The following is a 49843-nucleotide window of genomic DNA, read 5'->3' on the forward strand; positions in this document are numbered from 1 at the left end:
GGCCAGGGCCCAATTCCAGACGCGCCGGGCAGTGCCGGCCGCGCGCGCGAAATAGTCGCGTTGGGCTGCGCTCGCGTCAATCCTGATCCGGTGCGCCAGCAACATGGTCGCTCTCCAGTGCCGCGCGCAGGTGGCGCTCGGTGTAGCGGCGCCACCCGCTGGCGGTGAGCGCCGCCGGGACGAACCGCCCCTCCCGGTCCCAGCGCTGCAGCGTCTTCACCGTGGCCCCCACCAGCTTCGTGGCCTGTCTGATCCCTATCGTGCTTTCCATGGTCACATTAGGACACTTCAGTTCACATTTGGTTCGACTAGAGTCAAGCTCCTTCGGGAGCCGTTTTTTTTACTTTCCTCAAATCAGCAGCACCTGCGCATCTTCCGGCAGCACCAGGCGGGCGCGCGGATCGAAGTCTTCGTTGCCCGTGAAGCGGTGGCAATAGACGGGGGAGTTCGCGTGATTGCGCACCGGCTCGCTGGTCGGATAGCGCGCCAGCAGGCGATTGCCGTCGCGGACCTCGACGTAGGCGTTCGGCGACAGGCTGCACACGGACACGCCCAGCTTGCGCATCGAGACCCGGTTCAGGAGGCGATGGTGCCATGGCACCAGCGGATCGATGGTCGCATGCACGTCGAGCAGCAGGCGCCGCATTTCGCCCACCGTCCAGGCATCCGGCGCCAGGGTGGGGATCAGCACGAGGTTGGCGCGCAGGTCGGCGGGATTCTTGTTGATCGAAAAGCTGCCGTCCAGCTGTGCAATGCGGTCGGCGACCGGGACGATGTACAGGCCGTGTTCGCCCGCGCGCACCTGCAGCGATTCGCCGCCACCTTCGAGCCACAGGGACAGGTCGTCGGTGCGCACGCCCGCCCGAGCCGGCCGCAGCTGGACCGCCAGTGCAGCCCGTCCGGCCAGGCTCTGCTGGACCGCCTTGGCCATCGGGTAGAACCATTCCTTGTAGGGCAGCAGGCGGGTGCGGGCAGCCTTGACTTCCACCGTCGGCAAGCCGTCGGGGGAGGGAGCTTGGGCGTGCGCAGGCAAGGCGCACAGCAGGCAGGCGGCCAGGGACAACACGGGACATGTCAGCAGATGGCGCATGCTGTGCGTGGTGAAGTCGACAACGCCCTATGCTTTCACGGTCCGGCGAAAATGGCAATATATGCATCTCCGTGCCGCTGAGCGGAGTCAAGCTGCAATAAAAAAGCCGCCAGTCGAAACGGGCGGCTTTTTCGCAGAAACAAGATCGATTACTTGATCTTGGTTTCCTTGTAGATCACGTGCTTGCGTGCCTTCGGGTCGAATTTGGTGATTTCCATCTTCGCCGGCATGGTGCGCTTGTTCTTGGTGGTGGTGTAGAAGTGACCGGTACCTGCGGTCGATTCCAGCTTGATTTTGTCGCGGCCAGTTTTTGCCATGATAGCTCCCTAATTAAACTTTTTCGCCACGGGCACGCATGTCGGCCAGCACGGCGTCGATGCCGAGCTTGTCGATCACGCGCAGACCGGCGTTGGACAGACGCAGGGAGACCCAGCGGTTTTCCGATTCCACGAAGATGCGGCGGTTCTGCAGGTTCGGCAGGAAACGACGCTTGGTTTTGTTGTTAGCGTGGGAGACGTTGTTGCCAACCATCACTCCCTTGCCGGTAACTTGGCAGACACGTGCCATAGTGCACTCCTTAAGAATATCCAAATTTGGAAAAACGAGAGTATAGCGCGGAAACCCACGACAAATCAATCACTTGCGAAAAACAATTGTGTCTTATATCATTCAATGGATTTAACATTTGCCCTTGAGTGATGTAACACCCTGTTTTCACGCTGATATTCCGTCTTTCGTCCTTACAGCTGGCCGTGTTCGGCGAACGAGTGCACCTGTGTCCCGGCTACCACGAAGTGGTCGAGTACGCGGATGTCGACCAGGGCCAGGGCCTGCACCAGGGCCGTCGTCAGGCGCAGGTCGGCCTCGCTCGGATCGGCCACGCCGGAGGGGTGGTTGTGCGCCAGGATCAGCGCCGCCGCATTGCACTGCAAGGCTGCCTTGACGACTTCACGCGGGTAGACGCTGGTGTGAGTCAGTGTGCCCCTAAACATTTCTCTGAATGTGATCAGGCGGTTTTTGACGTCGAGGAAGAGCACGACGAAGGATTCGTGCGCCTGCAGCGCGAACTGGTGGCGCAGCCAGGCGCGCACCGCTTCCGGCGAGCACATGCCCTCGCGCTCGAACTCCTCGGCCACGGCGCGCCGCGTCAGTTCGATCGCCGCCTGCAGTTGGGCATACTTGGCCGGGCCGAGCCCGTGCAGGGCGCCGAATTCGCTCGAGCTGGCGTGCAGCAGCCGGTGCAGCGAGCCGAAATGGTCGAGCATGTCGCGCGCCAGCGCCACCGCGCTCTTGCCCGCCACACCCACGCGCAGGAAGATCGCCAGCAGTTCGGTGTCCGACAACACGCCGGCGCCACCGCGCAACAGCCGCTCGCGCGGGCGTTGCTCTTCCGGCCATTCAGTGATTCTCATTGTCTGATCCTTGCCATAAATAAGGGCACGCCACGGCGCGAGAGTCGGGCGTGGCTTACAATAGCGGTTTGCCTGCAACAGGCCTGCCTGTCACCACAAAGAACATGTCCAACGCACCAGTCGTCAACGAATCGTCCTACCTGACCCTGCATTATCGGCTTGCCACCGCCGACGGTACTGATCTCATCACTACCTTCAACGGCACCCCGGCCACCTTGCTGCTGGGCCAGGGCCAGCTGGCACCTTTCCTCGAGTCGCGCCTCATCGGCCTGCCGGAAGGGGCGCACCAGACTTTCCAGCTCAGCGCGCTCGACGCCTTCGGCGAACGCAACCCGGAGCTGATCCAGGCGGTGTCGAAGGCGACGCTGCAAGAGAACTCGGTGCCGGACGCCGACTACAAGGTGGGCGAGCTGATCGAGTTCAACGCGCCCAAGGGCGGCCGCTTCGCCGGCGTGCTGCTGGAAATGCGCGAGACCAGCGCGTTGTTCGATTTCAACCACCCGCTGGCCGGCCAGGCCCTGCAATTCGAAGTGAAACTGATTTCGGTTCTGTAAAACAGGAAACCTTCATGGACAACGAGATTCTGCTTGCCCAGCCGCGCGGCTTCTGCGCCGGCGTCGACCGTGCCATCGAAATCGTCGAGCGCGCCCTGCGCCAGTTCGGCGCCCCGATCTATGTACGCCACGAAATCGTGCACAACGCCTATGTGGTCGAAGACCTGCGCAACAAGGGCGCGATCTTCATCGAAAATCTCGAAGACGTCCCGGCCGGCAACACCCTGGTGTTCTCGGCCCACGGCGTCTCGAAGGCCGTCCGTGCCGATGCCGAGGCGCGCGGCCTGACCATCTTCGACGCCACCTGTCCGCTGGTGACCAAGGTCCACGTGGAAGTGGCCAAGATGCGCAAGCAGGGCTGCGAGATCGTCATGATCGGTCACGACGGCCACCCGGAAGTCGAAGGCACCATGGGCCAGGCCGAAGCGGGCATGTATCTGGTCGAGACCGTGGACGATGTCGCCACGCTGCAGGTCGGCAACCCGGACCAGCTGGCCTACGTCTCGCAGACCACGCTGTCGGTGGACGATACCGCCGACATCATCGCCGCGCTGAAGGCGCGCTTCCCGAACATCATCGAACCGAAGAAGGGCGACATCTGCTACGCCACCACCAACCGCCAGGAAGCCGTCAAGTTCCTCGCGCCGCAGGTGGAAGTCGTGGTCGTGGTCGGCAGCCCGAACAGCTCGAACTCGAACCGCCTGCGCGAAGTGGCGGACAAGATGGGCACCCCGGCCTACATGGTCGATAACGCCACCGCGATTGACCCGCAGTGGATTGCTGGCAAGAAACGCATCGGCGTGACGGCCGGCGCCTCGGCCCCGGAAGTGCTGGTGCAGGCCGTGATCGACCGGCTCAAGGAACTGGGCGCGGCCAGCGTGCGCGCCCTCGAAGGCGTCGAGGAGAATGTGGTGTTCCCACTGCCGAAAGGGCTGGACGGGGCAAAGGCGGCCTGAATCGGCTGTCTTTACATCGGAGCATATTTGCCGGAGTGGAGCGTTTTCCAGTGTAAGTTTTCCATTTGCCAAGTTATGATGGCGGCAATCGGAACATGAACGCCAGGCCATGAACGGCACTGCGGGGATACCCGAAGTGCCGTTTTTCTTGGCCCGTCACGAAAGAGCGGACGCACAATGGAAACCTTCATTCAACAGATCCTCAACGGCCTGGTGCTGGGCAGCATGTATGCCCTGGTCGCCCTCGGCTACACGATGGTGTACGGGGTGCTCAACCTGATCAACTTCGCCCACGGCGACGTGCTGATGATCGGCGCGATGATCGGCCTGAGCATCCTCAAGCTGCTCGAGGCCTACGCGCCCGGCTTGCCGGGCTATGTGCAGCTGGCGGCCGCCATCCTCGGCGCCATTCCGGTGGCGATCCTGGTCAACATCCTGATCGAGCGCGTCGCCTACCGCCGCCTGCGCAACGCGCCGCGCCTGGCGCCCCTGATCACGGCGATCGGCGTGTCGATCCTGCTGCAGACCTTCGCCATGATGATCTGGGGCCGCAGCCCGCTGCCTTTCCCGCAACTGCTCTCGCCCGAGCCGGTGTCGATCGGCGGCGCCCTGATCTCGCACACCCAGATCCTGCTGCTGGTGCTGGCGGCGCTTGCCATGGTCGGCCTGGTGCTGCTGGTCGAGCGCACCCGCATGGGCCGCGCCATGCGCGCCGTGGCCGAGAACCCGCGCGTGGCCGGCCTGATGGGCGTGGATTCGAACCGCGTGATCGTCGCCACCTTCGCCATCGGCGCCGCGCTGGCCGCGGTGGCTGGCGTGATGTGGGGCGCCAACTATGCGTCGATCACCTTCACCATGGGCGTGCTGCCGGGCCTGAAGGCCTTCTGCGCCGCCGTGCTGGGCGGGATCGGCAACATCTACGGCGCCATGATCGGCGGCATCCTGCTGGGCATCATCGAAGCACTCGGCGCCGGCTACATCGGCGACCTGACCGGCGGCTTCCTGGGCAGCCACTACCAGGACATCTTCGCCTTCGTCGTGCTCATCCTCGTGCTGACCCTGCGCCCGTCCGGCATCATGGGCGAGCGCGTGGCGGACCGCGCCTGAACCACGGAGGACACACACCATGGCACTCCTGACTTTCGACGTCCAGCACAAGCCGCGCCGGGCCTATGCCAGCATGGGAATCGTGCTGGCCCTGATGCTGGTTTTCCCCTTCATCGCTTCCCAGTTCGGCAATTCCTGGGTGCGCATCATCGACATCGCGCTGCTGTACATCATGCTGGCGCTGGGCCTGAACATCGTGGTCGGCTTCGCCGGCCTGCTCGACCTGGGCTACATCGCCTTCTTCGCGGTGGGCGCCTACCTGGTCGGCCTGTTCTCCTCGCCGCAGTTCGCGGCGCTGCTGGAGTCCGTCATCTATTATTCGCCCGCGCTGGGCGAGGCGCTGGTGGCCTTCTTCGGCCCGGAGATCCAGCAGAACGGCATCCACCTGTCGGTGTGGGCGATCGTGCCGCTGGCGGCGCTGGTGGCGGCCCTGTTCGGCGCGTTGCTGGGCGCCCCGACCCTGAAGCTGCGCGGCGACTACCTCGCCATCGTGACCCTCGGCTTCGGCGAGATCATCCGCATCTTCATGAACAACCTGAACGACCCGATCAACTTCACCAACGGGCCGCAGGGGATCAACATGATCGACCCGATCCGCGTGTTCGGAGTGTCGCTGGCAGGGGAGGCCGGGTCGCAGGCCACGGTGCAGGTCGGCGGCTTCTCGATGCCCTCGGTGAACGCCTACTATTTCCTTTTCCTGTTTCTCACCATCGCGACCATCTTCGTCACCAGCCGCCTGCAGCATTCGCGCCTGGGCCGCGCCTGGGTGGCGATCCGCGAGGACGAGATCGCGGCCAAGGCCATGGGCATCAACACCCGCAACGTCAAGCTGCTGGCCTTCGCGATGGGCGCCTCCTTCGGCGGCGTGGCCGGCGCGATGTTCGGCGCCTTCCAGGGCTTCGTGTCGCCGGAATCCTTCTCGCTGACGGAATCGATCGCCGTGCTGGCGATGGTGGTGCTGGGCGGGATCGGCCATATCCCGGGCGTGGTGCTGGGGGGCGTACTACTGGCGGCCTTGCCGGAAGTGCTGCGCCACGTGGTGGAACCGGCGCAGCAGGCGCTGTTCGGCACCGTCGTGATCGAGGCCGAGGTGCTGCGCCAGCTGCTGTACGGCCTGGCGCTGGTGCTGATCATGCTGGCGCGTCCGGCCGGGCTATGGCCGTCGCCGAACAAGGAAGACCGCCCGAATGCCGCACTGGCACGCGAGGAAGAAGAAGAGGCCAAGGCATGAGCGAGATCCTTCTGAACATCCGTGGCGTGAACAAGCGCTTCGGCGGCCTGCAGGCGCTCACTGACGTCGGCATCCGCATCGAGCGCGGCCAGATCGTCGGCCTGATCGGCCCGAACGGCGCCGGCAAGACCACCTTCTTCAACGTGATTACCGGCCTGTACCAGCCGGACAGCGGAAGCTTCGAACTGGCCGGCAAGCCGTACTCGCCTTCGGCTCCGCACGAAGTGGCGAAAGCCGGCATCGCGCGTACCTTCCAGAACATCCGCCTGTTCGGCGAGATGAGCGCGCTCGAAAACGTGATGGTGGGCCGCCACGTGCGCACCCGCCAGGGCGTGTTCGGCGCTATCTTCCGCCACAAGGCGGCGCGCGAGGAAGAAGCGGCGATCCGCCGGCGCGCCCAGGAGCTGCTGGATTTCGTCGGCATCGGCCAGTTCGCCCATCGCACCGCGAAATACCTGTCCTATGGCGACCAGCGCCGCCTCGAGATCGCGCGCGCGCTGGCCACCGATCCGCAGCTGCTGGCGCTGGACGAACCGGCGGCCGGCATGAACGCCACCGAGAAGCTGGCCCTGCGCGAGCTGCTGGTAAAGATCAAGAACGAAGGCAGGACCGTGCTGCTGATCGAGCATGACGTCAAGCTGATGATGGGCCTGTGCGACCGCATCACGGTGCTCGAGTACGGCAAGCAGATCGCGGAAGGTCTGCCGGCCGAGATCCAGAAGAACGAGGCCGTGATCAAGGCCTATCTCGGCGGAGCGCAGCAATGAGCGACAACATCCTGAAAATAGCTGGCCTGAAGGTCGCCTACGGCGGCATCAAGGCCGTGAAAGGCCTGGACCTGGAGGTCAACAAGGGCGAGCTGGTGACCCTGATCGGCGCCAACGGCGCCGGCAAGACCACCACGCTGAAAGCCATCACCGGCACCCTTCCGTCCTGCAAGCTCGAAGGAGAGATCAGCTATCTCGGCCAGTCGCTGCGCGGCACGCCATCCTTCCGCATGGTGCAGCGCAAGCTGGCCATGGTGCCGGAAGGGCGGGGCGTGTTCACCCGCATGACGATCCACGAGAACCTCCTGATGGGCGCCTACACGCGCGATGACAAGGCAGCGATCGCCCAGGATATCGAGAAGTGGTATGCCGTGTTCCCGCGCCTGAAGGAGCGCTCCGGCCAGCTGGCGGGCACCTTGTCGGGCGGCGAGCAGCAGATGCTCGCCATGGCACGCGCGCTGATGTGCCATCCGACCCTGCTGCTGCTCGACGAGCCGTCGATGGGCCTGGCGCCGATCATGGTGGAGAAGATCTTCGAGGTGATCCGCGAGGTCTCGCGGCAGGGGATCACGATTCTGCTGGTGGAGCAGAACGCCAGGCTGGCGCTGCAGGCCGCGCACCGGGGCTATGTGATGGAGTCGGGAAGCCTGACCATGAGCGGGAATGCGGCGGACATGCTGAACGATCCGCGGGTGCAGGCGGCCTACCTGGGAGAGTGATGCCGGCAGGCGCAAAAACAAAAAGCCGGGACGTCGCCGTCCCGGCTTTTTCATCTGACGAGTCGCAGCTTAGGCGGCAGCCGTCTGGGTCCCAGCAGCCGCAGTAGCGGTAGCCTTGCGAGCAGTAGCCGAAAATTGGCTCACCGCGGCGTTGACGTTGTTTTCGATCGCTTCGGCAGCTTGCTTGCTGGTCTTGCTGAACTGCTCGTAGCCGGCGTTGGCGTTGCTGATCACGGTCTTGACGGCGGCAACGAAGCTTTCCGAACCGGCCGGGGCGTTCTTGCTCACTTCGTCGACCAGGGCGATGACCTTGCGGTTGGTTTCGACGATCTGGGTTTCGGCGGCCTTCGAGAACTCGGCGCCGGTGCCGGTGGCGATGGCGGCCAGCTGGCGGTTGTACGACAGGGCTTTTTCAGCGGTCGGCTGGGCTTGCGAAGCGGTCAGCGAGAAGAATTCTTGCGGATCCTTGGCGCTCAGCAGCTGGCGGGTGACATTCGACGACTCTTCCAGGGTGCTGCGGGCAGTGCTGATGTTCAGCTCGACCAGTTTCTCCATGCTTTCGAAGGTCTTGGCAGTCAGCGAGGACATCAGCGCGAACTGCGACTCCAGGTTGGCTTTGGTAGCATTCGAGAACTGCTCAGGGATTGCAAACATGTGGATCTCCAAATTTCAATAAGTACAGTGGATGAAATGTTGCTTGGACCGGTGAGGCAGGTTTTATTCGCGTAGTTTCGACGAAACTCTTTTTTGTGCACCGCAACAGACCCGATTTTCAACCATGTTTTCGGGTGAGTCAAGCGAATTTGATGCGACGCACCATAATGTGTTCATAAATTTCTTGAATGCATTGATTACAAGAAATTTCAAAGACTTAGGCTTGATTTAACGCAAGAAACCTTGAAACAGCGGCAGCGCCAAGGCCGCTTACGACAGCGTGGTAGACTCATGGCTTGTATTTTCACCAAGTCGTTCGGAATAAGCTGCTGTGCAGCATTCACCCATGTCCTCCAGCACCAGCACCCATCCCGTCCCGTCCGCATCCTGGCTGTCGCCGGTGCCGCTGCTGTTCGTGTTCCTGTGGAGTACCGGTTTCATCGTCGCCAAGCTCGGCCTGCCGTATGCGCCGCCGCTTACCTTCCTGATCCTGCGCTGCCTGGGCGTGCTGGCCGTGCTGCTGCCGGTCGTGTTCATCCTGCGCGCGCCCTGGCCGCGCGGCCGCTTGCTGCACGTCGCGGTCGCGGGACTGCTGCTGCAGGCCGGCTACCTCGGCGGTGTATGGGCCGCCATCGAGCTCGGGATGCCGGCCGGGCTGACCGCCCTCATCGTCGGCATGCAGCCTGTCCTCACGGCAGCCGCGGCGCCCCTGATCGGCGAGCGGGTACGGCCGCGCCAATGGTTCGGTTTCGTGCTCGGCCTGTCCGGTGTGGCGCTGGTGGTACACGCCAAGCTGCACCTGGCCGGCCTGAGCGCGGCCGGCATCGTGTTGTGCGTGTTCGCGCTGCTGTGCATCACGGCCGGCACCATGTACCAGAAGCGCTGGTGCCCGGGCTTCGATCTGCGCACCGGGACCGTGATCCAGTTCGCCGCCACCGTGGTGGCGCTGCTGCCGCTGGCCATCGTGCTGGAAGGCCTGGACCTGCGCTTTTCGGCAGTGACCTGGAGCAGGGAGTTCATCGCGGCCTGGCTGTGGTCGATTTTCGCGCTGTCGATCGGCGCGCTGTTCCTGCTGTTCACCCTGATCCGGCGCAGCCGCGCCACCGAGGTCAGCAGCCTCATGTACCTGACCCCACCCACCACCGCCGTCATGGCCTGGCTGCTGTTCGGCGAGTCCTTCAGCCCCCTGGCACTGGCCGGCATGGTCGTCGCCGTGCTGGGTGTCGCATTCGTCGTCAAGCAGTCGAACAACAAGGAGACCCCATGATCACCAGCCCCCAACAGGAAGCCGTCGACGCGGCCATCACCTCGCGCCGTTCCATCCGCGCCTTCCTCGACAAGCCGGTCGAGCGGGACGACATCGAGCGCATCCTCGAGGTGGCCGCGCGCGCCCCGTCCGGCACCAACACCCAGCCGTGGAAGGTCTATGTGCTGACGGGGCAGGCGCGCCGCGACCTGAGTGAGGCGATCTCGGCGGTGAACGCCGATCCCGAGCAGGCGCGCCGCCACACCGAGGAATATGCCTACTATCCGCGCGAATGGATCTCGCCCTACGTCGACCGCCGCCGCAAGGTGGGCTGGGACCTGTATTCGCTGCTGGGACTCACGCGCGACAACAAGGCCGGCATGGCGGCCCAGCATGCGCGCAACTACCGCTTCTTCGACGCGCCCGTCGGCCTGATCTTCACCATCGACCGCATCCTGGAACAGGGCTCCTGGCTCGACTATGGCATGTTCCTGCAAAACATCATGGTCGCCGCGCGCGGCCGCGGCCTCGACACTTGCCCGCAGGCGGCCTTCACACAGTATCACCGCGTGATTGCGCAGCAGCTCGGGTTGCCGGAGAATGAAATGGTGGTGTGCGGTATGGCGCTCGGCTGGGCCGATCCGCACAAGATCGAAAACACGCTGGTGACCGAGCGCGAGAAGCCGGCACAGTTCGCGCGCTTCCTGGAGTAGTTGCTGTAAATACTTGATAGGAAAAGCTTGTTGGTATCGGGAATTGCCGCACGGAATCTAATTTTCGCTTGCGATCAAGTCTCGATCCGCTAAACTTCATTCCGCACCTCATCAGTTTGCGCCGAAGGGTTCCAGATGTTCAAACTTGCATTGGCTGCCATCGTTTCGCTGCTGCTTGCCTTTCAGCCCGTCCAGGGTGCGGGTGCGGGTGCAGGTGCGGGCGTGGGCGCAGGTGCCGAATCCAAATCCAAGGCTGCCAAGAAGAAGGTCGTCAAGAAGAAGCGCGCGACGGCCCGCAAGGCCGTGCGCGGCAAGCGCAAGGACCTGGCCCAGGTCATCGCGGACGACAACCGCCAGCGCATGGTGCGCCGCGTGGAAATGGTGCGCGGCAAGCGCAAGGTCACCTACCAGCTGGTGCGCCGCGCGGCGCCCACCGTCGCCATCGATCCCCGCACGGCCGGCGACGCCGCCGGCCTGCGCCGCACCGCCGATCCGCTGTCGCTGCGCTCGAACGTCGCCTTCGTGCTCGACCAGAACAGTTCCGAAGTCCTGTTCGAAAAAAACGCCAACGTCGCCCTGCCGATCGCCTCCATCACCAAGCTCATGACCGGACTGGTCGTGGTGCAGGCCAGGCAAGACCTGGACGAAACCCTGCGCATCACCGACGCCGACGTCGACCGCCACAAATATTCCAGCTCGCGCCTGCCGGTGGGCACGCGCATGACGCGCCGCGAGCTGCTGCACATTGCCCTGATGAGTTCGGAAAACCGGGCTGCTTCCGCGCTCGGGCGCAACTACCCGGGCGGTATCGACGCCTTCGTGGCCGCCATGAACGCCCAGGCGCGCACGCTGGGAATGAAGGACACCCTTTTCGTCGACTCGAGCGGCCTGTCGAGCCGCAACGTGTCGAGCGCACGCGACCTGGCGCGCCTGGTCTCCACGGCTTACCAGCAGCCGCTGCTGCGCGAATTTTCCACCACGCCGAACTCGGTCGTGAAGGCGAGCGGCCGCCCGATGCGCTACGCGAACACCAACTACCTGGTGGCGCTGCCCGACTGGAACATCGGCCTGCAGAAAACCGGTTTCATCAACGAAGCGGGGCGCTGCCTCGTGATGCAGGCAGCCATCCAGGGCCGCAACGTGATCATGGTGTTCCTGGATTCGAAAGGAAAGATGTCGCGCACCGCCGATGCCGGCCGGGTGCGCCGCTTCCTGGAAGCGCTGGCGCCGAGCAAGGTCGACGTGCTGGCGCCGGGTACCCTGGGGGCGAACGATACGCAGATCATCAGCACCGCCACCGTGTCAGCGCCGGCGCTGCACTAGCCCTTCAGACCGCCGGGGCAGGGCGGTAACCCAGGGTGGCAGAGATGCTTGAGGCCGTCTGCACCAGGTCGTCCAGCCATTCTTCCTGCAGGCGGTCGGCCGGGGCCGAGATCGACAGGCCGGCCACCAGCTTGCCGCTGTCGTCATGGATGCCGGCGGCCATGCAGCGCACGCCCAGTTCCAGCTCCTCGTTGTCGCGCGCATAGCCGCGCGCCCGCACCAGGCTCAGCTCGCGCTCGAAGCGCGCCAGGTCGGTGATCGAATTCTTGTTGTGACCCGCCAGGCCGGTGCGCGTGGCATAGGCACGGATCGTCTTGGCGTCGTCGATCGACAGGAACAGCTTGCCGGTCGAGGTCAGGTGCAGCGGCGCCCGGCCGCCGATCGCGCGCACCACCTGCATGCCGGAGCGCTCGGAATAGGCGCGGTCGATGTAGACGATCTCGTCGCCCTGGCGCACCGACAGGTTCACGGTCTGCTGGGTCTTCTTGTGCAGGGCGCGCATGAAATCGAGCGCCGCTTCGCGCACCGACAAGCGGCTTTTCACGACGTTCCCCAGTTCCAGCAGGCGCATGCCGAGGCGGTAGGTACCCGGCTCGACCCGGTCGACGAAGCGCGTGACCACCATGTCGTTCAGGATGCGGTGGGCGGTCGAGGGATGCAGGCCGGAGACCTTCGACAATTCCTTCAGGCTCACCGGATCGGAGTAGGTGGCCAGCGCATCGAGCAGGGCCATCATGCGTTCGATGACCTGGATCGACGTCTTGCCCGGTGTCGCGGCTGCCAGTTCTGGGTTTTCCATTTTCATGAGGTGCTTGGTGCAGTGCAGTATTGCCCCTTTATACCATGATGTGAAACGGAGATGCAAACCGATGGGCATCGGTGTGCAAGGTCTTGCCGGCGGGGCATAATGGCAGTCCTGCATTCTTTTCAATAAAGCCATGGAACACCCGATCAGCGAGTTCAAGACCAAGCGCGGCATCGCCCGCATCCTCGCAGCCTGCCGCAACACCGGCGACGGCCTGGCCTGGGCCTGGCGCAGCGAGGCCGCCTTCCGCCAGGAAGTCGTGGTGATCGCCATCGCCACCGTGGCGGCCCTGCTGCTGCCGGTGTCGGGCTTCCAGAAACTGGTCCTGGTCGGCGTGCTGATCCTGGTGCTGATCGTCGAGATCATCAACTCGGCCATCGAGGCGATCGTCGACCGCATCTCGCTCGAACGCCATCCGCTCTCGAAAGTGGCCAAGGACATGGGCAGCGCGGCGGTCGCCCTGACCCTGCTTCTGGCAGTGGCGACTTGGGCAGTGGTGCTATACAGTCGATTTTTCTAAGTAAATTACAAAGCTGTCGTTTGATTAATGGCCGAGTCCACTTAGACTGGCCAGTCACCCGTCGTCCACCATGGAGAAATTACGATGAGCTTACGCCTTGGCGATACCGCCCCCGATTTCGAGCAGGATTCCAGCATCGGCAAGATCCGTTTCCACGAATGGGCGGGCGATTCCTGGGTGGTGCTGTTCTCGCACCCGGCCGACTTCACCCCGGTCTGCACGACCGAGCTGGGCCTGACCGCCAAGCTGAAGCCGGAGTTCGACAAGCGTAACGTCAAGGCGATCGCGCTGTCGGTGGACCCGGCCGACAAGCACCGCGACTGGATCAAGGACATCGAAGAAACCCAGCAGACCGTGGTCGGTTTCCCGATCATCGCCGACGCCGACAAATCGGTCTCTACCCTGTACGACATGATCCACCCGGAAGCCTCGGCCACCGCCACCGTGCGCTCGCTGTTCGTGATCGACCCGGCCAAGAAGGTGCGCCTGACGATCACTTACCCGATGAGCACCGGCCGCAACTTTGATGAAGTGCTGCGCGTGATCGACGCCCTGCAGCTGACCGACGGCTACACCGTGGCCACCCCGGGCAACTGGAAGGACGGCGACGACGTCATCATTCCGCTGACCGTGCAGGATCCGGCTGTCATCCAGCAGAAGTATCCGAAAGGCTATACCTCGCCGCGGCCTTACCTGCGCCTGACCCCGCAGCCGAACAAGTAATTGCCGCCATCCGTCATCGGCGGCACTGCCGCCGATGACCCCGCATAAGCAAATAAGAAACCTGTTGTTTGCCTAACTGCCGAGTCCCCTTACCCTGTGCATTAACTTGGGGGTAAAGGCATGTCGACGACGTATATCATCGCGGGTTTTGCAGTAGGGCTACTGGTCGGCATGACCGGCGTGGGCGGCGGTTCACTCATGACGCCGCTGCTCACGCTGCTGTTCGGCGTCTCGCCGTCGGTCGCCGTCGGCACCGACCTTGCCTTCGCGTCCATCACCAAGGGCGTCGGCACCGTTACCCACCGTTTCAACCGCACCGTCCACTGGGCTATCGTCGGCCGCCTGTGCCTGGGCGCCTTGCCGGCCGCGCTGGTGGCGACCCTGGCCCTCAAGCATTTCGGCGGGCTCGACGCGGAAATCGGCCAGCTCATCCGTTATTCGATCGCCGTCTCCGTCATGCTGACCGTGGTCGCGCTGCTGTTCCGCGCCCGCATGCTGGCCTGGGTCAATGCCAGGCCCGGGCGCCAGCTGCAGGGCAGGGCGCTGACCACCGCCACCATCATCTCGGGTGCGGTGCTGGGCGTGCTGGTCACCGTGTCCTCGATCGGCGCCGGCGCGATCGGCGCCACCTTGCTGGTCATGCTCTATCCGCGCCTCACGCCGGCCGAAGTGGCCGGCACCGACATCGCCTATGCCGTGCCGCTGACCGCGATCGCCGCGGTGGGCCACTGGTGGCTGGGCTCGATCGACTGGATGCTGCTGCTGACCCTGCTCATCGGTTCGGTGCCGGGCATTACCCTGGGTGCGATGGCCGCGCGCAAGGTGCCGGAACGCGTGTTGCGCGCCCTGCTGGCGACCACGCTGACCGGCGTGGCGGCCAAGCTGGTTTTCTGAATTCTTTGCTAAGGCTTAATAGCCGAAACCGTCTATGCAAATGAGGAAAGTTTCGTTTGTAATATAAGGGCTGCGTGCGATTATGGTATCCCGTTAGAAGAATTCGTTATAAGGGCTTCCATGCAAACCATAGCGCCACGCAGATCTCCCGGCCGGGTCATCCCCGGTTTCGGCATCTCGCTCGGCTTCACGATTTTCTACCTCGCGCTGATCGTCCTGATCCCGCTGTCGGCGGTCTTCCTCAAGACCTTCACGATGAGCTGGGACGCGTTCTGGACCGCCGTCACCTCCGAGCGCGTGGTCGCATCCTACAAGCTCAGCTTCGGCGCCTCGCTGCTGGCCGCCTTCATCAACGTCATCTTCGGCGGCATCGTGGCCTGGGTGCTGGTGCGCTACACCTTCCCGGGCAAGCGCATCATCGACGCCCTGGTCGACCTGCCCTTCGCCCTGCCCACGGCGGTGGCCGGCATCACGCTCACCGCCCTGTACTCGCACAATGGCCTGATCGGCGAACAGCTGGCCAAGTTCGGCATCAAGGTGGCCTTCACCCCGCTCGGCGTGCTGGTGGCCCTGACCTTCATCGGCCTGCCCTTCGTGGTGCGCACGGTGCAGCCGGTGCTCGAGGAAGCCGAACGCGAGCTGGAGGAAGCCGCCGCCAGCCTGGGCGCCTCGCCGCTGCAGACCTTCTGGCGCGTGGTGCTGCCGGCGATCGTCCCGGCGCTGCTGACCGGCTTCGCGCTGGCCTTCGCGCGCGCCACCGGCGAATACGGCTCGGTGATCTTCATCGCGGGCAACCTGCCGATGGTGTCCGAGATCACGCCGCTGTTCATCATCACCAAACTCGAGCAGTACGACTATGCGGGCGCCACGGCGATCGCGGTGGTAATGCTGGTCATCTCCTTCATCCTGCTGCTGACGATTAACCTGCTGCAGGCATGGACCCGCAAACGGGCAGGCAAAGCATGAGCGCAGTCCTCGACAACATCCAACCGGCGCCAAAGGCCGCCGCCCCCGTGCGCCGTTCGAAGAACAACGTGCTGGAGCCGGACTGGGTCCGCTACCTGCTGATCGCGGTGGCCCTGGCCTTCCTGACCCTGTTCCTGTTCGTGCCGCTGGCGGCCGTGTTCCATGAGGCGCTCAAGCGCGGCTGGGACGTCTACCTCGAATCGATCCGCGACCCGGACGCGCTGTCGGCCATCAAGCTGACCCTGATCGCGGCCGGCATCTCGGTGCCGCTGAACCTGGTGTTCGGCGTCGCCGCCGCCTGGGCCATCGCCAAGTTCGAATTCCGCGGCAAGAGCATCCTGCTGACCCTGATCGACCTGCCGTTCTCGGTGTCGCCGGTGATCGCCGGCCTGATCTACGTGCTGCTGTTCGGCGCCCAGGGCTGGTTCGGCGAATGGCTGGCGGAGCACGATATCAAGATCCTGTTCGCGGTGCCGGGCATCGTGCTGGCCACCATCTTCATTACCTTTCCCTTCGTGGCGCGCGAGCTGATCCCGCTGATGCAGCAGCAGGGCACCGAAGAGGAAGAGGCGGCGCTGGTGCTGGGCGCCTCGGGCTGGTCGACCTTCTGGCGCGTGACGATCCCGAACATCAAGTGGGGCCTGCTGTACGGCGTGATCCTGTGTAACGCCCGCGCCATGGGCGAGTTCGGCGCGGTGTCGGTGGTGTCGGGCCACATCCGCGGCGAGACCAACACCATGCCGCTGCAGGTCGAGATCCTCTACAACGAATACAACTTCACGGCCGCGTTCGCGATCGCATCGCTGCTGGCGCTGCTCGCCCTGGTAACGCTGGCGGTGAAGAGTTTCATCGAATGGCGCCTGCACCAGGCCAAGAAGGCAGCCGCAGACGAACGTAATATGGAGCACGCAGCATGACCATCGAAGTCCAGCATATCCGCAAACAGTTCGGCCAGTTCACCGCGCTCGACGACGTCTCGCTCCAGTTCCCGGACGGGCAGCTGACCGCCTTGCTCGGCCCTTCCGGCTGCGGCAAGACGACCCTGCTGCGCGTCATCGCCGGCCTCGAGCATCCCGACTCCGGCGCCGTGCTGCTCGACGGCCAGGACGCCTCGCACCGCCACGTGCGCGAGCGCCAGGTCGGCTTCGTGTTCCAGCACTATGCGCTGTTCAAGCACATGACCGTGTTCGAGAACGTCGCCTTCGGCCTGCGCGTCAAGCCGCGCAAGGAGCGCCCGTCCGAGCAGCAGATCCGCGACAAGGTGCGCCAGCTGCTCGAACTCGTGCAGCTCGACTGGATCGCCGACCGCTACCCGCCCCAGCTGTCGGGCGGCCAGCGCCAGCGGATTGCATTGGCCCGCGCATTGGCGGTGGAGCCGCGCGTGCTGCTGCTCGACGAACCCTTCGGCGCGCTGGATGCCAAGGTGCGCAAGGAACTGCGGCGCTGGCTGCGCCGCCTGCACGACGACCTGCACGTGACCTCGATCTTCGTCACCCACGACCAGGAAGAAGCGCTGGAAGTGGCCGACCAGGTGGTCCTGATGAACAAGGGCCGCGTCGAGCAGCTCGGCACGCCCGACGCCGTGTACAACAAGCCGGCCTCGCCCTTTGTCTACGGCTTCCTGGGCAACGTCAACCTGTTCCACGGCCGCGTGCACGAAGGCGTGCTGGCCAGCGGCGACGTGCAGTTCCAGGCGCCCGAACATGCGGCCGTGCGCAACGGCGAAGGCATCGGCTATGTGCGTCCGCACGAGCTCGACGTCGAACGCTATACGCCGGGCGCCGACGGCGTGGTCGCGAAGCTGCGCCGCGCGCATGCGATCGGCCCGCTGGCCCAGCTCGACCTCGAGCGTGCCGACAACCAGCAGCTGATCGAGGCCGTCATTCCGAACGAGCTGTTCTCGCGCCAGGGCTTCAAGGAAGGCGAGACGCTGGTGGTCAAGCCGCGCCGCATCGAAGTGTTCGTGGATGCGGGAGAGGGCATATGAACTTCCAGCAGCTGCGCTCCGTGCGCGAGGCCGCGCGCCGCGACTTCAACCTGACCGAGGTGGCCAACGCCCTGTTCACCTCGCAGCCCGGGGTATCGCGCCAGATCCGCGAGCTCGAGGAAGAGCTGGGGGTCGAGATCTTCGAACGCAACGGCAAGCGCCTGACCGGCCTGACGCCGCCCGGCAAGGGCATCCTCAAGATCGTCGAGAAGCTGCTGGTGGAAGCCGAGAACCTGCAGCAGGCCAGCCGCGAATTCGCGGCCCAGGACAGCGGCACCCTGACGGTGGCCGTCACCCACACCCAGGCGCGCTATGCGCTGCCGCAGGTGGTGCAGTCCTTCCGCAACGCCTTCCCGGGCGTGCGCATCGCCCTGCAGCAGAGCGCACCGGAACACATCGCCGAATGGGTCCTGTCGGGCAAGGCCGACATCGGCATCGCGACCGAAGGCCTGTCGGCCTTCCCCGACCTGGTGTCCTTCCCGTGCTACCGCTGGAGCCACCTGATCGTGGCGCCGGAAGGACATCCGATCTTTAGCTCGGCCACGCCGCTGCGGCTGGAAGACCTGGCCGAGTATCCGCTCATCACCTACGACGTCGGCTTCACCGGCCGCAGCCACATCGATGCGGCCTTCGTCGAAGCGGGCCTGGCGCCGGACATCGTGCTTACCGCGATGGACTCGGACGTCATCAAGCAGTACGTGGCGCTGGGGATGGGCGTGGGAATCGTGGCCTCGATGGCCTTCGACCATGGACGCGACAAGGGGATGCGCGCGATCGAAGCCTCGCACCTGTTCGCGCCCAACGTGACACGGCTGGCGGTGCGCAGGGGGTCTTACCTGCGCGCCTATGCCTACCACTTCATCGAGCGCTTTGCCCAGGGCTATACGCGGGCGGATATCGAGAAGGCCCTGCAGGCGGCGACCGAAGCTGCCTGAACACGAGGCCGCCTGGACAGGTTTCGAGACTATTGTTGTATTTATACACTTCTGGTTACCAGGGATGCTTGAGTATCACTAAATATGGTTAAATTGCCCATTGCATATCTGCAAACTCACGGGCGGAAACCATGGCGAACTCTGAACCTCTGGTAAGTGAAGCTGGTCAAATCCCGACGCCTGCAGCAAGGGTGCCCGAAGTCGCGGCGCCCACGCGCTGGCTCTCCGACGAGACGATCGCCCGTATTCGCGAGGTCGATCATTTCCGCCACAGCGAGTACGCTGGACTCGACCTGAACGCGGTCATCGATTCCTATGTCCACAGTTTCGTCGAGCCCTTGCTGCGCCTGCAGCCGGAGCCTTCGATCGTCGCCGACATCGGGGCCGGCTATGGCTGGCTGGCGTTCGCCTTCGCGCTGCGCACGAACGCGCGGGTCATCGTGGTGGAGTATTTCGATACGCGGCTGGAAGCGGCACGGCGAATCGCCGACATCCTCGGCGTCGCCGAGCGCATGGAGTGGATCAATGCCTCGGTCGCCAGCCTGCCGATTCCCGACCGCGCGGTCGATGCCGCCTACTGCATCGAAGTGATCGAGCATACCGGGGTCGAACCGGCCTACGTGCGCGAACTCGCGCGCATCACGCGCGACGTGCTGGTCATTACCTCGCCGAACCGGCTGTTCCCGATCATCGGCCACGATACCGAACTGCCGTTCTGTCATTGGCTGCCGCTGCCGGCGCGCGACGCTTATGCCCGCCTGTTCCGTCGCAAGCACATGCAGCACAATAACCTGTTCTGGTCGCCGGGGCAGGTCTTCGCCGCACTGCACGACTTCCGCCGCACCTCGTCCTTCCTGCAGTTCGAAGACTATGCACATTACCGCAGCGCGCGGGCGCATCTCGGCGGGCGTGGCGGCCTGCTGGGCCTGTGCAAGCACGTCTACTTCCAGACGGTCGCGGCGTTGGGACCGTACGGCATCTACTTCGTCCCGAACATCGCGGCGACCTACCGCCGCCGTATCGAGGACTGATTCTAGCGGCGCAGCGCGGCCGCGCAATCGCGGATCAGCGCCGGACCGGCATAGATGAAGCCGGTGTAGAGCTGCACCAGCTGGGCGCCGGCCTCGATCTTGGCGCGCGCATCCTCGCCGCGCATGATGCCGCCGACGCCGATGATCGGCAGCGCGTCGCCCAACTCCGCCTTGAGCAGGCGGATCACCGTGTTCGACAGTTCGAATACCGGCGCGCCCGACAGGCCGCCGGCTTCGTCGCCATGCTGCATGCCCTGCACGGCGGTGCGGCTGAGCGTGGTGTTGGTGGCGATCACGCCGTCGATCTTGTGACGCAGCAGGGCGCCGGCGATGTTGCGCACCTGGTCGCCGTCGATGTCCGGTGCGATCTTCAGCGCCACCGGCACGTAGCGCTTGTGCTGGTCGGCCAGGCGCAGCTGCTCTTCCTTCAGCTGCGCCAGCAGGGCGTCGAGCTCCGACTCCCCCTGGAGCTGGCGCAGGTTCTTGGTATTCGGCGACGAGATGTTGACCGTCACATAGCTGGCGTAGGGATAGACCTTGCGCAGGCAGTGCAGGTAGTCGTCGGCGGCGCGCTCGATCGGGGTGTCGGCGTTCTTGCCGATGTTCAGGCCGAGCACGCCCTGCTTGTCCTGGTAGAAGGTCGATGCCTGCACGTTGGCCACGAAGGCATCCACGCCGCCGTTATTGAAGCCCATGCGGTTGATGATGCCCTGCGCCTGCGGCAGGCGGAAGATGCGCGGCTTCGGGTTGCCGCCCTGCGGGCGCGGCGTCACGGTGCCGATCTCGATCGAGCCGAAGCCGAGCGAGGCCAGGCCGTCGATGTAGGCGCCGTCCTTGTCGAGGCCAGCGGCCAGGCCGACCGGGTTCGGGAAGGTGATGCCCATGACCGTGCGCGGGTCCGGTGCGGGCCGGCTCGCCAGCTTCGTCAGGCCGAGCGCGGCGGCGCGGCGCAGCAGCGGCAGGGCCAGGTTATGGGCTTGCTCGGCATCGAGCGAGAACAGCAGCGGGCGGGCGAGGGAGTACAGGAGCTTGTCGGACATGGGGGACTCGAAGTAATGACTCCCGCCATTTTACAGCGCCGGCCGCGGCCGGCGGGCCTCAGCGTTCGAGCACGCTCCAGACGCCCCTGATGCGCGCTTCCAGCGGGCGGAAGTTGATCTTGTAGGCCATCTTCGGGCTCTGTTCGATCCAGTAACCCAGGTAGACGTACTGGAGGCCGAGTTCGCGCGCCTGGTTCACCTGCCACATCACGTTGTAGGTGCCGAAGGAGGCGCCCGGCAGGTCCGGGTCGAAGAAGGTGTAGACCGAGGACAGGCCGTCCGACAGCACGTCGATGATCGAGACCATGCGCAGCAGGCCGTCGGGTTCGCGGAACTCGACCAGGCGGGTGTTGACGCGGCTCTGCAGCAGGAACTGGGCGTACTGGTCGCGGCTGTCCTGGTCCATGCCGCCGCCGACGTGGCGGGTGGTCTGGTAGCGCAGGTAGAGCGCGTAGTGCTCGTCCGAAAAGGCGAGGTTGGCCACCATCGCGACCAGGTCGCCATGGCGCTTCCAGGCGCGGCGCTGGGTGCGGCTGGGCGTGAAGTCTTCGCACTTGACCCGCACCGGGATGCAGGCCTGGCAGCCGTCGCAATAGGGGCGGTAGGTGAAGATGCCGCTGCGGCGGAAACCGTTGCGCACCAGCTCGGAATACACGTCGGCATTGATGAGGTGCGACGGGGTCGCTACCTGCGAACGGGCCTGGCGGGCATCGAGGTAGCTGCAGGGATAGGGCGCCGTCGTGTAGAACTGCAGCGTGGCGAAGGGCAGGTCATTTAAGTGCGTCATGCAAAAGCTCTCGAGACGACGTGATGAACCTATTTTAACGAATTCGGGCCGGTGCCACCGTTAGCCAGTCAACGGAGCCACCGGCGCCCAGCGCGCGATGGCCGGCTCGCGGATGGCCTGGCGCAGGTGCGCCAGGAAGGCGCTGCGCGGGATCGGCGAGGCGCCCAGCGAGGCCAGGTGGCCGGTCTCCTGCTGGCAGTCGATCATCTGCACGCCCTGGCTGCGCAGGAAGGCGACCAGGTAGGCCAGCGCCACCTTGGACGCGTCCGTCACCCGCGCGAACATCGATTCGCCGTAGAACATGCGGCCGATGCAGACGCCATAGGCGCCGCCCACCAGCTCGCCCTCGTGCCAGACCTCGGCCGAGTGGGCATAGCCCATCGCGTGCAGGCCGGTATAGCCGTCGATGATGTCTTCCGAGATCCAGGTGCCCGGCCCGTCCTTGCGCGGTGCGGCGCAGGCCCGCATCACGTCTTCGAAGACGGTGTCGAAGCGCACCTCCCAGGGGCCGCCGCCCTCGAGGCGGCTGCGCTCGACGCGGCGCAGGGTTTTCCTGAGGCTGTCGCTGACCTTGAAGCGCTCGGGGCGCAGCACCATGCGCGGGTCGGTGCTCCACCACAGGATGGGCTGGCCTTCGGAGAACCAGGGGAAGATGCCGTTCTGGTAAGCCAGCAGCAGGCGCTGGGGCGACAGGTCGGCGCCGGCCGCGAGCAGGCCGGGGGCGTCGATCGTCAGCGCCTCGGATACGTCGGGGAAGGGCGATGTCGGCTCGAGCCAGGGAATCATGGCGGCTTCTATCGAATCAGTCGGGTTCGCGGGGAGCCAGCATCGGACGCACGATGTCCCGGCTATGGAAACCGTAGCTGCCGCCCTCGCGCACTTTGGCGCGGTCGGCAAAGAAGAGTTCCAGCGTCGTCCGTACCGTTGGGAAAGCGAGCTCGTCCCAGGGAATCTCGTCCTGGGTGAACAACTGCACTTCCAGGCTCTCCTCGCCCGGGGCGAAGTCGAGGTTGCGCAGCCGCGCCAGGTAGAACAGGTGGACCTGGTGCACGTGGGCGACGTTGAGCAGGGTGAACAGATTGCCGAGTTCGACATCGGCGCCGGCTTCCTCCTCGGTCTCGCGTACGGCGGCCTGCTCGGTGGTTTCCTCGTTCTCCATGAAACCGGCCGGCAAGGTCCAGTAGCCGTAGCGCGGTTCGATCGCGCGCTTGCACAGCAGTATCTGCGCTTTGCCGCCCTGTTCCCAGACGGGGATCGAACCGATGACCAGCTTGGGATTCTGGTAGTGGATGGTGTGGCAGTGCGGACAGACGTAGCGCGGCCGGTTGTCGCCTTCTGGGATCGACAGGGCGACGGGATGGGCGCACTCGGAACAGAATTTCATAGGTCGGCGGCAGGTTGATATTGTGCTTACTTTACACTGATTTTCTTGCCTTTGGCCGCAGCCGGCGCGCTGCAATGATCCTTGGGCAGCATTGGGTTTGCCTAAAAGACCGTATGGGCGTATAATTCATTTCATCAGACGCGGGGTGGAGCAGTCTGGCAGCTCGTCGGGCTCATAACCCGAAGGTCACAGGTTCAAATCCTGTCCCCGCAACCAGAATTCGAAGCCGTTGATTCGCAAGGATCAACGGCTTTTTCAATTCCAGTCGCGTTTTCCTTCCCATACGACCCAGGTCAAACCGGACGCATCCGCATGGAATGTTGTCGAGCCGGCCTTGTCCAACCTGCGAACCACGGGGGCAGACCATGATCAACGTAGACGACATCAACGACGCCTGGGGCTGGGTCGGTTTGACCGCTGTCGAGGTCCTTGGGTCCAATGCATTCGGCAACCTCATCATCCGCGACGACGAAGGGCGCTACTGGCGCCTGCGGCCGCAAGACCTGTGCTGCGAGCCGGTGGCCGACAGCCGCGCCGCGCTCGACGCACTGGCCTATAACCAGGATTTCCTGAACGACTGGTACATGCCCGAAATCGTGCACCTGGCGGAATCCACCTTGGGCCCGCTGGCCGAGGGGCGCAAGTATTGCCTCAAGATTCCGAGCGCACTGGGCGGCCACTACGGGCGCGACAACCTCGCCACGGTGCCCTTGCCGGAACTAATACGTTTTTCAGGGGAGAGTGCGCAGCAGTTCGATGAGCTGCCGCGCTGGAACTGACACTACTCGCTCAGGCTGGCCCACAGGTAGGCGGCCGCCATCGTGCGGTGCGGCGCGTAGCGTTCCAGCAGGCGCTGCGTGGCCGGGATGTCCGGACGGGCTTCGCAACCCAGCAGGCGGTGGAAGGCGGTGCGGATGGCCACGTCGCCTTCCAGCGAACAGTCGGGGTAGCCGTAGCCGCGCAGCAGGGCATAGTTGACGGTCCAGGGGCCGATGCCCTTCACGGCCAGCAATTCCTGCACAACTTCGGCCACCGGGCGTTCGCGGTCGAGCACGACGCTGCCGTCGACCACCAATTGCGCCAGGCGCAGCAGGGTCTCGGCTTTCGAACGCGAGAATTTTCGGCTGCACAGGTCTTCCAGGGCCAGCCGGGCGACGTCTCCTGCTTCGGGATAGCACCACAGGCCGCTCGCATGCGCACGGCCGGCCAGCTGGATGAAGGTCCGGCGCAGTGAGATCGCGAAAGGCAGGTTGATCTGCTGGCCGATGATGGCCCAGGTCAGGGCTTCGAACACGGTGGCCGACTGGACGATGCGCAAGCCGGGCTGGCGCGCCACCACCGGACCCAGTGCGGGATCGGTGCGCGCGAAGGCTTCGAACGGGGCCGGGTCGATGCGCAGGCCGAGGATGTTGAGCAGCGCATCGCGGGCGCGCGCCAGCAGGTCCGGCGTCAGCGCGCCGTCGGCGTCGACCGTGCAGTGCGCGGCGGCATGGTCGAACGCGACTTCCAGCAGTACCGGCACGCCCTCGAGCAGCACGCCCTTGCGCAGGCCGCCGGGCATCACTTGCTCCGCGACGCCCTCGGCATCGCGGCTGTGGAAGGCCAGCACATCCTGGGTGCGGTAGCCGGCCGGAAGGTCGAGGTCGAAGCGTGTCTGCATCGGTCCGCCCGCTTATTTCACCTGCGCGACCGGCGCCCGCAGGAAGGACGGCACGAAGCCGGTCACCAGGGCGGTGCCGACCAGCACGATGGCCGAGCCGAGCAGCGTGTGCCAGCCGATCACCTCGTGCAGGAAGAGCGCGCCCCAGAGGATGCCGAACATCGGGTTCAGGAAAGTCACCGTGAGCGCCGAGGTGGTGCCGACGTCCTCGATCAGCTTGAAATAGAGGATGTAGGCGATGCCGCTGCACAGCACGCCCAGTGCCAGCACCGCCGCCATGATGCCGATGGTCGGTTCGCCCGGCGCGGGGAAGAAGGCCAGGGCCGGGATCACGCACAGCGTCGCCGCCCACATCGAACCATGCGCATTCGCGAAGGGCGCCACGGCCTTGGCCGATTTGGCGTACTGGCTGGCGACGCTGTAGCTGAAGGCCGCCACCAGTGCGGCGGCAATGGCGACGAAGGCACCGGGGCGTTCGGACACATGGTCGAAGCCGACCAGCAGGCTCACGCCGACCGTGCCCAGCACCAGTCCGAGCGCTGCGCGGCCCGACACCCGATGGCGCGCCCACACGGCGCCGACCAGCGCCCCGAACATCGGTGCGGTGGCGTTCAGCACCGACAGCACCGAGGCCGACAGCGTGCGTGCGGCAAAGGCGAACAGCAGGAAGGGTAAAGCGGAATTGAAGAAGCCCAGGATCAGGTAGTGCTTCCAGTGCTGGCGCAGGTCGAGCGGCGTGCCTTTGCCCCGGCGCCGCATGACCCAGGCGACGGCGGCCAGGAACAGGGCCGCGAACAGCACCCGGTATTCGATCAACACGGCGGGGCCGAGCACCGGCGCGGCGATGCGCATGAAGAGAAAGGAGCCGCCCCAGATGGCGGCCAGCGCCACCAGGCGCAGCATGTTCACGGTATTCATCGGGCTAGTGAGGGATCAAAGGGTCGATTGTGGCGGCACGGCGCACGGGGCGCCATCCGATTCTTGCTGCGGCGCGGCGGCATGCGGCACCAGCAGCCTGGCCGGCACGCCGTTCTTCACGGCCGTCATTTCGGCCATGATCGAGATCGCGATTTCGGCCGGAGTCTTGCTGCCGATGTAGAGGCCGACCGGACCATGCAGGCGCGCCAGCCGGGCGTCATCGAGGTCGAACAGCTTGAGGCGTTCGCGGCGCTTCTCGTTGTTCAGGCGCGAGCCGATCGCGCCGACGTAGAAGGCCTCGGACTTGAGCGCTTCCATCAGCGCCAGGTCGTCCAGCTTGGGATCGTGGGTGAGGGCGACGACCGCGCTACGCGCATCCAGGCGCGCCTCGATCACCAGGTCGTCGGGCATGGCGTGCACCAGTTCCACCCCGGGCAGGTTCCAGCCGCTGCGGTATTCCTCGCGCGGGTCGCACACGAGCACGCGGTAATCCATGCCGCTCGCCACCTGCGCCAGGAAGCGCGACAGCGGGCCGGCGCCGATGATGAACAGGCGCCAGCGCGGGCCGTGGATGGTGGCCAGCACGCCGTCTTCCACGCGCTGCACGGCGCCGGCGTCCGCGCGCGCCAGGCTGACCGCGCCGGTCGCCAACGCCACGCGGCGCTCGACCAGTTCACCCTCGCCCAGGCGCTTCAGCAGTTCGCCGATGCGGCTGTCCTGCGACAGCGGCTCGATGGCCAGCTCGATGGTGCCGCCGCAGGGAAGGCCGAAGCGGTGCGCCTCGTCGGCGCTGATGCCGTAGCTGAGGATCTCGGGATGCGCCAGTTCGATGCCGTTGGCGCGCACCTTGTCGACCAGGTCGTCCTCGATGCAGCCGCCCGAGACCGAACCGGCCACGCTGCCGTCCTCGCAGATGGCGAGGGTCGCGCCGATCGGGCGCGGGCTCGAGCCCCAGGTCTTGATGACGGTCACCAGCTGGCAGCGGCGGCCCGCGGCGAGCCAGGCGTCGCAGGTCTTCAGTACGTCGAGGTCGATGCTGTCCATGGTGCCTGCGGGTTGATGGTCTGAATGGGCAATGATACAAAAAGCGCGGCAGGCTTGCCGGAAGACGGCAGAAATGATCGCGGACGCACCAGGCGTCCGCGATCGGTGGGTTGGAGCCGGTGTCTCAGGGCGTCAGCGGCTTGTTGCCCGACTTCTTCGCCTTGACCTCGGCCACCGCCTTGTCGATGCTCGCCAGGCGCTGGGCCAGCGCCGGATGGTTGGCCAGGTGGCCGTTCAGGACCGTCGCCGGGTAGGTCTCGGCGAAGCGTTTCCAGAACCCGGCCACGCCCTCGATGCGGTAGTCGGCCCGCGCCAGCAGGTAGACCGCGAGGCGGTCGGCCGCGCTGTCGTGCGTCGCCGGCATCGCCTTGATGCCGCCGCTGCCGATCAGCATCGAGGTATCCGGCGAGATCCGGGTGAGATTGTCGATGATGCTGCCGATGGTGGCGGCATTGCGCTGGCTGGCGGCGTGGCCCAACATGTTGTGCGCCATGGTATGCGCCACCACGTAGGCCAGTTCGTCGTCGTTCTGCACGAAGCCCATCATGCCGCGGGTGACCATCACGCGCTGGCCGTCGGCATAGGCGTTGACGTTGTCCGCGTTGCCCAGTTCGATGCCGAAGGCGCAGGCGCGGGTCACGGGAATGGTGAGGTCGCGCTGCGAACCGCGGCGCTCGATCGTCAGCGACAGGCTGGCCTGCTTCTGCACGATCGGGCCGAATACCGCGCCGGCCTGGGACAGCGCACCCGGACCGGTCGGCAGCGGCTTACCGGCGGCGGCCACCAGTTCGTCGCCGTTGCGCAGGCCGGCCTTGGCGGCGCCGCTGCCGGCCAGCACATTGGTCACCTGCAGGCGCTCGCCCATGCCGAGCACCATGTGCGCGGCCTCGTTGTAGCTGCCCGGGTAGGTATGGCGGTTCTTGGCGGTGAAACCGAGCAGGTTGCGCGCGTGGCGCGTGCACAGTTCCGCGTTGTCGATGAGGAGGGGCGCGGACACCTTGTACAGGCGTTCCTGCAGCGTCGCCATCCTGGTGAGGGTCTCGGCTGCCGACGTCATCTCCGGTGTCACTTGCGGGGTCTGCGGTGCCGCCTGTCCCGGTGGGAGAGGCTGGCCCGGCTGCATCGGGCCCTGCGTGGCGCAGGCCGACAGCAATGCTGCAATAGCGATTCCTAGCGCAGTCTGACGCAAACGATGAATGCGGATCATGCTCCTCCTTCTTCCTTTCTTCTTTATTGTTTGCCGGTGCTGCCGAATCCTCCGGCGCCCCGTTCGCTCGATGCGAACTCCTCCACCACATTGAACCCCACCTGCAGCACGGGCACGATCACGAGCTGGGCGAGCCGATCCAGCGGCTGCAGCGTGAACGTGGCATGGCCGCGGTTCCAGGTCGAGACCATCAGCTGGCCCTGGTAGTCGGAGTCGATCAAGCCTACCAGATTGCCGAGAACGATGCCGTTCTTATGGCCGAGTCCACTGCGCGGCAGGATCATGGCTGCATAGCCCGGATCGCCGATGTGGATCGCCAGGCCGGTCGGCACCAGCACGGTCTGGCCGGGTTCGATGACGAGCGGCGTGTCGATGCAGGCGCGCAGGTCCAGGCCGGCGCTGCCGGGCGTGCCGTAGGCCGGCAGCAGCTCCTTCATGCGCCGGTCGAGGATTTTGAGATCGATGTGCTTCATTCTTTTCTTATGCTGTTCTTGTGCTGTTATGTCAGTAAGGAACGCTTCTCGAGGCGTTTCGCGATTTCGGAGATCAGCTGGCGCGCCAGGCTCAGTTTGTCGGCGCGCGGCAGCACGGTATGGCCGTTGTCGTCGAACAGGATGATGGTGTTTTCATCCTGCCCGAAGGTCTGTGGCCCGATATTGCCCACCAACAGGGGAATGCCTTTTTTCTCGCGCTTGGCCGGGCCGTAGGCCATCAGGTTCTCGGACTCGGCGGCGAAGCCCACGCAGTAGGGCCAGCCGGACAGCGTGGTGGTAGCGGCGACGGTGGCCAGGATGTCGGCGTTCTGGACGAATTCCAGCTGGGGCGCACCGCCGTCATCAGCTTTCTTGAGCTTCTGGTCGCTGGCATTCGCCACGCGCCAGTCGGCCACCGCGGCCACGCCGATGAAGACGTGCTGGCCTTCGATGCCGGCCATGACGACGTCGTGCATCTGCTGGGCGGTGAGCACGTCGATGCGGCGCACGCCGTGCGGCGTCGGCAGCGAGGTCGGGCCGGTGACCAGGGTGACTTCGGCGCCGGCTTCGCGCGCGGCACGCGCCACCGCGTAGCCCATCTTGCCCGAGGAGAGGTTGGTGATGCCGCGCACCGGGTCGATCGGCTCGAAGGTAGGCCCGGCCGTGATCAGCACGCGGCGCCCGGCCAGCAGCTTGTGCTGGAAGGAGGCGATCAGTTCTTCGACCAGCTCTTCCGGCTCGAGCATGCGGCCCAGGCCGGTTTCGCCGCAGGCCTGGGAGCCGGCCGCGGGACCGAACAGGCACACACCGTCGTCGCGGATCTGCGCCACGTTGCGCGCGGTAGCCGGGTTTTCCCACATCTCGACGTTCATCGCCGGCGCCACCAGCAGCGGCACCCGGCGCGGGCGCGCCACGCACAGGGTCGACAGCAGGTCGTCGCAGGCGCCGTGCGCCAGCTTGCGGATGAAGTCGGCCGAGCAGGGGGCGACCAGGATTGCGTCGGCTTCGCGCGTCAGGTCGATGTGGGCCATGTTGTTGGCCATGCGCGGGTCCCACTGGTCGGTGTAGACCGGCCGGCCGGACAGGGCCTGCATGGTGACCGTGCCGATGAAGTGGGTGGCCGCCTCGGTCATCACCACCTGCACGCTGGCGCCTTCCTTGGTGAGTGCGCGGCACAGTTCCGCCGCCTTGTAGCAGGCCACTCCGCCGGTCAGGCCGAGGACGATCTTCTTGCCCTTCAGGTCCATGCTCATGATGCCTCCGGATGCGTTCAGGACGATTTGTTCACGCGGCGCAGCTCGTCGACGACGAACAGCACGGCGCCGATCGAGATGCCGATGTCGGCGATGTTAAACGCCGGGAAGTGGCCGATGCCGGTCCAGTAAAAATCGAGGAAGTCGATCACGTGGCCATGGACCACGCGGTCGATGCCGTTGCCGACGGCGCCCGCCATGATCAGGGCCAGCGCGAAGCAGAACAGGCGCTGGCTGGCGCTCTTCTTCATCATGTACAGGCAGAAGCCCACCGCGCCGATCGCGATCGCGAGGAAGAAGTAGCGCTGCCAGCCGCTGGCGTCGCCCAGGAAGCTGAAGGCCGCCCCCGGGTTGTAGACCTTGATCAGGTTGAAGAAGCCGGTGATCGGCAGCCGCTCGCCATAAGCAAACGTGCGCTCGACGGTGAGCTTGGTGACCTGGTCGAGCAGCACGATGATCAAGGCAAGGCCGAGCCACGGGAACAGGCTGGCGGAGCTCTTGTAGACGGGCTTGGCGCCCGGCGATGCGGTTTTCTTTTTGGTGGCCATGGTAGAGAAAGTGGTACCCGCCATGCCGCCTGCGCGGCATGGCGTTAGAACCCGCGAAGGGGCTTAGGCGTAGCGGCGTTGTTCGCCGCTACCGAACAGGTTGCTCACGCAGCGCCCGCACAGGCCGGCGTGCTCGTGGTTGTGGCCGACGTCGCGGCGGTAGTGCCAGCAGCGCTCGCACTTTTCCGCTTCCGACGGGGTCACGGTCACCGCTTCGTTGGCGGCGTCCGCCACCTGTTCCACGCTCGCCTTCGAGGTGATGAACACGAACTTCAGGTCATCCTCGAGGCTGGCCAGCAGGCCGTACTTCTCGCCGGCCGCCTTGATCGCCAGTTCCGCCTGCAGCGAGGAACCGATGGCGCCCGATGCACGCACTTCTTCCAGCTGCTTGGTGACGTCGGCGCGCACTTCACGCAGGGCCGCGTACTTGGCCAGCAGCGCTTCGCTATCCGCCAGCTGCGGGAAGCTCCACAGGGTCTGGGTGAAGATGGTCTCGTCCGAGTCCGCGTAGCCTTGCTGGCCCGCGAACACGGCCCAGGCTTCCTCGGCGGTGAAGGACAGGATCGGCGCCATCACGCGCAGCAGCGCGTGGGCGATGTGCCACAGCGCGGTCTGGGCCGAACGGCGGGCCGTCGACTCCACGCCGCTGGTGTACAGGCGGTCCTTCAGGATGTCGAGGTAGAAGCCGCCCAGGTCTTCCGAGCAGTAGTTCTGCAGGCGCGCGACCACCGGGTGGAACTCGTAGCGCTCGAAGTGGCCGGAGATGTCGTTCTGCAGCTGGGCCATCGCCGCGATCGCATAGCGGTCGATCTCGAACAGCTCGTTCATCGGCACGGCGTGCTTGGCCGGGTCGAAGTCCGAGGTGTTCGCCAGCAGGAAGCGCAGGGTATTGCGGATGCGGCGGTAGGACTCGGTGACGCGTTTCAGGATTTCCTCGCCGATCGACAGCTCGCCGGTATAGTCGGTCGAGGCCACCCACAGGCGCAGGATGTCGGCGCCCAGGGTATCCGAGATTTTTTGCGGCGCCAGCGTGTTGCCGAGCGACTTGGACATCTTCTTGCCGTTTTCGTCGACGGTGAAGCCGTGGGTCAGCAGGGCCTTGTACGGCGGACGGCCGTTCAGCATCGAGGAGGTCAGCAGCGAGGAGTGGAACCAGCCGCGGTGCTGGTCTGAGCCTTCCAGGTAGAGGTCGGCCGGGAAGGCGGACTGCTCCTTGTGCGAACCGCGCAGCACGGTCTGGTGGGTCGAGCCGGAGTCGAACCAGACGTCCAGCGTGTCCTTGTTCTTCTCGTAGCTGGCGGCGTCCGCGCCCAGCAGGTCGGCCGGATCGAGCTGCTGCCAGGCGTCGATGCCGTTCTGCTCGATCAGCTTGGCGACCTGCTCCAGCAGTTCCGGAGTGCGCGGATGCAGCTCGCCGGTTTCCTTGTGGATGAAGAAGGCCATCGGCACGCCCCACTGGCGCTGGCGCGACAGTGTCCAGTCCGGACGGTTGGCGATCATGCCGTGCAGGCGCGCCTGGCCCCAGTCGGGGAAGAACTTGGTGTCGGCGATGCCGGCCAGCGCGGTCTCGCGCAGGGTCGGGCCGCCGTCCTTCGGAGTGAGGTCCATGCCGGCGAACCACTGGGAAGTCGCCCGGTAGACGATCGGGGTCTTGTGGCGCCAGCAGTGCATGTAGCTGTGGTCGAACATCTTCAGTTCGAACAGGGCGCCGGCAGCGCGCAGGGCTTCGCAGATCGGCTTCGAGGCTTCCCAGATGGTCAGGCCGCCGAACAGCGGCAGGGTCGAGGCGAAGCGGCCGTCGCCCATCACCGGCTTGAGGATCTCGTCGTCCTTCATGCCGTGCGATTTGCAGGACTGGAAGTCTTCCAGGCCGTAGGCCGGGGCCGAGTGCACCACGCCGGTTCCGCTGTCGGTCGTGACGTAGTCGGCCAGGTAGACCGGCGAGCTGCGGTCATAGAAGGCGTCTTGCGCGTGCAGCGGGTGCTTGAAGCGCAGGCCGCCCAGCTTCTCGCCCAGGGTGGTGGCGATGACGCTGCCTTCCAGCTTGTAGCGCTGCAGGGTCGCTTCGACCAGGTCCTGCGCCAGGATCAGCAGCAGGGGCTGTCCTTCACGCTCGGCCTGGACCAGCGCATACGTCACTTCCGGATTGACGTTCAGGGCCTGGTTCGACGGGATGGTCCACGGGGTGGTGGTCCAGATCACGATGAAGCCGTTGTTGCTCGGCAGCGAGGCGAGGCCGAAGGCGGCCGCGACTCTTTCCGGCTCCGCGAACGGGAAGCCGACGTCGATCGCCGGGTCGCGCTTGTCCTGGTATTCGACTTCCGCCTCAGCCAGGGCCGAGCCGCAGTCGAAGCACCAGTTGACCGGCTTCAGGCCGCGGTAGACATAGCCCTTCTCGAGCAGCTTGCCGAGGGCGCGCAGCTCGTCGGCCTCGTTACCGTAGGCCATGGTCATGTAGGGGTTTTCCCATTCACCGAGCACGCCCAGGCGGATGAAGCCGGCGCGCTGGCGGTCGATCTGCTCGAGCGCGTAGGCGCGTGCCTTCTGCAGCACTTCTGCGGTCGGCAGGTTCTTGCCGAACTGTTTTTCGATCTGGATCTCGATCGGCATGCCGTGGCAGTCCCAGCCCGGGACGTAGGGCGCGTCGAAGCCGGCCATGGTGCGCGACTTGACGACCATGTCCTTCAGGATCTTGTTGACGGCGTGGCCGAGGTGGATGTCGCCGTTCGCATACGGTGGACCATCGTGCAGGATGAACTTGGGACGGCCTGCGGCAGCCTTGCGGATGCGCTGGTAGATCTTTTTGTCTTGCCATTGCTTTACCCAGCCCGGCTCGCGCTTGGCGAGGTCGCCGCGCATCGGGAAAGGGGTGTCGGTCATGTTGACCGGGTATTTGCTCTCAGGCTTCTTGACGCCTTTTTGGCCGCCGTTGTTCTGTGGTTTGGTGTCGGACATATGCTTCTTCTTTAAGGGATAACGGTTCGGTGTCGCGGCGGGGCCGCGCAGCACCTGCATTCGGTGTGCCTGTGGCAGGCCTCAAATTCGGTCGGTCGCGGTCAGGGCGCCGTTGCGGTGCGCAAAGAAGGCGCGCGCCTGGGTGGCGTCGGCCTCGATCGCGGCGGTGAGCGTGGGCAGGTCGACGTATTTTTCCTCGTTGCGCAGCTTGGCGAGGAACTCGACCCGCACCAACTTGCCGTAGGCAGGCTGGTCATAGTCGAACACGTGCACCTCGAGCAGCATGCGGCCCGCGTCTTCGACGGTGGGGCGCACGCCGAGGCTGGCGACGGCCGGCAGCGGCTGCTCCGCCAGGCCATGCACCTGCACCACGAAGATGCCGCACAGGGCGGGGCGGTGGGCAACGCGCAGGTTCAGGGTCGGGAAGCCGAGGGTACGGCCCAGCTTCTGGCCATGGATCACGTGGCCCGACATGGCATAGGGGTGGCCGAGCAGTTGCTGGGTGGCGCCGAAGTCGCCGGCGGCCAGCGCTTCGCGCACGGCCGAGGACGAAATGCGGCGCGCGCCGAGCATCACGGCGTCCAGGGTCTCGACCTGGAAGCCGTACTGGCGGCCGGCTTCCTGCAGCATGGCGATGTCGCCCGCGCGCTTCGCGCCGAAACGGAAGTCGTCGCCCACCATCAGCCATTTGACGTGCAGGCCGTCGACCAGCACGCGCTCGATGAAGTCCTGGGGCGGCTGGGCGGCGAAATGCTCGTTGAAATGTTCGACGATGACCCGGTCGATGTCGGCCTGGGAGAGGTCGCCCAGCTTGTCGCGCAGGTTGGCGATCCGGGCGGGGGCCTTGGACAGGTCGCCCATGCGCTGGGCGAAGTATTCGCGTGGGTGCGGTTCGAAGGTCATCACGGCGGCTTCGATCCCGAGCCTGGCGGCGGCGCCGCGCACGTGCGCCAACAATGCCTGGTGGCCGCGGTGGACACCGTCAAAGTTGCCGATCGTGAGGGCGCAGGGTGCGCGCGCCCTGTCGTTGGGAAGTCCGCGAAATACCTTCATCAATGGTTCCAGTTGCGCAGCCGGCCGGTCCGGCGCGAAATACCTGATTATACGGTAACTCGCATGTTGCACAGCAACGAAGGCCGGGGCGCGAGAAGGGGAGAAGAATGTGCGGGCACAAAGAAAAACGCCGCCTGCGAACAGGCGGCGTTGATCGCTCGATCAGGCCGGTCTTAGCCGGCGATCGGACGATTGATCGCCATGATCCAGTAGCGGGCCAGGTCGGCGGTGCCTTCCTTGCCGGAGACGGTCTTGAGCGTGTTGATCGCCTGCTGCTTCTTGCCTGCTGCGGCATAGGCTTCGCCCAGGCGCAGCTTGGCTTCGTCGGCGTAACGCAGGCCGCCGGCCTTGATGGCGCTTTCCATCATCTTCAGGCCCTTGTCGGCCTGGCCAGCCTGCACCAGAGCGTATCCGAGGCCCACCAGCGCGTCGTTGTCCTTGGCGGCGGTGTATTCGGCTTCCAGGGCGGCGACGCCCTTGTTCTGCTCGGCCATGTTCTTCTCGGCCAGATCCTTCAGGCGCTGGTGACGCGCGGCATCGGTACCGGTGCCCAGGGCGCCGGCCTTGTAGCCCTTGTCGATGACCTTCAGCGCTTCGGCCGGGGCTTTCGCCTGCAGCACCAGCTGGGCCATTTCCATGAACTCGCTCGGCTTCTTCATCAGGTTGTTGGCCAGCTTGAGGCGGTACACGTCCACCATCAGGCGGCCCGAGAAGCCCGGCTTGCCCTGCACGCGGTTCAGCAGGTCGTTCCAGTACTGGGCCTTCGGATAGCTGGAGGCCAGCTTCTCGATGGTGCTCACGTAGCCGGCCTTGTCGTTCTTCTTCAGCTGGATGTTCGCCAGCATGCCGAGCTCGTCTTCGCTCAGGCGGCCGCTTTTCTCGGCATTGCGCAGCTCCTGCTCCAGCGCGGCAACGTTGCCTTGCTTGTAGTAGTTCTGCAGCAGGTAGGCGCGCAGCTTCGGATCGTTGCCGTTCTTCAGCAGCTTCTGGATGGCGGCGTTCGCCTTGTTCAGGTCGCCGGCGCGCATGTAGATGCCGACCAGGCCTTCCGAGTACTGCGAGCGCTGGCTGGCGCTCAGCTTGCCCGAATCGAGCAGCTTCTCGAACGAGGTTGCGGCAGTGCCCCAGTCGCCGGCCGAGGAGGCCGCGGAAGCGCGCACTTGTTCGATCAGGAAGCGTTCGTCATCGGTCTTCGCTGCCTTGTCCGCATCGCGCAGGGCGGCCAGTGCGCCCTTGGGATTGCCTTGCTTGATCAGCGTCTGTGCCTGTTGCAGTGGCTTGCCGACTTCCGGACGCAGGGTGACCGCGGCGTGCACAGGGGCCAGGCCGACGACCGGCACAGCGGCGGTGAAACCGAGAGCGGCCAGTGCGAGGCCAAGGTGTGCGAGACGGAATTTAATCATCTGAAAACATCCTTCTTCAAAATGGACACGGCAGGGAAACCCTGCCGTGTTGGTCATACATGGATCGATTACTGGAACTGCTCGTTACCGACCATGCCGATCTTGGTGACGCCGAGACGCTGTGCGGTTGCCATGACGCCTGCAACCACCTTGTACTCGACCAGCTTGTTCGGACGCAGGTGCACTTCCGGCTGATCAGGCATTGCTGCCACTGCATTCATCTTGGCTTCCAGTTCCTGACGATTCGGAACGACCTGGCCATCCCAGAGGATGGTGCCGTCGAAGTCCACGTCAATCGTCACGACCACCGGCTGGGTGGTCTGCGGTGGCGGGGTGCCGACCGGCATGTTCAGATTGACCGAGTGGTTTTGCTTCGGAATCGTGATAATCATCATAATGATGAGAACGAGCAGGACGTCGATCAGCGGCGTCATGTTCATTTCCATCATCGGTTCCGGATCAGCTCCTTTAGCGGAGCCCGAACCTACGTTCATGCCCATGGTGTTTCCTTTTCAAATGTTGGGGTCACGGACGCGAAATCAAGGCCTCCCGGGGGAGGCCCCGACATCGCGGACAGGACGTTAGCCCTTGTCAGGCGGTTCGATAACGAAACCGACCTTCTGAATCCCAGCACGCTGAGCCGTATAGATGACCCGGCCGACTGCTTCGTAGCGCGATTCTTGGTCGCCACGAACTTTCACAGCAGGTTGCGGCTGCTTCACCGACTGCTCCGCGAGGAACTTGAACAGCTCGTCCGTGTTCGCGATGCGCGTCTGGTTGTAGTACATCTCGCCATCTTTGTTGATGGTGATGTTGACGTCTTCCGGCTTGGTCTTGGTGACCTGGTTCGTTTCTGCAGGCAGGTTCACTTTCTGCAGATTCAGCACCACCGGGCTGGTGATCAGGAAGATGATCAGAAGAACCAACATGATGTCCACAAGGGGCGTCGTGTTGATCTCTGACATCACTGCATCTTCATCTCCGGAATCGGAGCCGACACTCATCGACATGATTAGCCAGCCTTCTTGGCGCCAGCAGCTGCGTTCGAGGTCGACATGGCGCCCGAGATCAGGACCGAGTGCACGTCGGCCGAGAACGAACGGACGTCTTCCATGACCGACTTGTTACGACGAACCAGCCAGTTGTAACCCAGAACCGCAGGGACTGCGACGAACAGACCGAACGCGGTCATGATCAGTGCTTCACCCACCGGGCCTGCCACTTTGTCGATCGATGCGTTACCCGACATACCGATGGCGGTCAGCGCGTTGTAGATGCCCCAGACGGTACCGAACAGACCGATGAACGGCGAGGTCGAACCGACGGTTGCCAGGAACGACAGGCCATCTTGCAGACGCGACTGGACGCGGTCCACGGCGCGCTGGATCTGCATGGTCACCCAGGTCGACAGGTCGATCTGCTCGAGCAGGGCGCCGTCGTGGTGCTGGGTTGCCTTGGTGCCGGTTTCAGCGATGAAGCGGAACGGCGAGCCTTCTTTCAGCTGAGCCGAGCCAGCGGCGATCGACGGTGCTTTCCAGAACTTGGCCGAAGCTTCCTTCGACTGGCTCATGATCTTCTGCTGGTCGATCAGCTTGGTGATGATGATGTACCACGAACCGATCGACATCAGTGCCAGGATGATGATGGTGCCCTTGTTGACGAAGTCGCCTTCTTCCCACATGGCGCCGATGCCGTACGGGTTGTGGACTTCTTCGGTGGCGCCTTCGGCAGCGGCCGGAGCGGCAGCGTCGCCAGCCGGAGCGGCGGCCGCGTCGGCAGCCGGTGCAGCAGCTGCGTCGGCAGCCGGTGCTGCAGCCGCGTCAGCCGCCGGAGCGGTAGCGCCTGCGGCAGGAGCGTCAGCGAAGGCCGGTGCGGAGACCAGGGCCGATGCCGCCGTTACCGAGAACAGGACAGCCGCCAGCATAGCGGACAAACGGGTATTCTTAAACATGCTTCCTCCAAAAATATAAAAATAGACAGTTCGCTGAACTAGTGACAACGAAAATCATAGATTGAGACGATGTTCTGTCTCGGTTTTATTCCAGCGTCCAGACGTACTGCACCGCTGTCCACGCCTGTTGCGGCTGACCATCAACAGTGGCCGGCTTGAATCGGCATTTGCTCAGGGCCGATTGTGCGGCCCGGTCCAGATCGCGGAAGCCAGACGACTTCTGCAGTTTGGATTCCATCACTCGTCCATCGGCCCCGATCAGGAACTGCAGGGTCGTGGTACCGGTTTCTTCGTTACGCTGCGACGAACGCGGGTATTCCGGACGTGCGCAAGTGTTAAAGTCTGCAACCGCTTCGGTACGGCTCGGGCCAGCAGGTCCGCGTGCCGGAGGAGCTGGCGGCGCCGGCGGTGCCGGAGGGGCCAGGTTCGTCGTTGGCGGCGGCGTGTTGGTGGCCGTCGTGATCGCGTTCGCTGGCGGAGGCGGCTGCTGCACCTGGACTTCGACCGGCGGGATGAACGGCGGTGGCGGAGCCTTCATTTCCGGCGGCGGCGGCGGCGGCGGCGTTTCCGGCGGTGGCGGCGGCTTCACCTCTTCAATCAGTTTCGTTTCCACAGCCTCGGTTACCTTGGTGACGATCCGGGTACCCAGGCCACTGACGACGGCCCAAGCTACCAGAACGTGCAACAGGATAACAATGGCGAGACCGGTGAAATTCCTTCCCGGGTTCTTCTCATGCGTAAAATTCATGCCATCTTTCTCCAATACCAACTCTTTTTTGTTGCCACTAAACCCACTAAACACGACAAAAACCTAGGGCCGCATCCGGGACATCGAAGAATTATACCTACGAATTCTTTTTTGAGCATACATTTTTACACCCCCGAAAGGTGTGCTAACTGCCTGTAAAAACAGGCAAAGAAGCTCATCTATACAAGTCCCGGACGGGGCCGTGCGTGGCCCAGAAAGCAGGGGTGATTTGTAATTTTTTGTAGCGGTTCTCCTCCATGTGTGGATCGTGAGGCAGGTATAGTAGTTTTGCCAAATTTTTCATGCCAAAGCCGCTATATAGCAAATTTCGTATGACGCGCCCAGGGTGTTTACACGAACTATAGCCATTTTTACAGAAGCTGCGCGTACTGTTGAGCAGCCCTGACAGAGCTGATTTTCGTCCACCGAACATAGCTAAAACTCATGGGAAAGTCTCGTCTTGGCATGCTTAAGTTGTGCGTTTGATAATCCGTTTTCGGATATCTGCTCCTCATGCATAGCAAAACTACATGGAAATCGCGGTTTTGAACAGTGTGTTGTCGCACCGATGCGCAAAAAAATTACGTTCCGGTGGTCGCTGGGACGGGGGAGGGGTGGTAAAGCATGCGGTGAGGCATGGAAGGTAGGGCTGGGCTGGGCGGGTAAGCCGGCAGCTCGGTGCCTGGCAATGGATGTCGGGCACGCCAGGCGCAGCATTATGCAGGAAAGATCGGGAAAAGTCGCGGCCGATTCAGGCGAGGCGACAGCAGTCCGTCGGCAAGCCAGGCGGCCCGCCGTCGGGGCGCCGCCGTGGGAGTCGTCAGCGGCCGCGCTTCTCGCGGCGGCACTCGAGGAAGCTGACCACGTGGCCGCTCGGGTCCACCGTTTCGAGCCGGACGTCGAAGCCCCACAGGCGCGCGACGTGCTTGAGCACTTCCTGCGCCTGCTGGTTCAGCGGCCGGCGGTTGAACTGGGTGTGGCGCAGGGTCAGGGCCCGGTCGTCGCGGGTATTGACCTGCCAGACCTGGATATTCGGCTCGCGGCTGCCGATATTGTACTGGTCGGCCAGCTTGTGGCGCACGTAGCGGTAGCCCTGCTCGTCGTGGATCGCCGAGATCGTCAGCTTGTCGCTGCGGTCGTCGTCGAGCACCGCGAAGAAGTGGAATTCCCGGATCAGCTTGGGCGAGAGGTACTGGGCGATGAAGCTCTCGTCCTTGAAGTTGCGCATTGCGAAGTCCAGGGTCTTGATCCAGTCGCTGCCTGCGATGTCCGGGAACCAGGCGCGGTCTTCCTCGGTGGGATCTTCGCAAATACGGCGAATGTCGGACATCATCGCGAAACCGAGGGCGTATGGATTGATCCCGCTGTAGTAGGGGCTCGTGGCCGGCGGCTGGTAGACGACGTTCGTATGGCTCTGCAGGAATTCGAGCATGAAGCCGTCGCCGACGATGCCTTCCTTGTACAGGTCTTGCAGGATCGTATAGTGCCAGAAGGTGGCCCAGCCCTCGTTCATCACCTGGGTCTGGCGCTGCGGATAGAAGTACTGCGAGATCTTGCGCGTGATGCGCACCAGCTCGCGCTGCCAGGGTTCAAGCAGCGGCGCGTACTTCTCGATGAAGTAGAGCAGGTTTTCTTCGGGCTCCGGCGGGAAGCGGATCGGCGCTGCACTGGCCACGTGCTCTTCGCGCAGCGGCAGGGTGCGCCAGATCTCGTTGATCTGCGACTGGGCGTATTCCTCGCGCTCCTTCTGGCGCGCGGTCTCCTGGGCGACGGACAGCTTGGCCGGCCGCTTGTAGCGATCGACGCCATAATTTTGCAGCGCATGGCAGGAGTCCAGCAATTCCTCGACCGCATCGATGCCATAACGCTGTTCGCACTCGGCGATATAGTTCTTCGCAAAGACCATGTAGTCGACGATGGCATCGGCATCGGTCCAGGTGCGGAACAGGTAGTTGCCCTTGAAGAAGGAATTGTGCCCGTAGGCAGCATGCGCGATCACCAGGGCCTGCATCGTCAGGCTGTTTTCTTCCATCAGGTAGGCGATGCAGGGATTCGAGTTGATGACGATCTCGTAGGCCAGGCCCATCTGGCCGCGCTTGTAGCTCTTTTCCGTCGTCAGGAAGTGCTTGCCGAACGACCAGTGGTTGTACGACACAGGCATGCCGACGGAGGTATAGGCATCCATCATCTGCTCGGCGGTGATGATCTCGAGCTGGTTCGGGTAGGTGTCCAGGCCGTAGCGCTTGGCCACCCGCTTGATCTCGTCGTGCGCCTGTTCGATCAGGTCGAAGGTCCATTCGGACTGGTCCGGCAGGGCGCGCGGGTTGTTGGGGTCTCTTGGCATGGCGGCGTCCATCTTTAGCTGAGCCTTTTACTTCGGCTGTTTCTTGAACAGCTCGCGGAAGACCGGGTAGATATCGGCCGGGGTGACGATCTTCTGCATTGCGAAATTCTTGTGGTGGTCGGCCACCTCGCAATACTGTTCCCACAGGTTTTGCGGCGGGCCGTCGGTGATCTCGACATAGGTGTAGTACTGGACCCGCGGCATGATCGCATTGCTCAGGATCTGCTTGCACAGCACCGAGTCGTTGTCCCAGTTGTCGCCGTCCGAAGCCTGGGCCACGTAGGCGTTCCAGTCGGCGCTGCCGTAGCGTTCGGCGAGCACCTTCTGCAGCAGGTGCAGGGCCGAAGACACCACAGTGCCGCCCGATTCGCGCGAGTGGAAGAATTCGTTCTCGTCCACTTCGGCCGCGGCCGTGTGGTGGCGGATGAAGACGACTTCGATCTTTTCGTAGACGCGTTTCAGGAACAGGTAGAGCAGGATGAAGAAGCGCTTGGCGGTATCCTTGCGCGTTTCGTCCATCGAGCCGGACACGTCCATGATGCAGAACATGACGGCCGAAGTGCTCGGCTTGGGCACCTTGATCCGGTTCGAATAGCGCAGGTCGAAGGGATCGATGAAGGGAATCGCGTTGAGGCGGATGTGCAGGTGGTGGATCTGCTCCTTCAGCGCCACCACTTCCTCGTCGTCGGAAGGCGCGCCCCGGTCGAGCAAGGCCTCCAACGCTTCCTCGGCTTCTCTCAGCTGGCGCTTGGCGGGGCCGCCGACGGCGATGCGGCGCCCCAGCGCGCCGCGCAGCGAGCGCAGCACGTGGATATTGGATGGCGTGCCGGACACGTTGTAGCCGGCGCGCTGGTTCTTGAATTCGATGGTCTGGCTCAGCTGCGTCTTGATCATGTTCGGCAGCTCAAGATCCTCGAAGAAATAATTCATGAATTCTTCGCGCGACAGCTCGAAGATGAAGTCGTCTTCGGTGGTCTGGTCGCTGTTGCCGGCGCGTCCACGCCCCGAGCCGCCGCCACCGCTGCGCGGACGGTTGAACTGATCGCCCTTCTGGTATTCGGTATTGCCCGGGTTGACGGTTTCCCACACGCCGCCGTGGGCATGGCCGAAATGGGGTTCGTTCACGTCCTTGACGGGGATCGTGACTTTTTCGCCGTTCTCGATATCGGTGATCGAACGGCCCTTGATCGCGCGCCCGACCGCATCCTTGATTTGCGCCTTGTAGCGGCGCAGGAAGCGTTCGCGGTTGACCGCGGACTTGTTCTTGCCCTGCAAGCGACGGTCGATGAGATAAGTCAAACTGGCCTCCTGTGGTGACGGCTCTTCGAGACGCCGATACTTTGCGGGCGACTGGCGGGATCTCGATACGTCTATCTTAATACGCACCGCGATCGCGCGTACGGCGCACGCCTTTTTTTCGCGGCGCGCGCCGGCGCCCTTGTCAGGAGGACTTCCTCACGCGCAGGTACCATTCGCACAACAGGCGGACCTGCTTCGGCGTATAGCCCTTCTCGACCATGCGGGCCACGAAGTCGGCATGCTTGTTGGCATCCTCGGCGCTCGCTTTCGCATTGAAGGAAATCACAGGCAGGAGTTCCTCGGTGTTCGAGAACATCTTCTTCTCGATCACGCTACGGAATTTCTCGTAGCTGGTCCAGGCCGGATTCTTGCCGGCATTGGTGGCCCGCGCACGCAGGCTGAAGTTGACGATCTCGTTGCGGAAATCCTTGGGATTCGAGATGCCGGCCGGCTTCTCGATCTTTTCCAGCTCGGCGTTCAGCGACTCGCGGTCGAAGCTCTCGCCGGTGTCCGGGTCGCGGAATTCCTGGTCCTGGATCCAGAAGTCGGCGAAGGTGACGTAGCGGTCGAAGATGTTCTGGCCGTATTCCGAATAGCTTTCGAGATAGGCGGTCTGGATTTCCTTGCCGATGAAATCGACGTAGCGCTGCGCCAGGTGCTCCTTGATGTAGGAGAGGTAGCGCTGCTCGGTCTCCGGCGGGAACTGCTCGCGTTCGATCTGCTGCTCGAGCACGTAGAGCAGGTGCACCGGGTTGGCCGCCACTTCGGTATTGTCGAAGTTGAAGACCTTGGACAGGATCTTGAAGGCGAAGCGGGTCGACAGGCCGTTCATGCCTTCGTCCACGCCGGCATAGTCGACGTACTCGTGCAGCGACTTGGCCTTGGGATCGGTGTCCTTCAGGTTCTCGCCGTCGTACACCAGCATCTTGGAATAGATGCTCGAGTTCTCCGGGTCTTTCAGGCGCGACAGGATCGCGAACTGCGCCATCATGCGCAGCGTGCCCGGCGCGCAGGGCGCCTTGTCGAGCGAGGAGTTGTACAGCAGCTTGTCGTAGATCTTGATCTCGTCGGACACGCGCAGGCAGTAGGGCACCTTCACGATGTAGATACGGTCGAGGAAAGCTTCGTTGTTGCGGTTGTTGCGGAAGGTCTTCCATTCGGACTCGTTGGAGTGCGCCAGCACGATGCCCTCGAAGGGAATCGCGCCGAAGCCCTCGGTGCCCTTGTAGTTGCCTTCCTGGGTGGCCGTCAGCAGCGGGTGCAGCACCTTGATCGGCGCCTTGAACATCTCGACGAATTCCATCAGGCCCTGGTTGGCCAGGCACAGGCCGCCCGAATAACTGTAGGCGTCCGGATCGTCCTGGGCGTAGTCCTCGAGCTTGCGGATGTCGACCTTGCCGACCAGCGAGGAAATGTCCTGGTTGTTCTCGTCGCCCGGCTCGGTCTTGGAGACGGCGATCTGCTTGAGGATCGAGGGGTAGCGCTTGACCACGCGGAACTTGTTGATGTCGCCGCCGAACTCGTGCAGGCGCTTGACAGCCCAGGGACTCGGGATGGCGCGCAGGTAGCGGCGTGGGATGCCGTAGTCTTCTTCGAGGATGGTGCCGTCTTCTTCTTCGTTGAACAGGCCCAGCGGCGACTCGTTCACGGGCGAACCCTTGATCGCGTAGAAGGGCACGTGTTCCATCAGGCTCTTGAGTTTTTCGGCAATCGAGGACTTGCCGCCGCCGACCGGGCCCAGCAGGTAGAGGATCTGTTTGCGCTCTTCCAGGCCCTGGGCCGCGTGGCGGAAATAGGAGACGACCTGTTCGATCACTTCTTCCATGCCGTAGAACTCGCGGAAGGCCGGATAGACCTTGATCACCTTGTTGGCGAAGATGCGTGACAGGCGCGGGTCAAGGCGGGTGTCGACCAGGGTCGGCTCGCCGATGGCGGCGAGCATGCGTTCCGGCGCGCTGGCATAGGTCAGGGGGTCTTTCTTGCACAGTTGGAGGTACTCTGCCATGGAGTATTCCTCTTCCTTGGTACGCTCGTAGCGGGCGGTGTAGTTGTCAAAGATGCTCATTTCGAATGTCCTTTAATGTACGAACAACGATCACGTCATGGCAGCCGACTGTGCAAAGGGCTGCCTCAGGCCCCGGACTTTATTGGCGTACTCCTTGTGGGTCGCCCCGCATGCGGAACCGGGGTGGCCGGCGCCGGAAATGCTGGCGATTTTCTTGTTGTGACCCCGGGTGTTGTCCGGGTCTCCCGTGTTTGGAGAGCGTCTTATTTGCGTTTGTGAAATTTATTATGTGCCTATTAGTTCCCGAAGTCAAAGCAGTGTCGTGTGCGTGTGTACTGCATATGCAAGTGCTTGAATCGAATAAGGAAATACGTTTTCTGAGGCCATTCTGAAGTGCTCGGAAAGAGGCGCCGGCAAGGCCTTTCGGACGTTTCCGGAGCGCTCGATCCGGACCGCTTCAGGCTGCTTAAATATCAACTTTGCGAGCCGATATTGCACGATATGCTCAAGCTGTGGCGCACGCGTACGGTCAATACAAAGCCCCTGCCGACCCCCCGTTTTCGCCTATGGCGCGAGGGGGCTGCGGGCATGCGTTACACTTGTCGGCCACATCACCTCGAACCGCTACTGAACCAGCCAAGCGCCGGAGAACATCATGCTGCATTCCCAGCTGCGCAACATCCTGCAGAACATGCCCAAGGCAGAATTACACATCCATATCGAAGGTTCGCTGGAGCCCGAGCTGATTTTTGCGTTGGCGCAAAGAAATGCCGTATCGCTGCCTTACGCCTCGGTCGAAGCGTTGCGCGAGGCCTACGCTTTCACCGACCTGCAATCCTTCCTCGACATCTACTACGCGGGTGCCAGCGTGCTGCTGACCGAGCAGGATTTCTACGACATGACCGCCGCCTACCTGGCGCGCGCCCATGCCGACAATGTCCGGCATGCCGAGATCTTCTTCGACCCCCAGACCCATACCGCGCGCGGCGTGCCCTTCGGGACGGTCGTCAACGGGATCTGGCGCGCCTGCCAGGAAGGCCCGATCAGCGCCAGCCTGATCATGTGCTTCCTGCGCCACCTGTCCGAGGAAGAAGCGCTCGCCACGCTGGATGAAGCCTTGCCTTACCGCGACAAGTTCATCGGCGTCGGCCTGGACTCGTCCGAGGTCGGCCACCCGCCCGAGAAATTCGCGCGCGTGTTCGAGCGCGCCCGCCAGCTCGGCCTGCGCCTGGTGGCGCACGCGGGCGAGGAGGGGCCTCCCGCCTACATCGAAAGCGCGCTCGACGTGCTCAAGGTCGAGCGCATCGACCACGGCGTGCGCACCCTCGAGAGCCCGGAGCTGACCGCGCGCCTGGCGCGCGAAGGCATGGCGCTGACGGTCTGCCCGCTGTCGAACATCAAGCTGCGCGTGTTCGACGTGATGGGCAGCCACAACCTGCGCGAGCTGCTCGACAAGGGGCTGGCTGCCACCGTCAATTCGGACGATCCGGCCTATTTCGGCGGCTACATGAACGATAACTTCATCGCCGCCTTCGAGGCGCTGCCACTCGACGCCGGCCATGCGCGCCAGCTCGCGCGCAACAGCTTCGCCGCCTCCTTCCTCGACCCGGAGCGCAAGCGCGGTTTCCTGGCCGAGGTCGACGAGTTCTTCGCCACCGCCACCGCTACCGCATAAAGGATGCCGATGTTCCTCCAGTCCCTCCGCATGACCGCGCGCGACTGGCGCGCGGGCGAGCTGCGTTTCCTGCTGGTGGCCCTGATCGTGGCCGTGTCGGCGCTGTCCTCGGTCGGTTTCTTCATCGACCGCATGCGCGCGGGCCTGAACCGCGACGCCCACCAGCTGCTGGGCGCCGACCTGCTGGTGAATGCCGACGATCCGATCCAGCCGCGCTGGCGCGACGAAGCGCGCCGCCGCGGCCTGCTGGTGGCGGAAACCGCCACCTTCCAGAGCATGGCGCAGGCGGGCGAGGGCGAAGCCTCGACTGCCCAGCTGTCGGCCGTCAAGGCGGTCTCCAGCGGCTATCCGCTGCGCGGCCAGCTCAGCATCACGACCAATCCGGAAGACGCCGGCCGCGCCATCGGCCAGAAGACGCAAGGCATTCCCGATCCCGGCACCGTGTGGGTGGATGCCAACCTCTTGACCGCGCTGCGGGTCGGCGTAGGCGGCAGCATCCAGCTCGGCGACAAGGGGTTCCGCATCGCGCAGCTGATCGCCACCGAACCGGACAAGGGCGCCTCCTTCGCCAATTTTGCGCCGCGCGTGATGCTGTCGATGGGCGACCTGGCGGCCACGCGACTGGTGGATGCGTTTTCACGGGTGAGTTACCGGCTGCAGGTGGCCTCGCCCTCGCGCAACGACATGGCGGGCGTGGCGGCCTATGAAAAATGGCTGCGCGCCGACATCACGGCGCGCAACGTGCGCGGGGTGCGCATCGAGACGCTCGAGAACGGCCGTCCCGAGATGCGCGCCACGCTCGACCGCGCCGACAGCTTCCTGTCCCTGGTCGGCCTGCTGTCGGCGATGCTGGCGGCGGTCGCGGTCGCGATGGCGGCGCGCCGCTTCATGCAGCGCCACCTGGACGCCTGCGCCATGCTGCGCTGCCTCGGCATGACCCAGAACCAGGTCGGCGCCATGTACCTGATCGAATTCGCCATCGTCGGCCTGGCGGGCAGCCTGCTGGGCGTGGCGGTCGGCTTCGGCGCCCATTTCATCCTCGTCCAGATGATCGGCAACCTGCTGCCGCCGGACCTGCCGCCGGTGTCCCCGCTGCCGGCGCTGCAGGGCATCGCCACCGGCATGTTGCTGCTGGTCGGCTTCGCGCTGCCGCCGGTGCTCCAGCTGCGCAACGTGCCGCACAACCGCGTGATCCGGCGCGAAGCCGCGGCCCCGCAGCCGCTGGCGCTGGCCACCTACGGCCTGGGCATCGGCGTGTTCCTGGCGCTGCTGCTGTGGCAGGCCGGCGACACCAGACTGGCCCTGATGACGGCCGGCGGCTTCCTCGGCGGGCTGGCCCTGTTCGCGCTGGTCGCCTGGCTCGGCCTGCGCCTGCTGCGCCGCTTGCGCGGCGCCTCGAAGAACCAGAGCTGGCGCTTCGCCATCACCTCGCTGCAGCGCCGTCCCGGCGCCACCGTGGTGCAGGTGGTGTCGCTGTCGCTGGGCCTGATGGCGCTGCTGCTGCTCACCGTGGTGCGCGGCGACCTGATGGCAGCCTGGCGCACGGCCACGCCGCCGGATGCGCCGAACCGCTTCATCATCAACATCCAGCCGGAGCAGGCGCCGGGCGTCGAGCAGCAGCTGCGCGGCGCCGGGGTGCGGAACGTGTTCCTGTACCCGATGATCCGCGGCCGCCTGACCCACGTCAACGGCAAGCAGCTGACCCGCAACACCTACCAGAATGGCGATGCGCGCCGGCTGGCCGAGCGCGAGTTCAACCTGTCCACGGTGCCGGACCTGCCCGAGACCAACGAGATCGTTGCCGGCAAATGGTACAAGGATGCGCCGGGCGTGGCCGAGGCCTCGGTCGAGCAAAAGCTCGCCGCGACCCTGGGCTTGAAGCTCGGCGACGTGATGCGCTTCGACATGGCCGGCCTGCCGGTGGAGGCGAAGGTGAGCAGCCTGCGCAAGCTCGAATGGGGCTCGATGCGCGCCAACTTCTTCGTCATCATCAACCCGGCGGCGATGGCGAATGCGCCGAAGAGCTACATGACGGCCTTCCATTTGCCGGGCAGCGCAGGGAACCTGACCAATGCATTGACGCGCGCCTATCCGAACCTGACGGTGATCGACGTCTCCGGCATCATCCGCCAGCTGCAGGAAGTGCTCGACCAGGTGGTGGTCGCGGTCGAGTTCCTGTTCATGTTCACGCTGGCTTCCGGCGTGCTGGTGTTGTACGCGGCCCTGATGGGATCGCAGTCGGAGCGCACCCGCGAAGCGGGCCTGCTGCGCGCGCTCGGCGCCACCAAACGACAGCTGGCGACGGCGCAGCGGATCGAGTTCGTGCTGGTGGGCGGCCTGTCCGGCGTGCTGGCGGCGACCGGCGCGGCGGCGATGGGCTGGGTGCTGGCCGAATACGTCTTCAAGTTCCCGTGGAAGTTCGAGCCGCAGGTGTGGCTGGCCGGCGTCCTGGTCGGCGCGGTCTGCGCGCTGATCGGTGGCTGGCTGGGCCTGCGCAGCGTGCTGCGCCAGCCGCCGCTGCAGACCCTGCGCGACGCCTGAGCCGGTTTGCAACAAAGCCATGCCGGGGTGGCCAGCGGCTTCCCCGGCGCGCTATCATGGCGGCATGTCTGAATCGCATACCCCCGAAGCACAAACGCTCTACGAAGTGATGGGCGGCGCCGAGCGCCTGCGCGAACTGGTCGACCGCTTCTACGACCTGATGCAGCTGGAGCCCGAGTTCGCCGGCATCCATGCCATGCACCCGCAACCCAACGACAGCTCGCGCGAGAAGCTGTTCATGTTCCTGTCCGGCTGGACAGGCGGCCCCGACCTCTTCGTCGAGCGCTACGGCCATCCGCGCCTGCGCGCGCGCCACCTGCCGTTCGCCATCGGCACCAAGGAGCGCGACCAGTGGCTGCGCGCCATGGCCTGGGCGATGGAAGACCTGGGCTACGACGAGGCGCTGCGCATGCGCCTGATGCAGTCGTTCTACCAGACTGCCGACTGGATGCGGAACAAGGCCGACTGACACGCATGAGCATCATCGAACTCCTGATTCTGCTGGCGGCTGTCGTGATCGTCGCGCTGCAGCTATTGCTGCTCGCGCGGGCGCGTTCCAACGGCGACGGCCGCCACATCGAACGCCTGGAGCGCGAGCTGCGCGGCGAGCTGCAATCCACCGCCCAGGCCACGCGCCAGGAAGTGGCGGGGCACATGGGCCAGTATCACGCCGCCACCGTCCAGCAGCTCGACAGCATGCGCCAGCAGATGCAGCTGCATTCCAGCAGCGGGCGCGAGGAGCAGGCGCGCGCCCTCAAGCGCTTTGCCGACACCCTGCAGCTGACGCTGTCGAACCTCACTGAATCGAATGCCCAGCGCATGCTGGAAGTGCGCGGCACGCTGGAAACCAAGATCCGCGACCTGCAGAACGATAACGCCAAGCGCCTCGAAGAGATGCGCCAGACCGTCGACGAAAAGCTGCACGCGACGCTGGAGACGCGTCTGACGGAAAGCTTTAAACAGGTCAGCGAGCGCCTGGAAAAGGTGCACCAGGGCCTGGGCGAGATGCAGCAGCTGGCCATCGGCGTGGGCGACCTCAAGCGCGTGCTCACCAACGTCAAGACCCGCGGCACCTGGGGCGAAGTGCAGCTCGAGATGCTGCTCGAGCAAGTGCTGACGGTGGACCAGTATGCCAAGAACGTCGAGACCATCGCCGGCAGCGGGGCCCGAGTGGAATTCGCGATCAAGCTGCCCGGCGTGGTCGACGGCGGCCCGCCCTTGTGGCTGCCGATCGACGCCAAGTTCCCCAAGGAGCAGTACGAGCGCCTGCTGGAAGCGGCGGACCTCGCCGACGCCGAAGGCGTGGCGCGCGCCGGCGCCGAGCTGGAACGCGCGGTGCGCGTCGAGGCCAAGACCATCTGCGAAAAATACGTGTCGCCGCCGCAGACCACCGACTTCGCGATCCTGTTCCTGCCGACCGAAGGCCTGTATGCCGAAGTGATGCGCCGTCCCGGCCTGGCCGACGACCTGCAGCGTGCGCTGCGCGTGACGATCGCCGGCCCCTCGACCCTCAGCGCGCTGCTCAACAGCCTGCAGATGGGCTTCCGCACGCTGGCGCTGGAAAAGCGCTCGTCCGAAGTGTGGCAGGTGCTGGGCGCGGTGAAGACCGAGTTCACCAAGTTCGGCGACGTGCTGGCCACCACCAAGGCCACGCTGGAGAAGGCCGCCAAGAACATCGAAACCGCGGAAGTGCGCAGCCGCCAGATGGCGCGCAAGCTGAAGTCGGTGGAAGCGCTGCCGAGCGAGGCGGCCCAGCTGATGCTGGGTGCAGACGGACTGGATACCGAATCGTAGGGTGGACGGCATTGAACTGACCCCAGAAAGTTGGACATCAACTTTCTGGGGTTTTTCACATGGGGAAGTACACACCTGCCTTCAAGCTAATTGTCGTGCAACGATATCTTGAAGGCTCGATGGGTTAC

At 64.5% G+C, this 49843-nt stretch carries 51 protein-coding genes and 1 tRNA gene; 23 read left to right on the forward strand and 29 right to left on the reverse strand.

The window, feature by feature from the left end; translation table 11 throughout:
* The 6 genes from AC56LK_RS23195 to radC all read right to left on the reverse strand — a co-directional run.
* Nucleotides 1-105 (reverse strand): helix-turn-helix domain-containing protein (locus tag AC56LK_RS23195; protein WP_497183030.1); only part of this gene is annotated, 105 nt, incomplete at its 3' end.
* Nucleotides 77-271, reverse strand: coding sequence for a MerR family transcriptional regulator (locus AC56LK_RS23200; RefSeq protein WP_497186822.1), 195 nt, complete (start codon nt 269-271; stop codon nt 77-79). The genes AC56LK_RS23195 and AC56LK_RS23200, both read right to left, overlap by 29 nt.
* 78 nt (nt 272-349) lie before the next feature.
* A complete protein-coding gene (locus tag AC56LK_RS23205) occupies nt 350-1090 on the reverse strand; it encodes a hypothetical protein (protein ID WP_497186823.1) in 741 nt (246 codons plus the stop codon).
* Between the two features lie 149 nt (nt 1091-1239).
* Nucleotides 1240-1407 carry a 50S ribosomal protein L33 gene (gene rpmG, locus AC56LK_RS23210; RefSeq protein WP_005665735.1) on the reverse strand — a complete coding sequence of 56 codons (168 nt, stop codon included), beginning with the start codon at nt 1405-1407 and terminating at the stop codon, nt 1240-1242.
* A 13-nt stretch (nt 1408-1420) separates the two neighbouring features.
* A complete protein-coding gene (gene rpmB, locus AC56LK_RS23215) occupies nt 1421-1657 on the reverse strand; it encodes a 50S ribosomal protein L28 (RefSeq protein ID WP_026354825.1) in 237 nt (78 codons plus the stop codon).
* A 173-nt stretch (nt 1658-1830) separates the two neighbouring features.
* Nucleotides 1831-2502 (reverse strand): RadC family protein, encoded by a 672-nt coding sequence (gene radC, locus AC56LK_RS23220; RefSeq protein ID WP_497186824.1) that lies wholly within the window; start codon nt 2500-2502, stop codon nt 1831-1833.
* A 104-nt stretch (nt 2503-2606) separates the two neighbouring features.
* On the opposite strand from radC, the gene AC56LK_RS23225 reads away from it, so the two are divergent.
* From AC56LK_RS23225 to AC56LK_RS23250, 6 genes are all read left to right on the forward strand, one after another.
* A complete protein-coding gene (locus AC56LK_RS23225) occupies nt 2607-3056 on the forward strand; it encodes an FKBP-type peptidyl-prolyl cis-trans isomerase (protein ID WP_497186825.1) in 450 nt (149 codons plus the stop codon).
* 14 nt (nt 3057-3070) lie between these two features.
* Nucleotides 3071-4012 (forward strand): 4-hydroxy-3-methylbut-2-enyl diphosphate reductase, encoded by a 942-nt coding sequence (gene ispH / locus AC56LK_RS23230; protein ID WP_497186826.1) that lies wholly within the window; start codon nt 3071-3073, stop codon nt 4010-4012.
* 177 nt (nt 4013-4189) lie between these two features.
* Entirely contained in the window at nt 4190-5119 is a 930-nt protein-coding gene (locus AC56LK_RS23235) for a branched-chain amino acid ABC transporter permease (RefSeq protein ID WP_497186827.1), read from the forward strand.
* 19 nt (nt 5120-5138) lie between these two features.
* Nucleotides 5139-6350: an ABC transporter permease subunit gene (locus AC56LK_RS23240; RefSeq protein ID WP_497186828.1), complete on the forward strand. Its 1212-nt coding sequence runs from the start codon at nt 5139-5141 to the stop codon at nt 6348-6350.
* Nucleotides 6347-7117 carry an ABC transporter ATP-binding protein gene (locus AC56LK_RS23245; protein WP_497186829.1) on the forward strand — a complete coding sequence of 257 codons (771 nt, stop codon included), beginning with the start codon at nt 6347-6349 and terminating at the stop codon, nt 7115-7117. Before AC56LK_RS23240 ends, AC56LK_RS23245 begins: the two co-directional genes overlap by 4 nt.
* Nucleotides 7114-7836 carry an ABC transporter ATP-binding protein gene (locus AC56LK_RS23250; RefSeq protein WP_497186830.1) on the forward strand — a complete coding sequence of 241 codons (723 nt, stop codon included), beginning with the start codon at nt 7114-7116 and terminating at the stop codon, nt 7834-7836. The genes AC56LK_RS23245 and AC56LK_RS23250 overlap by 4 nt, the downstream gene beginning before the upstream one ends.
* 69 nt (nt 7837-7905) lie before the next feature.
* On the opposite strand, the gene phaP is transcribed toward AC56LK_RS23250, so the two are convergent.
* Entirely contained in the window at nt 7906-8490 is a 585-nt protein-coding gene (gene phaP / locus AC56LK_RS23255) for a TIGR01841 family phasin (RefSeq protein ID WP_497186831.1), read from the reverse strand.
* A gap of 346 nt (nt 8491-8836) precedes the next feature.
* On the opposite strand from phaP, the gene AC56LK_RS23260 reads away from it, so the two are divergent.
* The 3 genes from AC56LK_RS23260 (at nt 8837) to AC56LK_RS23270 (ending at nt 11772) form a co-directional block, all read left to right on the forward strand.
* A complete protein-coding gene (locus AC56LK_RS23260; protein ID WP_497186832.1) occupies nt 8837-9757 on the forward strand; it encodes a DMT family transporter in 921 nt (306 codons plus the stop codon).
* Nucleotides 9754-10449, forward strand: a complete 696-nt coding sequence (locus tag AC56LK_RS23265; RefSeq protein WP_497186833.1) for a nitroreductase — start codon at nt 9754-9756, stop codon at nt 10447-10449. The genes AC56LK_RS23260 and AC56LK_RS23265 overlap by 4 nt, the downstream gene beginning before the upstream one ends.
* A 135-nt stretch (nt 10450-10584) precedes the next feature.
* Nucleotides 10585-11772 (forward strand): serine hydrolase, encoded by a 1188-nt coding sequence (locus AC56LK_RS23270; RefSeq protein ID WP_497186834.1) that lies wholly within the window; start codon nt 10585-10587, stop codon nt 11770-11772.
* A 4-nt stretch (nt 11773-11776) separates the two neighbouring features.
* On the opposite strand, the gene AC56LK_RS23275 is transcribed toward AC56LK_RS23270, so the two are convergent.
* Nucleotides 11777-12577: an IclR family transcriptional regulator gene (locus AC56LK_RS23275; RefSeq protein ID WP_497186835.1), complete on the reverse strand. Its 801-nt coding sequence runs from the start codon at nt 12575-12577 to the stop codon at nt 11777-11779.
* A gap of 133 nt (nt 12578-12710) precedes the next feature.
* Between AC56LK_RS23275 and AC56LK_RS23280 the strand changes: the two genes are divergently transcribed.
* The 8 genes from AC56LK_RS23280 (at nt 12711) to AC56LK_RS23315 (ending at nt 19633) form a co-directional block, all read left to right on the forward strand.
* Nucleotides 12711-13097 (forward strand): diacylglycerol kinase, encoded by a 387-nt coding sequence (locus AC56LK_RS23280; RefSeq protein ID WP_497186836.1) that lies wholly within the window; start codon nt 12711-12713, stop codon nt 13095-13097.
* A gap of 84 nt (nt 13098-13181) precedes the next feature.
* Entirely contained in the window at nt 13182-13820 is a 639-nt protein-coding gene (locus AC56LK_RS23285; protein ID WP_497186837.1) for a peroxiredoxin, read from the forward strand.
* A gap of 120 nt (nt 13821-13940) precedes the next feature.
* The gene (locus tag AC56LK_RS23290) at nt 13941-14714 is read left to right on the forward strand and encodes a sulfite exporter TauE/SafE family protein (protein ID WP_497186838.1); all 774 of its coding nucleotides are present in this window, start codon (nt 13941-13943) and stop codon (nt 14712-14714) included.
* A 120-nt stretch (nt 14715-14834) separates the two neighbouring features.
* Nucleotides 14835-15680 (forward strand): sulfate ABC transporter permease subunit CysT, encoded by an 846-nt coding sequence (gene cysT / locus AC56LK_RS23295; protein ID WP_497186839.1) that lies wholly within the window; start codon nt 14835-14837, stop codon nt 15678-15680.
* Nucleotides 15677-16597, forward strand: a complete 921-nt coding sequence (gene cysW / locus AC56LK_RS23300; protein ID WP_497186840.1) for a sulfate ABC transporter permease subunit CysW — start codon at nt 15677-15679, stop codon at nt 16595-16597. The genes cysT and cysW overlap by 4 nt, the downstream gene beginning before the upstream one ends.
* Entirely contained in the window at nt 16594-17667 is a 1074-nt protein-coding gene (locus tag AC56LK_RS23305) for a sulfate/molybdate ABC transporter ATP-binding protein (RefSeq protein WP_497186841.1), read from the forward strand. Before cysW ends, AC56LK_RS23305 begins: the two co-directional genes overlap by 4 nt.
* Nucleotides 17664-18602 carry a CysB family HTH-type transcriptional regulator gene (locus AC56LK_RS23310; RefSeq protein ID WP_497186842.1) on the forward strand — a complete coding sequence of 313 codons (939 nt, stop codon included), beginning with the start codon at nt 17664-17666 and terminating at the stop codon, nt 18600-18602. The genes AC56LK_RS23305 and AC56LK_RS23310 overlap by 4 nt, the downstream gene beginning before the upstream one ends.
* A 191-nt stretch (nt 18603-18793) precedes the next feature.
* Nucleotides 18794-19633: a class I SAM-dependent methyltransferase gene (locus AC56LK_RS23315; RefSeq protein ID WP_497186843.1), complete on the forward strand. Its 840-nt coding sequence runs from the start codon at nt 18794-18796 to the stop codon at nt 19631-19633.
* Nucleotides 19634-19635: 2 nt separating this feature from the next.
* On the opposite strand, the gene AC56LK_RS23320 is transcribed toward AC56LK_RS23315, so the two are convergent.
* Genes AC56LK_RS23320 through AC56LK_RS23335 form a run of 4 tightly spaced genes read right to left on the reverse strand, consistent with a single transcriptional unit; the run spans nt 19636 to nt 22844 of the window.
* Nucleotides 19636-20673, reverse strand: a complete 1038-nt coding sequence (locus AC56LK_RS23320; RefSeq protein ID WP_497186844.1) for a quinone-dependent dihydroorotate dehydrogenase — start codon at nt 20671-20673, stop codon at nt 19636-19638.
* 58 nt (nt 20674-20731) lie between these two features.
* A complete protein-coding gene (locus AC56LK_RS23325) occupies nt 20732-21460 on the reverse strand; it encodes an arginyltransferase (protein WP_497186845.1) in 729 nt (242 codons plus the stop codon).
* Between the two features lie 60 nt (nt 21461-21520).
* Entirely contained in the window at nt 21521-22246 is a 726-nt protein-coding gene (aat, locus tag AC56LK_RS23330) for a leucyl/phenylalanyl-tRNA--protein transferase (protein ID WP_497186846.1), read from the reverse strand.
* 16 nt (nt 22247-22262) lie between these two features.
* A complete protein-coding gene (locus AC56LK_RS23335; protein WP_497186847.1) occupies nt 22263-22844 on the reverse strand; it encodes an NUDIX hydrolase in 582 nt (193 codons plus the stop codon).
* 139 nt (nt 22845-22983) lie between these two features.
* Here AC56LK_RS23335 and AC56LK_RS23340 point away from each other — a divergent pair.
* Both AC56LK_RS23340 and AC56LK_RS23345 read left to right on the forward strand, forming a co-directional pair.
* Nucleotides 22984-23060: transfer RNA gene (locus AC56LK_RS23340), tRNA-Met, on the forward strand.
* 149 nt (nt 23061-23209) lie between these two features.
* Nucleotides 23210-23623: a T6SS immunity protein Tdi1 domain-containing protein gene (locus AC56LK_RS23345; RefSeq protein WP_497186848.1), complete on the forward strand. Its 414-nt coding sequence runs from the start codon at nt 23210-23212 to the stop codon at nt 23621-23623.
* 2 nt (nt 23624-23625) lie between these two features.
* On the opposite strand, the gene AC56LK_RS23350 is transcribed toward AC56LK_RS23345, so the two are convergent.
* The 17 genes from AC56LK_RS23350 to AC56LK_RS23430 all read right to left on the reverse strand — a co-directional run bounded on the left by AC56LK_RS23350 (nt 23626) and on the right by AC56LK_RS23430 (nt 43765).
* Nucleotides 23626-24504 carry a DNA-3-methyladenine glycosylase family protein gene (locus AC56LK_RS23350; RefSeq protein WP_497186849.1) on the reverse strand — a complete coding sequence of 293 codons (879 nt, stop codon included), beginning with the start codon at nt 24502-24504 and terminating at the stop codon, nt 23626-23628.
* Nucleotides 24505-24516: 12 nt separating this feature from the next.
* Nucleotides 24517-25422 carry a DMT family transporter gene (locus AC56LK_RS23355; protein ID WP_497186850.1) on the reverse strand — a complete coding sequence of 302 codons (906 nt, stop codon included), beginning with the start codon at nt 25420-25422 and terminating at the stop codon, nt 24517-24519.
* A 15-nt stretch (nt 25423-25437) separates the two neighbouring features.
* A complete protein-coding gene (locus AC56LK_RS23360; protein ID WP_497186851.1) occupies nt 25438-26466 on the reverse strand; it encodes an XdhC family protein in 1029 nt (342 codons plus the stop codon).
* 124 nt (nt 26467-26590) lie between these two features.
* Nucleotides 26591-27673, reverse strand: a complete 1083-nt coding sequence (locus tag AC56LK_RS23365; protein ID WP_497186852.1) for a M48 family metalloprotease — start codon at nt 27671-27673, stop codon at nt 26591-26593.
* 23 nt (nt 27674-27696) lie between these two features.
* A complete protein-coding gene (gene dut / locus AC56LK_RS23370) occupies nt 27697-28146 on the reverse strand; it encodes a dUTP diphosphatase (RefSeq protein ID WP_497186853.1) in 450 nt (149 codons plus the stop codon).
* Nucleotides 28147-28172: 26 nt separating this feature from the next.
* Nucleotides 28173-29393, reverse strand: a complete 1221-nt coding sequence (coaBC, locus tag AC56LK_RS23375; protein ID WP_497186868.1) for a bifunctional phosphopantothenoylcysteine decarboxylase/phosphopantothenate--cysteine ligase CoaBC — start codon at nt 29391-29393, stop codon at nt 28173-28175.
* Between the two features lie 23 nt (nt 29394-29416).
* On the reverse strand, nt 29417-29947 hold the full coding sequence (lspA, locus tag AC56LK_RS23380; protein WP_497186869.1) for a signal peptidase II: 531 nt from the start codon (nt 29945-29947) through the stop codon (nt 29417-29419).
* 63 nt (nt 29948-30010) lie between these two features.
* Nucleotides 30011-32902, reverse strand: coding sequence for an isoleucine--tRNA ligase (gene ileS / locus AC56LK_RS23385; RefSeq protein ID WP_497186854.1), 2892 nt, complete (start codon nt 32900-32902; stop codon nt 30011-30013).
* Nucleotides 32903-32983: 81 nt separating this feature from the next.
* The gene (locus tag AC56LK_RS23390) at nt 32984-33955 is read right to left on the reverse strand and encodes a bifunctional riboflavin kinase/FAD synthetase (RefSeq protein ID WP_497186855.1); all 972 of its coding nucleotides are present in this window, start codon (nt 33953-33955) and stop codon (nt 32984-32986) included.
* A 173-nt stretch (nt 33956-34128) separates the two neighbouring features.
* A complete protein-coding gene (locus AC56LK_RS23395; protein ID WP_497186856.1) occupies nt 34129-35358 on the reverse strand; it encodes a tetratricopeptide repeat protein in 1230 nt (409 codons plus the stop codon).
* Nucleotides 35359-35426: 68 nt separating this feature from the next.
* Nucleotides 35427-35858 carry an ExbD/TolR family protein gene (locus tag AC56LK_RS23400; protein ID WP_497186857.1) on the reverse strand — a complete coding sequence of 144 codons (432 nt, stop codon included), beginning with the start codon at nt 35856-35858 and terminating at the stop codon, nt 35427-35429.
* 81 nt (nt 35859-35939) lie between these two features.
* Nucleotides 35940-36368 carry an ExbD/TolR family protein gene (locus AC56LK_RS23405; RefSeq protein WP_497186858.1) on the reverse strand — a complete coding sequence of 143 codons (429 nt, stop codon included), beginning with the start codon at nt 36366-36368 and terminating at the stop codon, nt 35940-35942.
* Nucleotides 36369-36370: 2 nt separating this feature from the next.
* The gene (locus tag AC56LK_RS23410; RefSeq protein ID WP_497186859.1) at nt 36371-37309 is read right to left on the reverse strand and encodes a MotA/TolQ/ExbB proton channel family protein; all 939 of its coding nucleotides are present in this window, start codon (nt 37307-37309) and stop codon (nt 36371-36373) included.
* Between the two features lie 85 nt (nt 37310-37394).
* Entirely contained in the window at nt 37395-38057 is a 663-nt protein-coding gene (locus AC56LK_RS23415) for an energy transducer TonB (RefSeq protein ID WP_497186860.1), read from the reverse strand.
* Between the two features lie 820 nt (nt 38058-38877).
* Nucleotides 38878-40401 (reverse strand): SpoVR family protein, encoded by a 1524-nt coding sequence (locus AC56LK_RS23420; protein ID WP_497186861.1) that lies wholly within the window; start codon nt 40399-40401, stop codon nt 38878-38880.
* A gap of 27 nt (nt 40402-40428) precedes the next feature.
* Nucleotides 40429-41700 carry a YeaH/YhbH family protein gene (locus tag AC56LK_RS23425; RefSeq protein WP_497186862.1) on the reverse strand — a complete coding sequence of 424 codons (1272 nt, stop codon included), beginning with the start codon at nt 41698-41700 and terminating at the stop codon, nt 40429-40431.
* A gap of 142 nt (nt 41701-41842) precedes the next feature.
* On the reverse strand, nt 41843-43765 hold the full coding sequence (locus AC56LK_RS23430) for a PrkA family serine protein kinase (RefSeq protein ID WP_497186863.1): 1923 nt from the start codon (nt 43763-43765) through the stop codon (nt 41843-41845).
* Nucleotides 43766-44360: 595 nt separating this feature from the next.
* Here AC56LK_RS23430 and AC56LK_RS23435 point away from each other — a divergent pair.
* From AC56LK_RS23435 to AC56LK_RS23450, 4 genes are all read left to right on the forward strand, one after another.
* Complete coding sequence (locus tag AC56LK_RS23435; protein WP_497186864.1) at nt 44361-45380, forward strand: adenosine deaminase; 1020 nt, start codon at nt 44361-44363, stop codon at nt 45378-45380.
* 9 nt (nt 45381-45389) lie between these two features.
* Nucleotides 45390-47921, forward strand: a complete 2532-nt coding sequence (locus AC56LK_RS23440) for an ABC transporter permease (protein ID WP_497186865.1) — start codon at nt 45390-45392, stop codon at nt 47919-47921.
* Nucleotides 47922-47985: 64 nt separating this feature from the next.
* Nucleotides 47986-48390: a group II truncated hemoglobin gene (locus AC56LK_RS23445; RefSeq protein WP_497186866.1), complete on the forward strand. Its 405-nt coding sequence runs from the start codon at nt 47986-47988 to the stop codon at nt 48388-48390.
* Nucleotides 48391-48395: 5 nt separating this feature from the next.
* Nucleotides 48396-49715, forward strand: a complete 1320-nt coding sequence (locus tag AC56LK_RS23450) for a DNA recombination protein RmuC (protein ID WP_497186867.1) — start codon at nt 48396-48398, stop codon at nt 49713-49715.
* Nucleotides 49716-49843 lie beyond the last annotated feature (128 nt).

The organism is Telluria sp. ZB4P36 (assembly GCF_059685865.1).

Coding starts and splice junctions, on each gene's coding strand:
- AC56LK_RS23325 (WP_497186845.1), bottom strand. CDS start 21,460: ATGACGCACTTAAATGACCTGCCCTTCGCCACGCTGCAGTTCTACACG.
- dut (WP_497186853.1), bottom strand. CDS start 28,146: ATGAAGCACATCGATCTCAAAATCCTCGACCGGCGCATGAAGGAGCTG.
- AC56LK_RS23410 (WP_497186859.1), bottom strand. CDS start 37,309: ATGTTTAAGAATACCCGTTTGTCCGCTATGCTGGCGGCTGTCCTGTTC.
- cysW (WP_497186840.1), top strand. CDS start 15,677: ATGAGCGCAGTCCTCGACAACATCCAACCGGCGCCAAAGGCCGCCGCC.
- AC56LK_RS23285 (WP_497186837.1), top strand. CDS start 13,182: ATGAGCTTACGCCTTGGCGATACCGCCCCCGATTTCGAGCAGGATTCC.
- AC56LK_RS23240 (WP_497186828.1), top strand. CDS start 5,139: ATGGCACTCCTGACTTTCGACGTCCAGCACAAGCCGCGCCGGGCCTAT.
- AC56LK_RS23310 (WP_497186842.1), top strand. CDS start 17,664: ATGAACTTCCAGCAGCTGCGCTCCGTGCGCGAGGCCGCGCGCCGCGAC.
- AC56LK_RS23420 (WP_497186861.1), bottom strand. CDS start 40,401: ATGCCAAGAGACCCCAACAACCCGCGCGCCCTGCCGGACCAGTCCGAA.
- AC56LK_RS23355 (WP_497186850.1), bottom strand. CDS start 25,422: ATGAATACCGTGAACATGCTGCGCCTGGTGGCGCTGGCCGCCATCTGG.
- AC56LK_RS23450 (WP_497186867.1), top strand. CDS start 48,396: ATGAGCATCATCGAACTCCTGATTCTGCTGGCGGCTGTCGTGATCGTC.
- AC56LK_RS23200 (WP_497186822.1), bottom strand. CDS start 271: ATGGAAAGCACGATAGGGATCAGACAGGCCACGAAGCTGGTGGGGGCC.
- AC56LK_RS23365 (WP_497186852.1), bottom strand. CDS start 27,673: ATGATCCGCATTCATCGTTTGCGTCAGACTGCGCTAGGAATCGCTATT.
- AC56LK_RS23225 (WP_497186825.1), top strand. CDS start 2,607: ATGTCCAACGCACCAGTCGTCAACGAATCGTCCTACCTGACCCTGCAT.
- AC56LK_RS23245 (WP_497186829.1), top strand. CDS start 6,347: ATGAGCGAGATCCTTCTGAACATCCGTGGCGTGAACAAGCGCTTCGGC.
- AC56LK_RS23405 (WP_497186858.1), bottom strand. CDS start 36,368: ATGTCGATGAGTGTCGGCTCCGATTCCGGAGATGAAGATGCAGTGATG.
- AC56LK_RS23350 (WP_497186849.1), bottom strand. CDS start 24,504: ATGCAGACACGCTTCGACCTCGACCTTCCGGCCGGCTACCGCACCCAG.
- AC56LK_RS23320 (WP_497186844.1), bottom strand. CDS start 20,673: ATGTCCGACAAGCTCCTGTACTCCCTCGCCCGCCCGCTGCTGTTCTCG.
- ispH (WP_497186826.1), top strand. CDS start 3,071: ATGGACAACGAGATTCTGCTTGCCCAGCCGCGCGGCTTCTGCGCCGGC.
- ileS (WP_497186854.1), bottom strand. CDS start 32,902: ATGTCCGACACCAAACCACAGAACAACGGCGGCCAAAAAGGCGTCAAG.
- AC56LK_RS23290 (WP_497186838.1), top strand. CDS start 13,941: ATGTCGACGACGTATATCATCGCGGGTTTTGCAGTAGGGCTACTGGTC.
- AC56LK_RS23430 (WP_497186863.1), bottom strand. CDS start 43,765: ATGAGCATCTTTGACAACTACACCGCCCGCTACGAGCGTACCAAGGAA.
- aat (WP_497186846.1), bottom strand. CDS start 22,246: ATGATTCCCTGGCTCGAGCCGACATCGCCCTTCCCCGACGTATCCGAG.
- AC56LK_RS23205 (WP_497186823.1), bottom strand. CDS start 1,090: ATGCGCCATCTGCTGACATGTCCCGTGTTGTCCCTGGCCGCCTGCCTG.
- AC56LK_RS23270 (WP_497186834.1), top strand. CDS start 10,585: ATGTTCAAACTTGCATTGGCTGCCATCGTTTCGCTGCTGCTTGCCTTT.
- AC56LK_RS23265 (WP_497186833.1), top strand. CDS start 9,754: ATGATCACCAGCCCCCAACAGGAAGCCGTCGACGCGGCCATCACCTCG.
- rpmG (WP_005665735.1), bottom strand. CDS start 1,407: ATGGCAAAAACTGGCCGCGACAAAATCAAGCTGGAATCGACCGCAGGT.
- AC56LK_RS23345 (WP_497186848.1), top strand. CDS start 23,210: ATGATCAACGTAGACGACATCAACGACGCCTGGGGCTGGGTCGGTTTG.
- AC56LK_RS23260 (WP_497186832.1), top strand. CDS start 8,837: ATGTCCTCCAGCACCAGCACCCATCCCGTCCCGTCCGCATCCTGGCTG.
- AC56LK_RS23445 (WP_497186866.1), top strand. CDS start 47,986: ATGTCTGAATCGCATACCCCCGAAGCACAAACGCTCTACGAAGTGATG.
- cysT (WP_497186839.1), top strand. CDS start 14,835: ATGCAAACCATAGCGCCACGCAGATCTCCCGGCCGGGTCATCCCCGGT.
- AC56LK_RS23280 (WP_497186836.1), top strand. CDS start 12,711: ATGGAACACCCGATCAGCGAGTTCAAGACCAAGCGCGGCATCGCCCGC.
- coaBC (WP_497186868.1), bottom strand. CDS start 29,393: ATGGACCTGAAGGGCAAGAAGATCGTCCTCGGCCTGACCGGCGGAGTG.
- AC56LK_RS23400 (WP_497186857.1), bottom strand. CDS start 35,858: ATGGGCATGAACGTAGGTTCGGGCTCCGCTAAAGGAGCTGATCCGGAA.
- AC56LK_RS23250 (WP_497186830.1), top strand. CDS start 7,114: ATGAGCGACAACATCCTGAAAATAGCTGGCCTGAAGGTCGCCTACGGC.
- AC56LK_RS23305 (WP_497186841.1), top strand. CDS start 16,594: ATGACCATCGAAGTCCAGCATATCCGCAAACAGTTCGGCCAGTTCACC.
- rpmB (WP_026354825.1), bottom strand. CDS start 1,657: ATGGCACGTGTCTGCCAAGTTACCGGCAAGGGAGTGATGGTTGGCAAC.
- phaP (WP_497186831.1), bottom strand. CDS start 8,490: ATGTTTGCAATCCCTGAGCAGTTCTCGAATGCTACCAAAGCCAACCTG.
- lspA (WP_497186869.1), bottom strand. CDS start 29,947: ATGGCCACCAAAAAGAAAACCGCATCGCCGGGCGCCAAGCCCGTCTAC.
- AC56LK_RS23335 (WP_497186847.1), bottom strand. CDS start 22,844: ATGAAATTCTGTTCCGAGTGCGCCCATCCCGTCGCCCTGTCGATCCCA.
- AC56LK_RS23415 (WP_497186860.1), bottom strand. CDS start 38,057: ATGAATTTTACGCATGAGAAGAACCCGGGAAGGAATTTCACCGGTCTC.
- AC56LK_RS23390 (WP_497186855.1), bottom strand. CDS start 33,955: ATGAAGGTATTTCGCGGACTTCCCAACGACAGGGCGCGCGCACCCTGC.
- AC56LK_RS23275 (WP_497186835.1), bottom strand. CDS start 12,577: ATGAAAATGGAAAACCCAGAACTGGCAGCCGCGACACCGGGCAAGACG.
- AC56LK_RS23435 (WP_497186864.1), top strand. CDS start 44,361: ATGCTGCATTCCCAGCTGCGCAACATCCTGCAGAACATGCCCAAGGCA.
- AC56LK_RS23440 (WP_497186865.1), top strand. CDS start 45,390: ATGTTCCTCCAGTCCCTCCGCATGACCGCGCGCGACTGGCGCGCGGGC.
- AC56LK_RS23395 (WP_497186856.1), bottom strand. CDS start 35,358: ATGATTAAATTCCGTCTCGCACACCTTGGCCTCGCACTGGCCGCTCTC.
- AC56LK_RS23360 (WP_497186851.1), bottom strand. CDS start 26,466: ATGGACAGCATCGACCTCGACGTACTGAAGACCTGCGACGCCTGGCTC.
- AC56LK_RS23235 (WP_497186827.1), top strand. CDS start 4,190: ATGGAAACCTTCATTCAACAGATCCTCAACGGCCTGGTGCTGGGCAGC.
- radC (WP_497186824.1), bottom strand. CDS start 2,502: ATGAGAATCACTGAATGGCCGGAAGAGCAACGCCCGCGCGAGCGGCTG.